Source organism: Cyanobium sp. CH-040 (assembly GCF_024346135.1).
Taxonomy (GTDB): domain Bacteria; phylum Cyanobacteriota; class Cyanobacteriia; order PCC-6307; family Cyanobiaceae; genus NIES-981.
Genome location: NZ_JAGQCJ010000018.1, coordinates 1 through 51,574, shown reverse-complemented (window position 1 = coordinate 51,574; position 51,574 = coordinate 1). Strand labels below are relative to the sequence as shown.

The 51,574-nt window shown below is 70.8% G+C and carries 65 protein-coding genes, 1 tRNA gene and 2 pseudogenes; 36 read left to right on the top strand and 32 right to left on the bottom strand.

The annotated features are described in order from the left end of the window. Positions 1–231, bottom strand: a pseudogene (locus tag KBY90_RS13700) (phycocyanin subunit beta); the annotation flags it as partial. Between KBY90_RS13700 and KBY90_RS13695 the strand changes: the two are divergent. Together KBY90_RS13695 and KBY90_RS13690 are read left to right on the top strand one after the other, a co-directional pair. Further along, positions 230–1,591 (top strand): glutathione S-transferase family protein, encoded by a 1,362-nt coding sequence (locus tag KBY90_RS13695; protein ID WP_254969215.1) that lies wholly within the window; start codon positions 230–232, stop codon positions 1,589–1,591. The pseudogene KBY90_RS13700 and the gene KBY90_RS13695 sit on opposite strands and share 2 nt — an antisense overlap. A gap of 66 nt (positions 1,592–1,657) precedes the next feature. Continuing rightward, positions 1,658–2,224 (top strand): DUF2808 domain-containing protein, encoded by a 567-nt coding sequence (locus tag KBY90_RS13690; RefSeq protein ID WP_254969214.1) that lies wholly within the window; start codon positions 1,658–1,660, stop codon positions 2,222–2,224. A gap of 7 nt (positions 2,225–2,231) precedes the next feature. Here the strand turns inward: KBY90_RS13690 and KBY90_RS13685 are convergent, their stop codons facing one another. The 4 genes from KBY90_RS13685 to KBY90_RS13670 all read right to left on the bottom strand — a co-directional run bounded on the left by KBY90_RS13685 (position 2,232) and on the right by KBY90_RS13670 (position 4,419). Next, a complete protein-coding gene (locus tag KBY90_RS13685) occupies positions 2,232–2,507 on the bottom strand; it encodes a hypothetical protein (protein WP_254969213.1) in 276 nt (91 codons plus the stop codon). Between the two features lie 89 nt (positions 2,508–2,596). Beyond that, positions 2,597–3,073, bottom strand: coding sequence for a Hepatitis C virus core protein (locus tag KBY90_RS13680; RefSeq protein ID WP_254969212.1), 477 nt, complete (start codon positions 3,071–3,073; stop codon positions 2,597–2,599). Next, complete coding sequence (locus tag KBY90_RS13675; protein ID WP_254969211.1) at positions 3,070–3,819, bottom strand: pirin-like bicupin family protein; 750 nt, start codon at positions 3,817–3,819, stop codon at positions 3,070–3,072. The genes KBY90_RS13680 and KBY90_RS13675 overlap by 4 nt, the downstream gene beginning before the upstream one ends. Positions 3,820–3,906: 87 nt before the next feature. After that, positions 3,907–4,419 carry an NADPH-dependent FMN reductase gene (locus KBY90_RS13670; protein ID WP_254969210.1) on the bottom strand — a complete coding sequence of 171 codons (513 nt, stop codon included), beginning with the start codon at positions 4,417–4,419 and terminating at the stop codon, positions 3,907–3,909. A gap of 174 nt (positions 4,420–4,593) precedes the next feature. Between KBY90_RS13670 and KBY90_RS13665 the strand changes: the two genes are divergently transcribed. Beyond that, positions 4,594–4,941 (top strand): helix-turn-helix domain-containing protein, encoded by a 348-nt coding sequence (locus KBY90_RS13665; RefSeq protein WP_254969209.1) that lies wholly within the window; start codon positions 4,594–4,596, stop codon positions 4,939–4,941. 4 nt (positions 4,942–4,945) lie between these two features. Further along, a complete protein-coding gene (locus KBY90_RS13660) occupies positions 4,946–5,572 on the top strand; it encodes a hypothetical protein (RefSeq protein WP_254969208.1) in 627 nt (208 codons plus the stop codon). Positions 5,573–5,582: 10 nt separating this feature from the next. Here KBY90_RS13660 and KBY90_RS13655 read toward each other — a convergent pair whose 3' ends face one another. Both KBY90_RS13655 and KBY90_RS13650 read right to left on the bottom strand, forming a co-directional pair. Beyond that, positions 5,583–5,711: a hypothetical protein gene (locus KBY90_RS13655; RefSeq protein WP_254969207.1), complete on the bottom strand. Its 129-nt coding sequence runs from the start codon at positions 5,709–5,711 to the stop codon at positions 5,583–5,585. Positions 5,712–5,822: 111 nt separating this feature from the next. Next, positions 5,823–5,975 (bottom strand): annotated as a pseudogene (locus KBY90_RS13650) (chlorophyll a/b-binding protein); the annotation flags it as partial. A 151-nt stretch (positions 5,976–6,126) separates the two neighbouring features. Here KBY90_RS13650 and KBY90_RS13645 point away from each other — a divergent pair. Continuing rightward, positions 6,127–6,348 (top strand): hypothetical protein, encoded by a 222-nt coding sequence (locus tag KBY90_RS13645; protein WP_254969206.1) that lies wholly within the window; start codon positions 6,127–6,129, stop codon positions 6,346–6,348. A 22-nt stretch (positions 6,349–6,370) separates the two neighbouring features. Here the strand turns inward: KBY90_RS13645 and sepF are convergent, their stop codons facing one another. Further along, positions 6,371–6,661 (bottom strand): cell division protein SepF, encoded by a 291-nt coding sequence (sepF, locus tag KBY90_RS13640; protein WP_254969205.1) that lies wholly within the window; start codon positions 6,659–6,661, stop codon positions 6,371–6,373. 13 nt (positions 6,662–6,674) lie between these two features. After that, positions 6,675–7,901, bottom strand: coding sequence for an NAD(P)-binding protein (locus KBY90_RS13635; RefSeq protein WP_254969204.1), 1,227 nt, complete (start codon positions 7,899–7,901; stop codon positions 6,675–6,677). 45 nt (positions 7,902–7,946) lie between these two features. Here KBY90_RS13635 and KBY90_RS13630 point away from each other — a divergent pair, with 45 nt between their 5' ends. The 3 genes from KBY90_RS13630 to KBY90_RS13620 are packed head-to-tail and all read left to right on the top strand — an operon-like array spanning position 7,947 to position 10,494. After that, a complete protein-coding gene (locus tag KBY90_RS13630) occupies positions 7,947–8,348 on the top strand; it encodes a hypothetical protein (RefSeq protein ID WP_254969203.1) in 402 nt (133 codons plus the stop codon). Next, a complete protein-coding gene (locus KBY90_RS13625; protein ID WP_254969202.1) occupies positions 8,345–9,769 on the top strand; it encodes a potassium transporter TrkG in 1,425 nt (474 codons plus the stop codon). The genes KBY90_RS13630 and KBY90_RS13625 overlap by 4 nt, the downstream gene beginning before the upstream one ends. A 20-nt stretch (positions 9,770–9,789) precedes the next feature. Further along, positions 9,790–10,494, top strand: a complete 705-nt coding sequence (locus KBY90_RS13620; protein ID WP_254969201.1) for a TrkA family potassium uptake protein — start codon at positions 9,790–9,792, stop codon at positions 10,492–10,494. 46 nt (positions 10,495–10,540) lie between these two features. On the opposite strand, the gene KBY90_RS13615 is transcribed toward KBY90_RS13620, so the two are convergent. Continuing rightward, positions 10,541–10,726 carry a hypothetical protein gene (locus KBY90_RS13615; protein WP_254969200.1) on the bottom strand — a complete coding sequence of 62 codons (186 nt, stop codon included), beginning with the start codon at positions 10,724–10,726 and terminating at the stop codon, positions 10,541–10,543. Between the two features lie 317 nt (positions 10,727–11,043). Here KBY90_RS13615 and KBY90_RS13610 point away from each other — a divergent pair. The 6 genes from KBY90_RS13610 (at position 11,044) to KBY90_RS13585 (ending at position 13,432) form a co-directional block, all read left to right on the top strand. Then, a tRNA-Leu gene (locus tag KBY90_RS13610) sits at positions 11,044–11,121 on the top strand. Between the two features lie 72 nt (positions 11,122–11,193). Then, on the top strand, positions 11,194–11,442 hold the full coding sequence (ndhL, locus tag KBY90_RS13605; RefSeq protein WP_254969216.1) for an NAD(P)H-quinone oxidoreductase subunit L: 249 nt from the start codon (positions 11,194–11,196) through the stop codon (positions 11,440–11,442). Further along, entirely contained in the window at positions 11,439–11,774 is a 336-nt protein-coding gene (locus KBY90_RS13600) for a DUF3007 family protein (RefSeq protein WP_254969199.1), read from the top strand. Before ndhL ends, KBY90_RS13600 begins: the two co-directional genes overlap by 4 nt. A 31-nt stretch (positions 11,775–11,805) precedes the next feature. After that, positions 11,806–12,633, top strand: coding sequence for a tryptophan synthase subunit alpha (gene trpA / locus KBY90_RS13595; protein ID WP_254969198.1), 828 nt, complete (start codon positions 11,806–11,808; stop codon positions 12,631–12,633). Between the two features lie 15 nt (positions 12,634–12,648). After that, the gene (locus KBY90_RS13590) at positions 12,649–13,278 is read left to right on the top strand and encodes a DUF938 domain-containing protein (RefSeq protein WP_254969197.1); all 630 of its coding nucleotides are present in this window, start codon (positions 12,649–12,651) and stop codon (positions 13,276–13,278) included. After that, a complete protein-coding gene (locus tag KBY90_RS13585; RefSeq protein WP_254969196.1) occupies positions 13,262–13,432 on the top strand; it encodes a DUF2256 domain-containing protein in 171 nt (56 codons plus the stop codon). Before KBY90_RS13590 ends, KBY90_RS13585 begins: the two co-directional genes overlap by 17 nt. Before the next feature lie 6 nt (positions 13,433–13,438). On the opposite strand, the gene KBY90_RS13580 is transcribed toward KBY90_RS13585, so the two are convergent. Further along, positions 13,439–13,723, bottom strand: coding sequence for a hypothetical protein (locus tag KBY90_RS13580; RefSeq protein ID WP_254969195.1), 285 nt, complete (start codon positions 13,721–13,723; stop codon positions 13,439–13,441). 193 nt (positions 13,724–13,916) lie between these two features. On the opposite strand from KBY90_RS13580, the gene KBY90_RS13575 reads away from it, so the two are divergent. Beyond that, positions 13,917–14,186: a YciI family protein gene (locus KBY90_RS13575; RefSeq protein WP_254969194.1), complete on the top strand. Its 270-nt coding sequence runs from the start codon at positions 13,917–13,919 to the stop codon at positions 14,184–14,186. Between the two features lie 25 nt (positions 14,187–14,211). On the opposite strand, the gene KBY90_RS13570 is transcribed toward KBY90_RS13575, so the two are convergent. Then, positions 14,212–14,595 (bottom strand): c-type cytochrome, encoded by a 384-nt coding sequence (locus KBY90_RS13570; protein ID WP_254969193.1) that lies wholly within the window; start codon positions 14,593–14,595, stop codon positions 14,212–14,214. Positions 14,596–14,689: 94 nt separating this feature from the next. Here KBY90_RS13570 and KBY90_RS13565 point away from each other — a divergent pair, with 94 nt between their 5' ends. Both KBY90_RS13565 and KBY90_RS13560 read left to right on the top strand, forming a co-directional pair. After that, positions 14,690–15,247 (top strand): GNAT family N-acetyltransferase, encoded by a 558-nt coding sequence (locus KBY90_RS13565; RefSeq protein WP_254969192.1) that lies wholly within the window; start codon positions 14,690–14,692, stop codon positions 15,245–15,247. Beyond that, positions 15,240–15,818 carry a Nif11 domain/cupin domain-containing protein gene (locus tag KBY90_RS13560; protein WP_254969191.1) on the top strand — a complete coding sequence of 193 codons (579 nt, stop codon included), beginning with the start codon at positions 15,240–15,242 and terminating at the stop codon, positions 15,816–15,818. The genes KBY90_RS13565 and KBY90_RS13560 overlap by 8 nt, the downstream gene beginning before the upstream one ends. Here the strand turns inward: KBY90_RS13560 and KBY90_RS13555 are convergent. From KBY90_RS13555 to KBY90_RS13530, 6 genes are read right to left on the bottom strand one after another with little or no spacing between them, the layout of a single operon-like run. Further along, positions 15,754–16,251, bottom strand: a complete 498-nt coding sequence (locus tag KBY90_RS13555; RefSeq protein ID WP_254969190.1) for a phosphate-starvation-inducible PsiE family protein — start codon at positions 16,249–16,251, stop codon at positions 15,754–15,756. The genes KBY90_RS13560 and KBY90_RS13555 overlap by 65 nt on opposite strands. A gap of 14 nt (positions 16,252–16,265) precedes the next feature. Then, entirely contained in the window at positions 16,266–16,550 is a 285-nt protein-coding gene (locus KBY90_RS13550; protein WP_254969189.1) for a hypothetical protein, read from the bottom strand. 49 nt (positions 16,551–16,599) lie between these two features. Further along, on the bottom strand, positions 16,600–17,160 hold the full coding sequence (locus KBY90_RS13545) for a hypothetical protein (RefSeq protein ID WP_254969188.1): 561 nt from the start codon (positions 17,158–17,160) through the stop codon (positions 16,600–16,602). A gap of 41 nt (positions 17,161–17,201) precedes the next feature. Beyond that, positions 17,202–17,525, bottom strand: a complete 324-nt coding sequence (locus KBY90_RS13540; protein WP_254969187.1) for a hypothetical protein — start codon at positions 17,523–17,525, stop codon at positions 17,202–17,204. Next, positions 17,525–17,884, bottom strand: a complete 360-nt coding sequence (locus KBY90_RS13535; RefSeq protein WP_254969186.1) for a DUF1232 domain-containing protein — start codon at positions 17,882–17,884, stop codon at positions 17,525–17,527. Before KBY90_RS13535 ends, KBY90_RS13540 begins: the two co-directional genes overlap by 1 nt. A 38-nt stretch (positions 17,885–17,922) precedes the next feature. Beyond that, positions 17,923–18,843 (bottom strand): sigma-70 family RNA polymerase sigma factor, encoded by a 921-nt coding sequence (locus KBY90_RS13530; protein ID WP_254969185.1) that lies wholly within the window; start codon positions 18,841–18,843, stop codon positions 17,923–17,925. A 241-nt stretch (positions 18,844–19,084) separates the two neighbouring features. On the opposite strand from KBY90_RS13530, the gene KBY90_RS13525 reads away from it, so the two are divergent. Both KBY90_RS13525 and KBY90_RS13520 read left to right on the top strand, forming a co-directional pair. Further along, a complete protein-coding gene (locus KBY90_RS13525; protein WP_254969184.1) occupies positions 19,085–19,615 on the top strand; it encodes a DUF2214 family protein in 531 nt (176 codons plus the stop codon). Beyond that, the gene (locus KBY90_RS13520; RefSeq protein WP_254969183.1) at positions 19,615–20,388 is read left to right on the top strand and encodes a peptidase; all 774 of its coding nucleotides are present in this window, start codon (positions 19,615–19,617) and stop codon (positions 20,386–20,388) included. Before KBY90_RS13525 ends, KBY90_RS13520 begins: the two co-directional genes overlap by 1 nt. On the opposite strand, the gene KBY90_RS13515 is transcribed toward KBY90_RS13520, so the two are convergent. Genes KBY90_RS13515 through hisIE form a run of 3 tightly spaced genes read right to left on the bottom strand, consistent with a single transcriptional unit; the run spans position 20,372 to position 22,865 of the window. Next, positions 20,372–21,214 carry a metal ABC transporter permease gene (locus KBY90_RS13515; protein WP_254969182.1) on the bottom strand — a complete coding sequence of 281 codons (843 nt, stop codon included), beginning with the start codon at positions 21,212–21,214 and terminating at the stop codon, positions 20,372–20,374. The two genes, KBY90_RS13520 and KBY90_RS13515, sit on opposite strands and share 17 nt — an antisense overlap. Next, a complete protein-coding gene (locus KBY90_RS13510; protein ID WP_254969181.1) occupies positions 21,211–22,092 on the bottom strand; it encodes a metal ABC transporter ATP-binding protein in 882 nt (293 codons plus the stop codon). Before KBY90_RS13510 ends, KBY90_RS13515 begins: the two co-directional genes overlap by 4 nt. A 56-nt stretch (positions 22,093–22,148) precedes the next feature. Continuing rightward, positions 22,149–22,865: a bifunctional phosphoribosyl-AMP cyclohydrolase/phosphoribosyl-ATP diphosphatase HisIE gene (hisIE, locus tag KBY90_RS13505; protein ID WP_254969180.1), complete on the bottom strand. Its 717-nt coding sequence runs from the start codon at positions 22,863–22,865 to the stop codon at positions 22,149–22,151. Here hisIE and KBY90_RS13500 point away from each other — a divergent pair. Further along, a complete protein-coding gene (locus tag KBY90_RS13500; protein WP_254969179.1) occupies positions 22,864–23,334 on the top strand; it encodes a 6-carboxytetrahydropterin synthase in 471 nt (156 codons plus the stop codon). The genes hisIE and KBY90_RS13500 overlap by 2 nt on opposite strands. A gap of 412 nt (positions 23,335–23,746) precedes the next feature. Next, on the top strand, positions 23,747–24,325 hold the full coding sequence (locus tag KBY90_RS13495) for a ferritin (protein ID WP_254969178.1): 579 nt from the start codon (positions 23,747–23,749) through the stop codon (positions 24,323–24,325). Positions 24,326–24,357: 32 nt separating this feature from the next. Here KBY90_RS13495 and KBY90_RS13490 read toward each other — a convergent pair whose 3' ends face one another. The 3 genes from KBY90_RS13490 to KBY90_RS13480 all read right to left on the bottom strand — a co-directional run bounded on the left by KBY90_RS13490 (position 24,358) and on the right by KBY90_RS13480 (position 27,832). Further along, on the bottom strand, positions 24,358–26,652 hold the full coding sequence (locus KBY90_RS13490) for a heavy metal translocating P-type ATPase (protein ID WP_254969177.1): 2,295 nt from the start codon (positions 26,650–26,652) through the stop codon (positions 24,358–24,360). Further along, positions 26,621–27,067: a hypothetical protein gene (locus KBY90_RS13485; RefSeq protein ID WP_254969176.1), complete on the bottom strand. Its 447-nt coding sequence runs from the start codon at positions 27,065–27,067 to the stop codon at positions 26,621–26,623. Before KBY90_RS13485 ends, KBY90_RS13490 begins: the two co-directional genes overlap by 32 nt. 198 nt (positions 27,068–27,265) lie before the next feature. Beyond that, entirely contained in the window at positions 27,266–27,832 is a 567-nt protein-coding gene (locus tag KBY90_RS13480; protein ID WP_254969175.1) for a hypothetical protein, read from the bottom strand. Positions 27,833–27,978: 146 nt separating this feature from the next. On the opposite strand from KBY90_RS13480, the gene KBY90_RS13475 reads away from it, so the two are divergent. Next, a complete protein-coding gene (locus KBY90_RS13475) occupies positions 27,979–32,049 on the top strand; it encodes an HAD-IC family P-type ATPase (RefSeq protein WP_254969174.1) in 4,071 nt (1,356 codons plus the stop codon). Here the strand turns inward: KBY90_RS13475 and KBY90_RS13470 are convergent. Further along, positions 32,028–32,357, bottom strand: a complete 330-nt coding sequence (locus KBY90_RS13470; protein WP_254969173.1) for a hypothetical protein — start codon at positions 32,355–32,357, stop codon at positions 32,028–32,030. The genes KBY90_RS13475 and KBY90_RS13470 overlap by 22 nt on opposite strands. Positions 32,358–32,438: 81 nt before the next feature. Then, positions 32,439–32,966 carry a flavodoxin FldA gene (fldA, locus tag KBY90_RS13465; RefSeq protein WP_254969172.1) on the bottom strand — a complete coding sequence of 176 codons (528 nt, stop codon included), beginning with the start codon at positions 32,964–32,966 and terminating at the stop codon, positions 32,439–32,441. Between the two features lie 249 nt (positions 32,967–33,215). On the opposite strand from fldA, the gene KBY90_RS13460 reads away from it, so the two are divergent. Beyond that, entirely contained in the window at positions 33,216–33,437 is a 222-nt protein-coding gene (locus KBY90_RS13460) for a FeoA family protein (protein WP_254969171.1), read from the top strand. On the opposite strand, the gene feoB (KBY90_RS13455) is transcribed toward KBY90_RS13460, so the two are convergent. Together feoB (KBY90_RS13455) and KBY90_RS13450 are read right to left on the bottom strand one after the other, a co-directional pair. Then, complete coding sequence (gene feoB / locus KBY90_RS13455; protein WP_254969170.1) at positions 33,434–35,353, bottom strand: ferrous iron transport protein B; 1,920 nt, start codon at positions 35,351–35,353, stop codon at positions 33,434–33,436. The two genes, KBY90_RS13460 and feoB (KBY90_RS13455), sit on opposite strands and share 4 nt — an antisense overlap. Before the next feature lie 7 nt (positions 35,354–35,360). Continuing rightward, complete coding sequence (locus tag KBY90_RS13450) at positions 35,361–35,888, bottom strand: ferritin (protein WP_254969169.1); 528 nt, start codon at positions 35,886–35,888, stop codon at positions 35,361–35,363. A gap of 280 nt (positions 35,889–36,168) precedes the next feature. Here KBY90_RS13450 and KBY90_RS13445 point away from each other — a divergent pair, with 280 nt between their 5' ends. The 4 genes from KBY90_RS13445 to KBY90_RS13430 all read left to right on the top strand — a co-directional run bounded on the left by KBY90_RS13445 (position 36,169) and on the right by KBY90_RS13430 (position 40,215). After that, complete coding sequence (locus KBY90_RS13445) at positions 36,169–36,369, top strand: hypothetical protein (protein WP_254969168.1); 201 nt, start codon at positions 36,169–36,171, stop codon at positions 36,367–36,369. Positions 36,370–36,825: 456 nt separating this feature from the next. Then, the gene (locus KBY90_RS13440; RefSeq protein WP_254969167.1) at positions 36,826–37,548 is read left to right on the top strand and encodes a FeoA family protein; all 723 of its coding nucleotides are present in this window, start codon (positions 36,826–36,828) and stop codon (positions 37,546–37,548) included. 4 nt (positions 37,549–37,552) lie between these two features. Beyond that, positions 37,553–39,934 carry a Fe(2+) transporter permease subunit FeoB gene (gene feoB / locus KBY90_RS13435; RefSeq protein ID WP_254969166.1) on the top strand — a complete coding sequence of 794 codons (2,382 nt, stop codon included), beginning with the start codon at positions 37,553–37,555 and terminating at the stop codon, positions 39,932–39,934. After that, positions 39,931–40,215 carry a FeoC-like transcriptional regulator gene (locus KBY90_RS13430; RefSeq protein ID WP_254969165.1) on the top strand — a complete coding sequence of 95 codons (285 nt, stop codon included), beginning with the start codon at positions 39,931–39,933 and terminating at the stop codon, positions 40,213–40,215. Before feoB (KBY90_RS13435) ends, KBY90_RS13430 begins: the two co-directional genes overlap by 4 nt. A 27-nt stretch (positions 40,216–40,242) precedes the next feature. On the opposite strand, the gene KBY90_RS13425 is transcribed toward KBY90_RS13430, so the two are convergent. From KBY90_RS13425 to KBY90_RS13410, 4 genes are all read right to left on the bottom strand, one after another. After that, complete coding sequence (locus tag KBY90_RS13425; protein WP_254969164.1) at positions 40,243–41,088, bottom strand: metal ABC transporter permease; 846 nt, start codon at positions 41,086–41,088, stop codon at positions 40,243–40,245. After that, entirely contained in the window at positions 41,088–41,873 is a 786-nt protein-coding gene (locus KBY90_RS13420) for a metal ABC transporter ATP-binding protein (RefSeq protein WP_254969163.1), read from the bottom strand. Before KBY90_RS13420 ends, KBY90_RS13425 begins: the two co-directional genes overlap by 1 nt. After that, positions 41,860–42,822, bottom strand: a complete 963-nt coding sequence (locus KBY90_RS13415; protein ID WP_254969162.1) for a metal ABC transporter substrate-binding protein — start codon at positions 42,820–42,822, stop codon at positions 41,860–41,862. The genes KBY90_RS13420 and KBY90_RS13415 overlap by 14 nt, the downstream gene beginning before the upstream one ends. A gap of 92 nt (positions 42,823–42,914) precedes the next feature. Beyond that, the gene (locus tag KBY90_RS13410; protein WP_254969161.1) at positions 42,915–43,907 is read right to left on the bottom strand and encodes a metal ABC transporter solute-binding protein, Zn/Mn family; all 993 of its coding nucleotides are present in this window, start codon (positions 43,905–43,907) and stop codon (positions 42,915–42,917) included. Between the two features lie 192 nt (positions 43,908–44,099). On the opposite strand from KBY90_RS13410, the gene KBY90_RS13405 reads away from it, so the two are divergent. From KBY90_RS13405 to KBY90_RS13365, 9 genes are all read left to right on the top strand, one after another. Beyond that, entirely contained in the window at positions 44,100–45,059 is a 960-nt protein-coding gene (locus tag KBY90_RS13405) for a permease (protein WP_396122596.1), read from the top strand. Further along, positions 45,059–45,724 (top strand): TIGR03943 family putative permease subunit, encoded by a 666-nt coding sequence (locus KBY90_RS13400; RefSeq protein ID WP_254969159.1) that lies wholly within the window; start codon positions 45,059–45,061, stop codon positions 45,722–45,724. Before KBY90_RS13405 ends, KBY90_RS13400 begins: the two co-directional genes overlap by 1 nt. Before the next feature lie 29 nt (positions 45,725–45,753). Further along, positions 45,754–47,121, top strand: a complete 1,368-nt coding sequence (locus KBY90_RS13395) for a hypothetical protein (protein ID WP_254969158.1) — start codon at positions 45,754–45,756, stop codon at positions 47,119–47,121. Between the two features lie 41 nt (positions 47,122–47,162). Continuing rightward, a complete protein-coding gene (locus KBY90_RS13390; protein ID WP_254969157.1) occupies positions 47,163–47,582 on the top strand; it encodes a Fur family transcriptional regulator in 420 nt (139 codons plus the stop codon). Positions 47,583–47,623: 41 nt separating this feature from the next. Continuing rightward, positions 47,624–48,787, top strand: a complete 1,164-nt coding sequence (locus tag KBY90_RS13385) for a GTP-binding protein (RefSeq protein ID WP_254969156.1) — start codon at positions 47,624–47,626, stop codon at positions 48,785–48,787. Between the two features lie 109 nt (positions 48,788–48,896). Beyond that, positions 48,897–49,478: a HupE/UreJ family protein gene (locus KBY90_RS13380; protein WP_254969155.1), complete on the top strand. Its 582-nt coding sequence runs from the start codon at positions 48,897–48,899 to the stop codon at positions 49,476–49,478. Between the two features lie 108 nt (positions 49,479–49,586). Then, on the top strand, positions 49,587–49,730 hold the full coding sequence (locus KBY90_RS13375; RefSeq protein ID WP_254969154.1) for a hypothetical protein: 144 nt from the start codon (positions 49,587–49,589) through the stop codon (positions 49,728–49,730). A gap of 372 nt (positions 49,731–50,102) precedes the next feature. Next, on the top strand, positions 50,103–51,134 hold the full coding sequence (locus KBY90_RS13370; protein WP_254969153.1) for an ABC transporter ATP-binding protein: 1,032 nt from the start codon (positions 50,103–50,105) through the stop codon (positions 51,132–51,134). 175 nt (positions 51,135–51,309) lie between these two features. After that, positions 51,310–51,574, top strand: a 265-nt coding sequence (locus tag KBY90_RS13365) for an S-layer homology domain-containing protein (protein WP_254969152.1), incomplete at its 3' end; no start/stop codon positions are given.

Sequence of the window (51,574 nt, the reverse complement as noted above, 5' to 3'; positions counted from 1 at the left end):
GCGATGGGTGTAGGCGTTGCCGCCGGGGGCGATCAGGGCGGGCTGGGCCTCGAAGAGATCGCGGGCCGCGTTGGTGACGATGGCGGAGGCGTTGGAGGTGATGCGGTTGACGGCATCCATCCGCTTGCTGCCATCCGCCACCATGGCGGCCAGGGCATCGATCTGGCCGGGGCTGAGGAATTCACCCCGGGCATCGGCCTGGGCAACCAGCTTGGTGAAGGCGTCGAACATGGAAACCCGGAAGGCGGTGGTGGGTGATCCGAACCTAGAAACCGCAGCCGCCGCAGCGCGAGCGGGCGAGCCCCTCGGCTGGGCCGAGCTGGAGTCCCTGGTTCCCCCGGAGCTGGCCCCTGCCGCCACAGCCGGGCAGAGCGGCGCCGCTCCCGTCGACGGCCCCACCAGCGCCCAGGCCCTGCTGCGCCTGTTCGGCCAGCCGGAGAGCGCCGTGCGCGTGACCCTCTACCGCGACCATCACGCCTGGTGCCCGTACTGCCAGAAGGTGTGGCTGTGGCTGGAGGAGCGGCGCATCCCCTACCGGGTGCGCAAGGTGACGATGTTCTGCTACGGCGAGAAGGAGGGCTGGTACAGGCGCCTGGTGCCCTCGGGCATGCTGCCGGCCCTGGAGCTGGACGGACGGCTGATCACCGAGAGCGACCGCATCCTCGAGGCCCTCGAAGCCAGCTTCGGCAGCCTCGGCCCCGGCATGCACGATCCCGCCGTGCTGCCCCTGCGCCGGCTGGAGCGCGACCTCTTCCGCGCCTGGTGCGAATGGCTCTGCTACCCCCACCATCCCGGCTCCGGCGCCCGGGCCCGCGACCGCTTCCAGCAGCTGGCCGGCGCCATGGAACGGGAGCTGGAGCGTCGGCCTGGAGCCTTCCTGCTCGGCGATCAGCCCGGCACGGCCGATCTGGTGTTCGTGCCCTACGTGGAGCGCATGAACGCCTCGCTCGCCTACTACAAGGGGTTCCTGCTGCGGCAGGCACACCCGGCCATCGACCGCTGGTTCCGCGCTCTGGAGGAGCGCCCCACCTACCTGGGCACCCAGAGCGACTTCCACACCCACGCCCACGACCTGCCGCCGCAGATGGGCGGCTGTCATGCCAACGGCAGCGAAGAGCAGCGCGCCCTGGCCCGGCGGATCGACCAGGGCCCCTGGCCGATCCTGGAAAGCAATGGCCTGGATCCGGAAACCAGCCAGCCGCTGCCGGCGCGTGCCGCGGCCGTGGCCCTGGCCCGGGTGCTGCGCCATCGCGCCACCCTGCTGGAGCGCAATCCGCTCGGCAACGAAGGGTTCGAGTTGCCCCTGCGCTGCGCGCTCACCCGGCTGATCGAGGGCCGGGCGATCGCCCCGCCGGCGGGCAGTGCCGGCGGCCTGCGTCACCTGCGCGACCGCATCAGCGTGCCGCGGGACATGCCGCTGCATGCCGCCCGGCTGCTGCGCACGGCCCTGGAGACCACCGCGGCCCTCGACCCTCTCACCCCCGCAGCCCAGGGCGATCCCCTGCCGCTGCGGCACCGCCGCGATCAGGATCCACGACCGTTTCTGGCCAGCCCGGGCGCCGGCGGCCAGCTGGTGAGCCGATCCGGTTGATGGGCTTTCCGGCTGATCAGCCTTCCGGTTGATCAGCCTTAGGCTGCATCAGCCACCCAGAACGCCATGGCCCGCACCGGGGCCCTGATCTGCCTGGCCCTCGGCGTCGCTCCCTGGCTGGGGGCCCCGGGGGCGCCTCCGGTGCTGGCACCGGCCCTGGCGCTGGAACTGAGGGGATCCACCTACTTCGCCCGCCCGCCCTGGAAGGTGGATCTGGTGAGCTACCGCACCGACGCCGGCGATCCCCTCGCCGAGTACTTCTTCACGGTGGAGCTGGACCCGGCCGCCGGCGCCTCCCTGGGTGGGCTGCAGATCCGCCAGAGCGAGGGGCCGGACTCCAATCTCCCCTTCAGCCCGGACAGAACCCGCGCCTTCCTGGGCAGGCCGCGGGGCGGGGGAGCGCCGATTCCGGTGGAGGCCGAGTTCATGCCGCGGGAGGGGGAGGTGCGCGTGCGCTTCCCGCAGCCGGTTCCCCCGGGCTCCACGGTCACGGTGATGCTCAAGCCCTGGTTCAACCCCTCGATGCCGGGCACCTATCTGTTCCAGGTGACGGCCTTCCCGGATGGCCCCAACCCCAATCCCACCTCCCTGGGATCGGCCCGTCTGCGCATCTACAGGCCGGACTGGCGCTGACCAGCCCTCAGCCTCCCGGGAAGCGCACGGTGCGCCAGTCACCGCTGGCGGTGCTCACCTCGACGCCGATCTCGACGGGTTCGTGGCCCGGGCCGAACTGGCTCTGCCACCAGCCGATGGCCTCCGCCCAGGCGGTCTCGAGGGAGTCGTAGAGGTCGTCCAGAACGGGATGGGGCGCGCCACCGCCGTCCACGAGGCGGTAGCAGCGAACGTGCTGCTGAAACCGCCTGGCCTGCGCCCGCAAAGGCTGGTGGGCCAGGCGCGGGCTGAGGGTGTCGGTCATCGCGCCTGTCTGCACATGATGACCTGATGATGGCTGTTGTGACAGCTGGTGACTGTCACCTTCACAACATCTGCGGGATCAGGTGCAGGTCACACCAGGTAGCGACGGATGCAGGGGCGGCACCAGAAGATCAGGGTGGCGGTGATCACCCCCCAGAGCAGCACGGAGAGCAGACCGGTGAGCAGGCGGCCCTCGCTGAGCAAAGCCAGCCGCACGATGCCGTAGGGCATCGCCACCGCCAGGCTCAGGGAGAGCGCCACGATCGCCAGGATCTGCCCCCAGGCGCGCCAGCGCAGCAGCGCCACCGAGGCCACGATGCCCACGGCCGCCGTGGGCAGCACCGCCGCCGAACCGACGGCGATGTGCACCACGCGCCAGGTGGGCTGACCCAGGATCAGGGCCAGGGTGAGGGGGATCACCAGCACGTTGGTGACCAGCCCCAGCCAGGCCAGGGTGAGGTAGCCGCGGGGTGGCTGGAGCATCGCCAGGGACCTGGCCAGGGACAACCGCTGGCCGGGCACGGGCTCCAGGGGGGATCGGGCGGGCGAGCGCTCAGGCCCTCTCATCGCAGCGCGAACAGCAGCAGATCGGCCCCCATCCTGCCTGCCCTCAGCGCTCCGCTTCCAGCCCCGCGCCAGCCCAGCCCGTCGCCGCGGCGCAGCAGCTCCGGGGTGGAGCCGGGCCGCTGCACCGAACCCTCGATCACCTGGAGCCAGGTGTGGCTGGGCGGCTCGCAGCCGGCATCCAGGCGTGGCAGCTCCAGCAGCTCTCCCGCCCCGGGCTGGGCCCGCCAGAGCCAGGCCTCCCGGCGGATCGCCATCGCCCCCTCCCGCCCCTGCGGGTCCAGCAGGGGAGTCCAGCCGGGGTGGATCGCGAAGGGCTTCTGCTCGTAGGCGGGGGGGATGCCCACCTCGGCCGGCTCGATCCAGATCTGCAGCAGCCGGCAGGGCTGGCTGCCCTCGTTCACCTCGCTGTGCACCACGCCGGTGCCGGCGCTCATGCGCTGCACCTCCCCGGCCCGCAGCACCTCGGCGTGGCCCAGCGAATCGCGGTGGTTGAGCTGGCCCTCCACCATCACCGTGACGATCTCCATGTCGCGGTGGGGGTGCATGCCGAAGCCCCGGCCGGCGGCGATGGTGTCGTCATTGATCACCCGCAGCGGCCCGAAGCCCATCCAGGCCGGGTCGTAGTGACTGGAGAAGGAGAACGTGTGCCAGCTGTCCAGCCAGTCGAGCTGGCTGTGGAAGCGTTCAGCGGCGGGCCGGAACAGGGCCGGCTCGGTGAAGGCGCTGGCGGGGCTTGTGCTGGTCATGGCTGGAAGAGCGGACAGACGGAGAAAGCGGTGCAGACGGAGCTGTGCAGACGGAGCGATGCAGACGGAGCGGAACCCAGGGGGGGCTCAACTCCCTGGGGCGCTCAGGCGCAGCAGGCGCTCCACCAGATCGCTGATGGAGCTGTCCTTGGCGGGATTGGCGCCGGTGCTCACCAGCTGGCGACCCACCACCTGGGCGCCCAGATGGGCCAGCTGCAGCCGCAGGGCGGCCATCACCGTGTGGCCGCCGCCGCCGGAGTGGGTGGCGATCGCCACGGGCCTCTCGTTGAACAGGGCCCGGAAGTCGTCCCCCTGCACCGAGAGCCAGGCGATGGCGCTGGTGAGCACGGGCGGGATCGAGCCGTTGTACTCCGGCGCACAGATCACCCAGCGGGGCGCGGCCACCAGTTGCCCGTGCAGATCCGCCAGCCCCGGGGGCATGCCCGCGGCGAGGGCGCGGGGGGTGAACAGCGGCAGGTCCAGCGCCGTGAGGTCGAGCACCTCGGCGCTCCGGCCCCGGTGGCGGGCGGCGGCGGCGAAGCGCCCGGCGAGGGTCAGGTTCTCGCCGTTGCTGGCGGCGATCACGAGCAGGTCGGTCATGGAACTGGGGCGCCAGGATGGGCCGGTGATGATCCCTGGATGCTGTGCCATGGGCCGGCGACGGCACAAGAACGCACAGAGAAGTGGGTCGGTCACCCGGCGGTAACGCCTGGACCGGCACTGGGCCCGCCCGCACCGGGCCCGCCAGCGACAGGCCCTAGACGAGGTGATGACGTGGAGGAACAGACGGGCTTTCAGGACTCGCACGATCACGGCCACTGCAAGGCCGAACTGGCGCTCCGGGTGATCCAGGGTCGCTGGAAGCTGCTGATCCTGCGGGAACTGCTGGACGGCGTGCGACGCTTCTCGGAACTGCAGCGGGCCCTCGGGGGCGTCAGCCAGAAGGTGCTCACCAGCCAGCTGCGCGACCTGGAGGCCGATGGCGTGCTGCGACGCCACATCCATGCCGAGGTGCCCCCCCGGGTCGACTACGCCCTCACGGACCTGGGCCGGGAGCTGATTCCGGTGCTCGAGGAACTGCACGCCTGGGGCGAGCGGATCAGTTCACGGGCCGGGGACTGAGCCGATGGGCGGATCAGGCTCCCTGCCCGCGGCTTCGCCGCTGCGCGTGCCGTGGCTGGTCGCCTGCCTGGCGGTGCTGATGCTGGGCGGCTCGGATCCGGGTTCGGTGGCGGGCAGCCGGGAGGGCGACCCGGGGGTGGCCGTGTGCGTGGTGGCACCGCGGGTGGAGGCCCTCGACAAGCTGGATGCCTACGGACTCGTGCTCACCCCCGAGCCGGTGCTGGTGCTGGTGGAGCCGCTGCTGGAGCTGCAGATCCAGCGGCTGAACCGCGACCCCTGGCAGCTGCGGGGCAGTGCTGCCAAGCCGATCCTCACGCCCATGCTGTGGCCCACCGATCCGATCGCCCCGGACGAACCCGTGCTGCTGCAGATGCGGCCCTTGGGCGCGTCCCCCGAGGCCTTCGCCCACGTGCAGCTGGTGGGGGCATCGGCGCAACGCATGCAGGAGACCCTGCGCCTGCTCGAGGCCCTGGGCAGCGACCCGCTCACCTGGCTGGCGGCCTTCGAACAGGCCCTGGCCGATCAGGACGTGCCCCTGGCCTGGACCCTGCTGTTCGATCGGCGCTCCCCGCCCTCGCCTGAACTGAACGAACTGCGCCGCACGGTGGTGGAACGGGGCTGCGGCGACTAGCCAGCGACGCTCACCAGAATCCCTGGGAGCGCAGCCAGAGGCCCAGCAGCAGCATGGGCAGGAACACGGCCGCCAGGATCTGCAGCTTCACCACTGCGGCGGATGGTTCCTGGCTGGAGGGTTTTCCGGGACCGGCCATGGCGGGGGGACAGGCGGGACGATCACGCTGACATGACAAGACCCCCAGGCCGGAGCCGGGGGGCCTGAAGCAGGGCGAGGCTGCAGAGTGCAGTTGCGGTGGCGGCCGGGATCAGCCCAGACCGATCTGGGAGAGGATGCCCTGGCCGGTCAGCAGCTCGGTGGCCAGGCCGATCACGAAGCCGAGCATGGCCAGACGGCCGTTCCAGGTTTCGGCGAAGGCCACGAAACCGAAGCGGGAGGAGGAGTCGCCCATGGGATGTAACGGGTTGTTTCCAGAAGTGTAACGCCTTGTGAAGCAATGGCAACGCGGCCCTCGCCGGCTCGCTCCCATGCCAGGCGGAGCAGTTGTGGGAATTCCGATGAAAAGCCGAATCCCGAGGCTCTGGGCCATCGCCGCCAGCAGAATCGAGCCCATGCACGAGTTCGACTGCCAGGGTCCCTACCGCGTCCGCCAGCGCGTGGAGCGCGAGCAGAGCGTGCCCCATCAGGTGCAGGCCCCGCGCTTCTCCAGTCGCGACGCCGCCGAAGCCTTCGCCCTGCTGGTGTCCCGCGAAAGCCAACAGACCCTGCTGGTGGAGAAGCAGGCCCCCGCCGGTTGCTGGCTGCTGCTCAGCACCGTGGCCGCCGCCCTCTGACCGCAGTCGACTGACGGCGGCGTCAGCGCCCGGGCCCGCCACCACTGCCACCGCCGTCGCGGGTGAGCTGCACGATGTCGGGGGTGAACACGAAGGTGAGGTCATCGAGGCATTCGGCCCGGCCATCCATGGCACTCACACCGCCGGCCACGAAATCGATCAGCCGCTGGGCCTCCCTGCGCTCCATGGCTCCGGCGTGCACCACGGCGGTCTTGTGTTCCCGCACCGTGTGCACGATCAGCTGGGCATCCTCGAAACGGGTGGGGTGGAACACCACCACCTCGGGGAGCCAATCGCCGAAGGGGCTGAACATGGCGCCACGGTAGTCAGCTCCGGGCCGGCCGCCAGGGGGCGTCTGACGGCGCCGCGGCCAGCAGGTCGGCGGCGAGCTGCTCGGCACTGTGGAGCGCACCCTCGATGCGGGCGAATCCCACACCGTCGATGTAATCGCCGCAGAACCCCACCCGGCTGGAGGGGCAGAGCGTGAGCGATGGCGGCAGACCGGGGGGCAGGGGGAAGGCGGCCGCCCAGCGCATCAGCCGGGGCTCGGCCTGCTCGGGATCCACCCCGCCGATCCACGGCGCCAGGCACTGCACCAGGGCGTCGCCGAGGGCGGTGATCACCTCCGCTTCCCGTCCCTCCTCCAACGGCAGCTGCAGCTGGCGGGCCACCGCCGAACCGACGCCGTAGACGTCGAGATGGTCAGCGGCGAAGGCATGGCTGGAATGGGCCACCACGGCGCAACGACCGTCCTCGAGGGGCTGGATGCTGATCCGGCGCAGTCCCCAGCGTTGCTGGGCGGCGGCATCGAAGTTCACCAGCCGGAACGGCAGCGCCCGCCAGGGCATGGCCGCTTCCCCGGCGAACACCAGCAGCAGGTTGGTGCGGGCCTCGAACCGGATGCCGGCGATGGTGGTGAGGGCATGGGCCAGCTGCAGATCCTGGAGGTGCCGGGTGGCGCGCTCCAGGGGCACCTCCGGCCAGCCGAAGATCAGGCGGCTGCGGGGGTGGGCCAGCAGCGTGCCGCTCAGCACCAGCCAGTCGGCCTCCGCCAGCAGCTGGCCGGCGGCATCGCGCAGCTGCCAGCGGCCCGCGGGCGTGCGCTCCAGATGGCGCACGAGCACCCCGAAATGACCGTGCACATCGCGCCCCGCCAGCTGCAGGAGTCCCTGGCTGAGCTGATCCATGCCCGCGCGGCCGCGGTAGAGGCGGCCGATGCCGAGGGCATCCGGGCGGCCGATGTTCAGGCGCGACTCCCCCTCCAGCATCGCCACCGGTTCGCTCCAGGGCTCGATCCAGCCCCCGGCCAGCAGCGGCTCCAGGAGCTCCGGGGCGGGTTCGGCGGTGATGTTGAGCAGGGGCGCGCCGTGGTCCACCGCCAGCAGCGGATCCTGCCGGGAGCGCCGGGTGCCGGCCCGACCGCCCGCTCCGCGCCCCGTCTCCCACAGCGACAAGGGCCCCCGATGGCCCAGCCGGCGCATCTGGGCCGCCAGGGCGCAGCCCGAAACCCCGGCGCCGATCACGGCAATCGTTTCCGGGGCGGGGCGAGGCATCCGGAAACACCACACGCTGTAGCGTCTTAGCCGATCAAGGCAGTCATGGCCCGGTTCCTGCTGGTTCTTAAGCCAACCGGCACCCAGCCTGCGGCCACCCCGGGCGAGCGGGGCGGCGGTCTGCTCGAGTGCCTGGCCCCGGTGCTGGACGCGCTGCACGCCGACGTGGACCACCGCACCCCCGCCCACCTCGGTGCCCTGCTCAGGAACGGAGCGGAGAACCAGCGCATGCAGCTGTTCGCCGACGTGCAGTCGCACGCCGACGGGCGGCTGCTGGAACTGGTGCTGCTCAGCCGCGAACCGATGGGCACGCGCGCACCGGACACGAGCAGGACCTTCCAGCGGCTGGTGGACCTGGTGCACACCCACCTGCCGAACCTGGCCGTGGTGTTCCGCTCGGACCGTGACGGGCCCGCCCCGCCGCCGCGCCCAGCCCCCGGGCAATGAGAGGCGCTCAGCTGGGGGCGCGCTGGCATCACCTGCGCCAGTGGCGGCAGCAACTCACGGTGCCGCAGTTCACCGCGATCACCGGAGCGCTGGTGATCGCGGCGGGCACGGTGCTGATGTCCCTGCCGGTGTTCTCCAGCGACGAGGTGGGTCTCTGGGAAGCCCTGTTCACGGTGACCTCGGCCATCACCGTCACCGGGCTGTCGATCATCGACGTCGGCAAGGACCTCACCCTGGCCGGCCAGCTGCTGCTGGCAGGGCTGATCATCACCGGCGGCGTCGGTCTGATGGCGATCACCACCTTCCTGCAGGGCTTCGTGCAGGGCCGCGGCGGCCTGCGCACCCGGTTCGACCGGGGCCGGGCCCTGGATGAATTCGGGGTGGGCGGGATCGGTCCCACCTTCAACCGCATCCTGGTCAGTGGCGGCTGCGTGATGGTCGCCGGCACGGCCGTGCTCTACGGCTTCGGCTTCACCGACATCAGCAATCCCGTGGAGCGGTTCTGGGCCTCCCTGTTCCACGCCATCAGCGCCTACAACAACGCCGGCTTCGGGCTGTGGAGCGACAGCCTGATGCGGTATCGCGACAACGGGGTGGTGAACGGGGTGATCGGCCTGTTGATCGTCACCGGTGGCCTGGGCTGGCGGGTGGTCAACGACCTCTGGAGCAACCGTCGCCGGTTCAGGAACCTGCGCCGCAACCTCAGCCTGCGGCTGTTCAACCTGCACACCCGCCTGGTGCTGCGCACGAGCCTGATCCTGATCCTGGTGGGCATGGTGGGGCTGCTGTTCACCGAGCAGTTCGCGATCGGCGGGGTGATCGAGCCGCTGGGGCTGGGCCAGAAGCTGCAGGTCACCCTGTTTCAGTCGATCTCGGCGCGCACGGCCGGCTTCAACACGGTGGCGCTCACCTCCGCCACCTGCTCGGATGCCGGCCTGCTGCTGCTGATCGTGCTGATGTTCATCGGCGCCAGCCCCGGCGGCACCGGCGGCGGCATCAAGACCACCACCTTCGCCACCCTGATGGGGGCCACCCGCTCCACCCTGCAGGGCCGCGAGGAGGTGGTGATCCACCAGCGCCAGATCCCCGCCACCGTGGTGCTGCGAGCGATCGGGGTGACGATCGCCTCCCTGATCTTCGTGCTGCTGATGGCCCTGGTGCTGGGGCTCGGCGCCACCAGCAGCGGCGCGCCGGGCAGCACCGAATTCAGCTTCCTGGAGCGGCTGTTCACCTGCATGTCGGCCTTCGCCACCGTCGGCCTGGATCTGGGCGTCACGGCCCAGCTCAACCGCTGGGGCCAGCTGGTGCTGATGGTGGGCATGTTCGTGGGCAGACTGGGCATCCTGCTGCTGCTCTCCGCCCTCTACGGCAGCCGGCCCCAGCCGCGGGTGGGATATCCCCGCGAGGAGCTCTACATCTGACTCTTCACGCAGCAGCAGCGATGTCCAACTGGTGGCACTGGAATCCCGCCGAAGGCACCTCCCAGGGGGGCTTCGCGGTGATCGGCGTGGGCCGCTTCGGCACGGCCGTGTGCCGGGAGCTGAGCGACGCCGGCCGCGACGTGCTGGCCATCGACAACAGCCAGAAGGCCGTGGACGCGCTGCGGCAGCTGGATCCCGCCATCCAGGCGCGGGTGGTGGACTGCACCGATGAGGAGGCCCTGCGCGAGGCCGGCGTGCTGGATGTGCGCACCGTGGTGGTGGCCATGAGCGAACCGATCGAGGTGAGCGTCACCGCCACCCTGATCGCCAAGGACAGCGAGGGCAGCCGGGTGCAGCAGGTGATCGCCCGAGCCACCACCGACCTGCACATGAAGATGCTGCAGCGGGTGGGGGCCGACCGGGTGGTGTTCCCCTCGAAGATGCAGGGGCACCGGCTGGGGATGGAGCTGGTGCGCCCCAACCTGCTGGACCGGCTGCGCCTGGACGACCGCAACTCGATCGAGGAGATCCGGGTGCCGGATGTGTTCGTGGGCCAGTCGCTGCGCGACCTGAACCTGCGCAAGAACTACGACATCAGCGTGCTGGCGGCCGGCCCCGACAACGACCTCACCGTCAATCCGCCCGCCTCCCACATCCTCCAGGCCGGCGAGCTGCTGGTGGTGATGGGCGCCACCAAGGCCCTGGCGAAACTGCCCGGGAGCTGACGCCCAGCCCGGCAGCAGCAGGGGCAGCCGCAGCCGCAGGGGGAGATCAGCGGCGGCCCAGCAGCTCCTCCCAGGTGAGCGGCGGTTCGGCGGCGGGGCGATGGGCCGCCGGGCGGAGCGGGCAGCCCGGCATCCCAGCCCGGCCGGAGGGCCGGGGGGCAGCGGGGCGGGTCGGGAGCGGATGGGGGGAACCGCCGGACGGCGGGGTCTTGGACTTCGAATGGATGGACATGGTCACGGCCTGTTGAGCTGGATATGGATTCACACCGCCTGTGCTGCTGAGGGTCGACGCGCGACCCGCTGGCCTTCTCCCGGCGGATCACGGCGGGAGAAGGGGAGGTGCTGACTCGGTCGGGGCGTTCGGTTGGCTCAGGGACTGGGTCCCGTTGCGTCAGGGACGGCGTCTCGCCGAACCCGTCAACACCTGCTTGGAGGTGGCCGCAAGGCCCCGACCGGATGCAGACACCATAACCGCAGGGCACGGTGCGGCAGCACGGATCACCGAACCGGCACTCATACACTCGTGGGGCCGGTGGAGGGGCCGGCCAGGCGCCCGTAGCCCAATCGGTAGCAGGCAGGTCACTTAAAATGACTCCAGTGCGGGTTCGAATCCCGCCGGGCGCACCACCCGTCCATCCATCGCTCCGGAGTGCCTTGTCGCTGTCCGCCGCACCCTTGATCACCGGCGTCCCCCTCGCCATCACCCTGCCGTCGGTGCTGGGCCTCCCGTCCGACGCGCTGCTGCTGATCGCGCTCTATCTGGTGCTGGCCGGCACCTATCTGGTGGCCATTCCCCTGGCGCTCTACGCCTGGATGGTGAAGCGCTGGACCGTGATGGGCAAGCTGGAGCGCTTCGGCGTCTACGGGCTGGTGTTTCTCTTCTTTCCCGGCCTGATCCTGTTTGCCCCCTTCATCAACCTGCGCATGGCCGGGCAGGGCGCCCGATGACCAAGGGCCAGGCGCTGCTCCTGGGCCTGGCGGTGTTCGGCCTGGGGGCGGCCGGCTACGCCGTTCTCAAGCTGGGGGGCTTCGAGGGCTTCTCGGCGGGCATCGCCGCCTCGGCGCTGCTGATGGCGGTGGTGCTGGGCTGGACCGCCACCTATCTGCTGCGGGCGGTGACGGGCAACATGACCTACATGCAGCAGCGGCGCACCTACCGCGACGCCTACGACGCCGCCACCATCGCCGAGCTGGAGCGCAAGTTCGCCGCCCTCAGCCCCGAGGAGCAGGAGCGGCTGCTGCGCGAAACCGGCCAGCTGGCGGAACCGGGTGAGGCATAGGCTCGCAGCACCCTGCCGCAAGCTCGCTGCTGTGACCGCCGTCCTGACTCCGATTCAGCAGCGTTTCAGCGATCTGGCCGGGCAGGGCCGCTGTGCCCTGATGCCCTTCCTGATGGCCGGCGATCCCCACCTGGCGGCCACCCGGGCCACCCTGCTGGCCCTGCAGCACCAGGGCGCCGATCTGGTGGAGCTGGGCATCCCCTACAGCGATCCCCTGGCCGACGGTCCCGTGATCCAGGCCGCTGCCAGCCGCGCCCTCGCCGCGGCCACCACCCCGGCCCGGGTGCTGGAGATGCTCGCCTCGCTGAAGGGGGAGCTGACCATCCCGGTGGTGCTGTTCACCTACAGCAACCCCCTGCTCAACCGCGGCATGGAGCGCTTCTGCGAGGAGGCCGCCGCCGCCGGTGCCGCAGGACTGGTGGTGCCCGACCTGCCGCTGGAGGAAGCCGAGAGACTCTCGGCCATCGCCGCTGACCGGGGGCTGGATCTGGTGCTGCTGGTGGCGCCCACCACGCCGGCCGAACGCATGGCCCGCATCCACCGGGCCAGCCGGGGCTTCACCTATCTGGTGAGCGTCACCGGGGTGACCGGCGTGCGCACCAGCCTGGAATCCCGGGTGGAAGCCCTGGTGGGGCAGCTCAAGCCGCTGGGCCCCACGCCGGTGGCGGTGGGCTTCGGCATCGCCGGAGCGGACCAGGCCCGCCAGGTGCGCGAGTGGGGCGCTGACGGCGCCATCGTGGGCAGTGCCCTGGTGAAGGTGATGGCCAGCGCCGCCGAGCAGCACGCTGGCGCTGCAGAGGCCGTCGCCGAGGCCGCGGGCCGCTTCTGCGCGGAGCTGCGGGCCGGGCTCGACCGCTGAACCGGCGCTGCCGCGATGCTCTTCTCCGCCGCCTGCGAACGCAACCAGCAGCCGATCCTCGAGGTGCTGGCGCAGTGGCTGCCGCAGGGGGGCCGGGTGCTGGAGGTGGGCTCCGGCAGCGGCCAGCACGCCGTTCACATGGCGCGCCACCTGCCCGGCCTGCGCTGGCAGCCCAGCGACCTGCCGCCGCTCCATGACCTGGAGGAGCGGCTGCGCCTGGAGGGCCGCAGCGGCCTGGCCCCCGGGGCACGGATCGCCGAGCCCGTGGCGCTGGACGTGACCCGGCCGGAGCAGTGGCCGCACGGCCCCTTCGATGCGGTGTTCACCGCCAACACCTGCCACATCATGCCGGCCACTGCCGTGCCCCAGCTCCTCGCGGGCGCGGCCCGGTTGCTGCGGCCCAGGGGCCTGCTGCTGCTGTACGGGCCGTTTCGGGATGGAGACCGGCACACCGCCCCCAGCAACGCCGCCTTCGATGCCCACCTGCAGGCCATCGACCCCGCCATGGGAGTGCGCGATGCCAGGGAGCTCCGGGCCCAGGCGCAGAGTCTGGGCCTGGAGCTGCGGGCCGATCAGGCCATGCCGGCCAACAACCGCCTGCTGGTGTTCGAGCGCCAGGCCCGGAGCGATGCCCCATCACGCTGATCGTCCCACCAGGACCTGCGCCCAGTGCGGCCGGCCGTTCCAGTGGCGCCGCAAGTGGAAGGCCGTGTGGGACGAGGTGCGCTACTGCTCCGAGCGCTGCCGCAACCAGGCACGCCGGCCCGCCAACCGGCGGGGGCAGCGGCAAGGGAGCTGACGCTGATCAGACGCCGTACTTGGTCACGGCCCGTTGCTTGCAGGTGCCGGAGGCCTGGCTGATCGAATTGCCCTTTTTGAACTCCTGCACCACGCAGTCGCAGGTGTAGTCGGACATGCCGGCAGGAGCCGGCTTGCCGGACGACTTGATCTCGGCGTTCACCGCATCAAGGCACTTGCTGCGGATGATCTGATCAACCATGTTGGCCCGGGCAGGCAGCCCGGCCGAAAGGGCGAGCAGAGAGACCACCAGGCTGAGGCGAACGTGCATCGAGCGGTTGTGAAGGATCATGTCGGGAACCATTGAAGCGCGGGCCACCAGCCGACGCCGCCGGGTCTGGCGACGGCTGACGCTTCCCATCACCCTCGCAGGCATGCTCACGCTCCTCCTGGCGGGCTGTGGCAGCCGACGGTCCGTCCAGGACGAACCAGGGGGTGCTGCATCAGCCTGGCCCTAGCGTCGCGGCGATCCGCACCAGCCGCCGATGGCCCGATTCGTCCTCTGGGGCACCTACTGCGACGACGCCCTCGAGAAACGCGCCCCCTACCGGGAGGAGCATCTGGCCGGGCTGCAGCGCCAGAAGGACGCCGGCATCCTGATCACCCTCGGCCCCACCGAGGGCAGCACCCACGTGTTCGGGATCTACGAGGCCGAGTCCCTGCAGCAGGTGGAGGAGCTGGTGCACGGCGACACCTACTGGCGGCACGGCATCTGGACGGCGGTGCAGGTGTATCCCTGGATCCAGGCCTTCTGAGCAGCCCGCCCGAGGGAGGCCGGGTTCAGCCCCGCGGCCAGCCCGCCTCCGCCTGCTGCCACACCCAGGCGGCCACGGCTGCCACCCCCTCGTCCCCCAGCAGCTGGCCGTAGCCCGACATCTGACCCACCCCGGCGGCGGCGATGGCGGCGATGGCGGCCTCCGAGGCGATGCCCTCCCGCTCCAGGGCCGCCAGCTTGAGGGTCTTGCGGCGGCGGATGATGTTGCCGCCCTGCACATGGCAGCCGGCGCAGTGGGCCTCGAACAGGCGCGCCCCCTCGCCCGGCTCGGCCCGCACGGCCCCGGGCAGTCCGAGCAGGGCCGCCAGCGCCAGCGCCAGCCCCGCCAGCACCCAGCGGCTGAAGGGCCGGCCGGGGCGCCGGGACTCGGAGAGGACAGGGCTGGACATGGCGGCAACCGGATTCGGGGCCAGTGTGGCCGGGTGCGATCCGGCAGCCTGGGAATCCGGCAGCCTTGTCGCCACACCCTGCGCGCGAGCCTCCATGGAGCCGCTGCCGAGCGATCAGGCCCCCGACGCCGGGCTGCGCCCCCTTCGGCCCGGCGACCACGACGAACTGGTGGAGCTGTACCGCGACGCGGTGCTGAGCCAGGCAGCCGGCCTGTACAGCCCGGACCAGATCGACGCCTGGGCCCATCACCCCGGCCGTTCCGGCGCGCTGCGGCAACCGCTGGCGGAGGGGTTCGGCCTGGCCAGCACCGCCGCAACTCCCGGCAGCGCCGGCAGCACAGGCAGCGCCCGCAGCATCGAGGCCTTCGGGCTGCTCCATCCCGTCGACCGTCTGGCCCTGCTCTACTGCCGCGGCCGCGCCTGCCGGCAGGGCCGGGCCAGCGCCATCCTGGGCGCCCTGGAGCGCCACGCCCGCGACCAGGGGCAGCGGCAGCTGCGCACGGAGGCCAGCCAGCTGTCCCGGCCCCTGCTGGAGCGGCGCGGCTGGCTGGTGGAGGCCGAGGAAACGGTGCTGTTCGCCGGCGCCTGGTTCACCCGCTGGCGCATGATCAGACGCCTGGACCCCATCCCCCCGGCCGAGTTCCGTGGCTGAAGCGCAACTGCAGCAGTTCCTCGAGAAGGTGCGCCAGCTCAATGCCTTCGTGGCCCTCAGCGAGTCCGACCCGGCCGTGCGCGAGGCCCTGGCGGCCTGCAGCCACCACCACGCGGTGGTGGCCCTGGCCCGCCGCCACGGTTTCGAGATCGGCCGCCGCTGGGGGGAGGGCGACGCGGCTGCGCTGAGTGATGGCAACCTCTTCGCCGGCCCCTGTCCCCCAGCGGGGGAGGAGCGGGTGTCGGTGCTGGCCCGGGGTGAAACCTGGCGGCTGGAGCGCATCCACTCCTGCCAGGCCAGCAGCCCGCCGGGCTTCTGGTACGACCAGAGCGAACACGAATGGGTGACGCTGCTGCAGGGCAGCGCCCGCATCCGGCTGGCCCCAGACGCCACGCAGGGGGTCGGGGCCGGTGCGGGCGGGACGAAGGCGGTCGGAGGAGAGGTGCTGGAGCTGTGCCGCGGCGACACGCTGCTGATCCCGGCCCACCGCCGCCACAGGCTCGAGGCTACGGACGGGGAGCCCGGATCCGTATGGCTGGCCCTGTTCTGGACGGGGGCTTGCGCAGGGTGAGCGAGCGCACCAGCCAGAAGGCACCGGCCAGCGCCAGCACCGCCACCCCCAGGCCCGCGAGCAGCTGGGGTTTGTTCTCCGCACCCGGGGGCAGCACGATCACCTTCCGGGCCACCGCGGTCATGGCGGTGAGCAGCACCAGCTCGATCTGCACCACATGCCGCCGCAGGTAGGAGGTGATGTTCTGCAGCACCTCTAGGGCGATCAGCAGGTTGAGCAGGTCACCGAGAACCTTGTTGAGCTTGGCGCCCAGCCAGGGCGTCTCCGGCACCAGCAGCGCCCTCCACACCTCCACCACCAGCTGCACGGTGGCGGCAACCATCACCACCACCAGCACCACACCGAGCAGCTTGGCCAGCTGCTGCTCGCTGCGGTCGATCACATAGAGATAGTTGGCGTCATCGAGGAGACGCCGCATCCGCGGGAAGCGCATCGGCTCACTCCGCCTCAGTTCTCGAACAGATCGAGCTGGGGACGGGCGGGGGTGTTCCCGGGGGGATTCCTCAGCTCCGTATCGCAGGTGATCGTTCCGTCAGGAGCCGTGACGCAGTTGGTGGGCACCACCTCGGTGGAGGGGCCCACCTGGCTGCCGGGTCCGCGCAGGAACAGCTGGCGCTGGGCCAGCGCGGGGGTGCCCGGGAGAGAGGCCATCACCAGCACCAGCGACGCGACCGCCGCGGCAGGGAGGAAAGCTGCTGGGAGGCTGAGGCGCGAGGCGGCAGGATCGGCCATGGCACGGTCGCGTTGACGGCTGGGCCCCCACTCTGCCTGCCGGGGCGCGTCAGAAGATCGACCGGAGACGTTTGTGGAACTCGATCTGCACCGGGGTGTCATCGGTCTCCAGGGTGACCGAGGAATTCACGTTCAGCGGCGCCTCGGCGGCCACATCCACCTCGCCCTTCACCGGCAGAGGCCGTAGGGCCTCCACCTCCGCCCTCACGGGCAGGGGCTGCCTGGCCTCGATCACCACCTCGCTCCTCACCGGCAGGGGCGCCCCAGCCTTGATCGCAACCGGCTCGTCGAGAACGATCCTGGGCTGTCCCGTGATCGGGATGGCGTCCTTCGAGGCGATCTCCACCGCGCCGCGAACGCTCACCAGATCCTGGGCCTGGATCTTGATCGGATTGGCCAGCTCCTGCACCCGCACCACGGGAAGCGCCAGCTGACTCACGTCCGCCTGCACGGGCAGGGGCCTGTCGAGCACCAGGGCGACCTGAAGGGGCCGGCTCGTCACCCGCAGCACCACGCCCCCCAGGATCGCCGCGGCCGCCACCAGCGCCAGCGGCCAGCGCAGAGCCATCAGGACGGTGAACCACTGGGGCTGATCGTTGGCGCTGGTCATCGGTCTGGAAGCGACGGGTGGTGGACCAGGAGGCAGGAGATCTAGGACTCCCCGCGGATTTCCTGAAGCAGCAGATCCAGCTGCCCGAGCGACGCGTCGAGGGGCGTGCTTCGCGAGGGCTGATCGGCCGGTGCTGCCGCATCCTCCCGCTGCCAGGTCTCCTCGATGGCGCAGAGCTGCTCGGCCAGGCCGGCAAGCCCGCCGCGGGCATGGATGCCCTGCAGGGCATCGAGGAGCACGGGCATGCGGATGGAACCTGCCTTCAGGGCCCGGCGCAGATCGGCCTGGGTGCGGCCGGTGTGACGCAGCCAGTCCCTGAGGAAGGCCTGGAGATCCTCACGCTGTTCGGCGGAGAGGCTCACCATCACCGGCCGAGCGGGAACCAGCGATCCAGCCGCCGCTGGGCGCGCATGCGAACGGCCTCACTGCGGTGCCGGCCGCAGACGCCGAGCAGGGCGGTCATCGCCACCAGGTCGTCGCTGAAGCCGGCGGCCGGGATGAAATCCGGGATCACATCCAGCGGCACCAGCAGGTAGGTGAGGGCCGCCAGCACGGTCAACTTCGCCGTGGGGGGCGTGTCGGGGTCGAGCAGCATCTCCAGACACTCCAGGGCCGGCCGGGCCACCGCCCGTCCGGCACGGCGCAGCAGCCGCAGCAGCAGGGCTTCGTCGACGACGCTGCTCTCCAGCACCTCGGCGTCGACGGAAGGAGCGGAATGGGTCACGGGCCTTTCAGGCAGCGAACCTGTCCATTTTCAGCCCGTCACACCTCCACCAGACCGCTGTCGATGCCGGTTTTCCGGAGCTTGCGCAGGGCCCGCTGCACCACCTGGCGGCAATATTCACGGCTGCAGCCGAGCTGGCGGGCCACCTCCGCCAGGGTGCGCCAGTCATGGTTGCCATCCAGGCCGAAGCGCAGCATCACCACCGTGCGCTCCTTGGGGGTGAGGCTGGCCCGGTCCAGCAGGGTCCACACCGTGGCGCTGCGCTCGGCCAGCTCGGCACGCTCCATCGGCGCCGGCTCGGGACTGGGCAGCACATCCACCAGCTCGGAGGGGTCCGACTTGGACTTCACCACCCCCTGCAGGCTGACGGTGACGCTGCGCAGCTCGCAGGCCAGCAGATCCTCCACATCCGCCTGGGGGAGATCCAGGGCCGCCGCGAGCTGGGCCGGGCTGGCTGCCACCCCATGGGTCTGCAGATGGCGGGCCTTGGCCGCCCGCAGGCGGGTGAGCTTCTCGTTCACATTCACCGGAATGCGGATCGTGCGGCTCTGGGTGGACAGAGCCCGGTTGAGGCCCTGGCGGATCCACCAGTAGGCATAGGTGCTGAAACGATGACCGCGGGTGGGGTCATATTTCTCCACGGCGCGGGTGAGGCCGAGGGTGCCTTCCTGAATCAGATCCAGCAGATCCAGGCCCTTGTTCTGATAACGCTTGGCCAGATTCACCACCAGGCGCAGGTTGGCGGTGATCATCTGGTTCTTGGCCCGCTCTCCCTGGCGCAGGGTGCGACGCTCCAGATCGCTGTACTCGCAGGCCGGACCCTGGCCGCCGGCCTGACGGCAGCGCTCCTGCAGGGCCGCCATCGCCTGCACCTTGCGGCCCAGGGTGAGCTCCTGCTCCGGGGTGAGCAACTGATGGCGGCCGATCTCGCCCAGAAAGCTGCTCAGCGAGCTGGCCATGGTCTGTCTCTGCACTGCGTTGAACCTACGGACTTCCTGGCGAAAGGAGACAACCTTTCAACAAGCCTTCGGGTTTCCACGTTTCTTCCCAATTGCGTCAAGGTTTCATACATTTCCCACTCCCCGAGGCCGCCCATCAGCAGAATGGCGCCCGTCAATCATTCCCGCGACCCACCGGCGACTCACCCGGCTCGCTGCGCTTCCCCGGGCCCGCTACGGTTTCGCCCGTTGCCTTGACCCCATGGCCGGATTCGCGGCGCTCCCCCCCGCCCTGCTCGGTGGCGACCTGTTCGGCAGCCCCGTGTTCAGCCGCGCCGCCGTGGCCTACGTGCACTACCTGAGCTTCATGCTCTGCTTCGGCGCCCTCGTGCTCGAGCGGCGCCTGATCCGCCCCAACCCCGGCAAGGCCGACGCCACCCTGATGGTGATCACCGACGTGGTGTACGGCATGGCCGCCCTGGCGCTTCTGGTGAGCGGCATCCTGCGGGTGCTCTACTTCGGCCAGGGCAGCGACTTCTACACCGGGAACCCCCTCTTCTGGTGGAAGGTGGCCCTGTACCTGGGGGTGGGAGGACTGTCGCTCTACCCCACCGTCACCTACATCCTCTGGGCGATCCCGCTGCGCAAGGGGGAGCTGCCCCAGGTGAGTGAAGCCCTGGCAGCACGGCTGGCCTGGATCCTCAACATCGAACTGGTGGGCTTTGCCCTGATTCCCCTGCTGGCCACCCTGATGGCCCGGGGTGTGGGTCTGCCGGGCACCCTGGCGGGCTGATGACCGCGCGCGCGCTGGCGCCGGCCGTTCTGCTGTCAGTGCTGTGCCTGCCTGCAGCCCTGGGACTCCAGACCGGCGGCCTGGCATCGCCGGCAGACGGCTTGCACGCTGCGGCCTGTGCCCCGGCCACGGCCGGCCAGCCGCTGCCAGCCGCGTCGCTGACCGCCAATTCCAGTTCCGGTGCCAACGCCAGCTCCGGCGCCAGCCCCAGGCTGCCGCCGCCCGCCGACCCGGCCGGCGGCGACTACCGCCACCGGCTGCAGCCCACGCCCTTCGGCTGGCCGCGCCTGGACCACTGGTGCGTGTGGATCGAACCGGGGGCCACCGAGGGGCCTGCCGCCCGCTGGGACCAGGCCTGGCACCAGGCGGTGAGCAGGGCCCTGGACACCTGGCGGGAGCTCCTGCCGGTCACCGTGGTGGATGAGCCGGAGCGGGCCCAGGTGCTGGTGTGGCGGCGGCGGCCGGCCCTGCGCGGCGGCAGGGCCAGCCACGGGCGGGCCGAGCTGGAGCTGTGGCTGGTGCAGCGGGGCGGAGAACCCCTGCCGGAGCCGCGGGTGACGGTGAGCATCAGTCCTGGCCAGAGGCCCGAGGCCATGCAGGCCACCGCCCTGCACGAGCTCGGCCATGCCTTCGGCCTCTGGGGCCACAGCGACGACCCCGCCGATGCCATGGCCGCCGTGCCGGGCCCCGTGCCGGTGCTCGGCCTCAGCCGGCGCGACCGGGCCACGCTGCAGTGGCTGCAGCGGCAGCCCGGGCTCAGCCCCAGCCCCTGAGTGGAGGGCGGCTGGCACGGACGAGCAGGGCGGCGAGGAACGCCAGCAGCTGCACGATCACCACGCAGGGTCCGGAGGGCAGGTTGAAGACGCCGGAGCTGAGCAGTCCGATCAGCCCGCAGGAGGCGCCGATGCCGCTGGCCAGGGGCAGGTAGGTGGCGAAGCTGCCACTGATCAGGCGGGCGGAGCAGGCGGGAATCACCACAAAGGCACTGATCAGCAGTACCCCCACGGCCTTGATCGAGAGGGCCACCACCACCGCCAGCACCACCACGAACAGCAGCCGCTGCCAGCCCACCGCCACCCCCTGGCTCACCGCCAGGCCCCGGTCGAGACTCACCAGGATCTGGCTGCGGCGGGTGAGCAGCAGGTAGGTGAGCACCCCCGCCAGCAGCAGGGCCTGCAGGAGCAGATCCCCCCAGGACACCGCCAGGATGTCGCCGAAGAGGAGCTGCTCGAGGCTGCCGGCCCGGGACGAGAGCAGGCGCAGCAGTACCACGGCGATCGCCAGCGACGAGGAATACACGATGTTGAGCAGGGCGTCGCTGGGCAGCTGGCTGCGCTCCACCAGCTGGGAAACCGCCAGGGCGAACAGCACCGCGAAGGGGATCAGCACCAGGGTGGGCTCCACCCCCAGCAGCACCCCCAGGCTGATGCCCAGCAGGGCGGAATGGCCCAGGGCGTCACTGAAGAAGGAGAGCTGGCGCAGCACCGCCACGCTGCCCAGCAGACCGCCGAGGGACCCGCTCAGCAGCCCGGCCACCAGGGCGCGCTGCATGAAGGGAAAGCGCAGCAGCTCCAGCCATTCCGGCGGCGGCAGGGTCATGGCTGGGGAGGGGCCGCCGGCGGGGGCGGGGCGGCACCGGCTTCCCGGTGGTGATGGTGGTGATAGGGCACGTAGCCGCGGCCATAGAGGCGCTCCAGCTGGGCAGGAGAGAGGGCGACCTCGGGGCTGCCCTGGCAGCGCAGGCTGCGGTTGAGGCAGAGCACCCGGTCACAGGTGCGCCGCACCATCTCCAGGTCATGGGAGATCTGCAGCACCGCCCAGCCCTCGCTGCGGCGCAGGTCGAAGAGCAGGCGGAGGAACTGCTCGGCGGCCTGGGGATCCAGACCCGCCTGGGCCTCATCGAGCACCAGCAGGCGGCGGGGGCGCACCACGCAGAACGCCAGCAGCACCCGCTTCCACTGGCCCGTGGACAGCTCGCTGATCAGGCGCGCGGCCAGATCGGCGCAGGCGGTGCGCTCCAGGGCGGCGTGCACGGCGGCCCGGCGCTCCCGGCGGCCGGCCCAGGGGAGACGCAGGCCGCTGGGCTCCCAGCCCAGGCCCACGAACTCGGCCACGGTGAGGGGAAACCGCCCCCGCACGCTCACCTGCTGGGGCAGATAGGCCACCTGGGCGCGCACGGCGGCGGGCAGCCGGCCGTGGGGGGAGAGGGGGGCTCCCAGCACCCGCACGCTGCCGGCCTGGCGGGGCAGGATGCCGAGCAGGGCCTGCACCAGCGTGCTCTTGCCGGCGCCGTTGGGACCCACCAGGGCCGTATCCGTCTCCGCGGCCAGGCGGAAACTCACGTTCTCCACCACGGGGCGGTCGCTGGCCGCGGCACCCCAGCCCACCGTGAGACCCTCCACCTGGAGCACCACCTCGGGGCCGGTGGCGGTGGAAGTGGCGGAGCCGGAGCCGATGCTGGGAACCGTTTTCAGCATCACTCCAGGCTAGGGGCGCGGCAGCCCGTTCTCACTCCGCTCACTTCTCACTGCGCTCACTCCCGCCTGGGCGCACCGCGGCGCCCGGCCAGCACCTGCTGCACATCCCGCCAGCTCACCCCGTGGTGGGCCAGGGCCACCTGCAGGTGGAACAGGAGGTCGGCCGCCTCGCCGGCGATCTCGGCAGGATCGCCGTCCTTGCAGGCCATCACGAACTCGGCGCTCTCCTCACCGATCTTCTTGAGGATGCGGTTGTCGCCCCCCTCCAGCAGCCTGTTGGTGTAGCTGCCGGGTTCGGGGTGGTCGCGGCGCCCCTCGATCACCCGCATCAGCTCGGTGCAGACATCGGCCGGCGGCGGCGGCGCCGTGGCCCCACCGGCAGTGGGCGTGGGGCCGTCGTCGTAGAAGCAGCTGCGGGCGCCGGTGTGGCAGGCCACATCGCCGCGCTGCTCGACCGTGAGCAGCAGCACATCGGCGTCGCAGTCGTAGCGCAGGCCCCGCAGGGTCTGGATGTGGCCGCTGGTGGCGCCCTTGTGCCAGAGCTCGGCGCGGGAGCGGCTCCAGTAGTGCACCTCGCCGCTTTCAACTGTGCGCTCCAGCGCCTCCCGGTTCATCCAGGCCACCATCAGCACGGCGCCGTCGAGCCAGTCCTGGGCGATGGCCGGGATCAGGCCGGCCTCGTTGAAGCGCAGGCCGGCGATGAACGCCGGATCCGGGGACTGGAATGATGCTTGCAAGGCCCAGGCGCTGCCGCTGCCTCGATCTTCCCCCATGTCCTCACCGGTCCACAGCTGCAGCAAGACCTTCAGCGGCTACCCCTGCACCCACCGTCAGTGGCGGCACGCCGGCCACTGCCGCTTCGTGCACGGCTACAGCCGCAGCTTCCACTTCTGGTTCCGGGCCACCGCCCTCGACGAAAACGGCTTCGTGGTGGACTTCTCCGGGCTGCGCGAGCTGGAGCGGCGGCTGGCGGAGCAGTTCGACCACACCTTCCTGGCCAGCGCCGACGATCCCCTGCTGCCCACCTGGCGGCAGCTCCATGAGCAGGGCGCCCTCGATCTGCGGGTGATGGCCAACGTGGGCATGGAGAGCAGCGCCGAGCTGGTGTGGGGCTGGGCCAACGAGTTGCTGCTCGCCCGCGACGGCGGACGCACCTGCTGCTGGAGAAGCGAGGCCCGCGAGAACGAGAAGAACGCGGCCTGCTACGAGGCCCTGCCGGCCTGGTTCGCCGCCGGGTCCTGAACCGGGTGCGGCCTCCTGCCGAAGGGCGTGACCAAACCGACACTCCCGGGCACCGATCGCAACCGGAACCGGCAGCAGGACAGGCCGGGGAAACCAGCAATGAATGGCACTACAGCAACTGCCACTCATTCGCAACTGGCTGGTGAAAATCACACCTCAAAAACCCTGCCTGCAGCGGGCAGGCGATGTATCATTTCTTACATCAATTCACCCTTGCCAGTGCGGGATTCAGATCAGCACCCAGATCATCAGCACCCAGATCAGCCCGCTCACGTCAACGCTCAGCGGGCTTTCTGATCCCGGACATCAGCGCTCGGTTCCGGCCTCTGCTCCAGAGCGCAACCCGCACCCCTGGCGCGCAAGCCACTCAGCTCCTTGAGCCAGCCCCTTCAGCCTTCGCTTCCCTATTTCGATGATCTCCACCGGCAGCTCCACCCCCACCACCGTCAGCGCCGGCCCTGCGGGCCGGGCCATGGCCCAGCCCATGGAAGCGGCCCTGCTGGAGGCCCTCCAGCAGCACCTCACAATGGAACGCAAGGCCAGCGCGGCCTACTTCGCCATGGCCATCTGGTTCGCCGAGCGTGAACTGCGCGGTTTCTCCCATTTCTTCAAGCACGAATCCCGTGATGAGCAGGAGCACGCCGGTACGTTCGCCGACTATCTGATCGCCCGCGGACAGACGGTGGTGCTGCAGGACGTGCCGGCACCCGCCCAGGCCTGGCAGTCGCCCGAGGAGATCCTGGCGGCCTCCTTCCAGATGGAGGCGGATGTCACCACCTCGCTCCAGCAGATGTACGCCATGGCCGAGCGCTCGGGTGACACCCGCACCACGGTGTTCCTCGACCCCCTGGTGGACAACCAGGTGAACTCCGAGAACACCTTCGCCCATCTGCTGGGCCGGGTGCGCTTCGCCCAGAACCAGCCGGCGGCGCTGCTGATCATCGATGGCGAGCTCAGCGACGGCAAGCACGATCCGGCCAAGCTGGCCTGAGCCCTGAGACCGGGCCGCTCGGGCCCGGCCCCTCAGAACACGAACCGGCCCGGAGTGCTGTGCGCTTCCGGGCCGTCCTGATGGGGACGGTCCTGGTCAGGGGGTTCGGCTCGAGTCAGCACCGGTTCCGCAGGTCTGTCTTCGTCCACTGGAACATCAAGGGCTGCATCGCCACGGCCCGGGGTGGCGCCCGAAGCGGTGGCCAGGGCGCTGAGCAGGATCGCCACCGTGCTTCCGTTGTGCAGCAGCGAGGAGCGCACCGGTGACAGCCAGCCCATGGCCGCGGCACCGAGGATGCCGCTGTTGATGCCCACGGTCGCCAGATAGTTCGCGTCGATGCGGGCCATGGTGGCGTTGGCGATCGCCTTCACGTCCGCGACGCGGGCGATGTCGTCATCGAGCAGGGTGATGTCGGCCGAGAGGCGGGCCACTTCGGCTCCCCGGCTCATGGCGATCCCCACACTGGCCCCCGCCAGAGCCGGGGCATCGTTGATCCCATCACCGACGAACACCACCCGGGAGCCCGCGGCGATCAGCTCCGCGACGATCCGGGCCTTGTCGGCCGGCAGCAGCCCGGCGTGAACGCCGTCGAGACCGCAGGACGCGCCCATCCGCTCGGCCACCTCCGGCCGGTCACCGCTGAGCATCAGCACACGGCGGGCACCGAGGGCACGCAGCCGCTCCACGGTGGCCCGGCTGTTGGTGCGCAGCTGGTCCTGCAGGGCCACCACACCGATCAGGCGGCCGGCGAAGCCGATGGGCAGCAGGGTCTTGCCGGCGGCCAGCAACGGTTCGATCGCCGCCTGATGGGGCCTGGGGTCGATGCCTTCGTCCTCGAGCACGAAGTGCGGCGATCCCACCACCACGCGCTGATCGCCGATGGCCGAGGCCACCCCGTGGGCCACCACGAACTCCACCTGGGTGTGCTCGAAATGGCGGTAGCCCTGGCCCCGGGCCGCCTCCACCACCGCCAGGGCCACGGGATGGACGGCATGCTCCTCGATCGAGGCCGCCAGGTTGAGGATGTCGGCGGGGCTGTAGGCGCTGTCGAAGGAGATCGTGTCGCTCACCTCCAGCCGGCCGGTGGTGAGCGTGCCGGTCTTGTCGAACACGACGGTGTCGGCCTGGGCCAGCCGTTCCAGGGCGCTGGCGCCCTTCACCAGCACGCCCTGGGAGCCGGCCCGGGCCATGGCCGCCTTGAAGGCCACGGGCATCGAGAGCTTGAGGGCACAGCAGTAGTCGGCCTGCAGCACCGCCGCGGTGCGGCGCCAGCTGCGCGAGAACAGCAGGGTGAGACCCGCCAGGCCGAACACCGCCGGCACCAGCCGATCCGCCAGCCGGGAGGCCTGGAGCTGCACGGCGCTGCGGGAGGCGAGCGAGTCGCGCACGAAGGCCGAGATCTTGGCGGCGGCCGTCTCGGCTCCCACCTGCTCGGCGTACACCAGCAACCGCCCCTCCTCCACCACCGTGCCGGAGAGCACGGAATCACCCCGCTCCTTGGCGGTGGGCCGGCTCTCGCCGGTCATGGCGGCCTCGTTCAGCGTGGCCTGGCCGCCCAGCACGGTGCCGTCCACCGGCACGATCGCGCCGGCGGTGAGCACCACGGTCTCGCCGCCCCGCAGCTCCGCCAGCGGCATCTGCATCTCCACCCCCTCGCGCAGCACCCACACCTGGCCCTCCATGGGCCGCAGCAGGCTGAGCAGCAGGGCATCGGAGCGGCGGCCGATGCTCTCCTCCAGCACCTCGGCCAGCAGCAGCAGGAAGGTGGTGGCGTTGGCCGCCGTGAGGTCGCGCTGACGCAGCGACACCAGCACCGCCGTGGCCTCCAGCAGGTGGGAGCCCAGATGCAGGCGGCCGACATCCGCGGCGGCCTGCCGCCAGATGGGCCAGGCGATCGCCGCGGTGGCGGCCAGCTGGGCCTGGCGGGACAGGAAGCGGCCGGCGATCAGATTCAGCAGGGACAGCCCCACCGGCAGCCAGGCCAGGCCGCTGGCGTGCAGAGGCACTGCCGGTGCTCCGCGCGGCAGGGGGGCCACCAGGGAGAGCAGCTGATCTTCCAGCGATTCGACGCTGGTGCGCGTCCTGTCGAACACCACCACCAGCGAACGCAGCACGGGGTTCTCCCGGGCGCTGAGCACGCCGTCGAACTGGCCGATGGCGGCGGCGAGTTGCCGCGGGGCGTGGCTGACGCCCTCGGGAAGGGTGTAGGCCCAGCGCACGCGGTTTTCGAGCACGTGCAGGCGCTCCAGCCCCTCCAGCCAGCGGGCCCTCAGGCCGCGGGCGGCTCCGCCGGCCTCAGCCGGCGCTGTTGCGGGTGAAGCCTGCATCCACCTCGGCCTTCATGTCGGACACCTTCTCCTTCATCTCCTCGATGCCCACCACCAGTTCGCCGTAGAGCTTCATGGCCTGCTTGATCAGCTTGTCGCGCACCTCCGGATCGCTGAGCACCCAGGCGGCGGCGGCACCGAGGGCCGCCCAGATCAGGGCCTGCTGGAAGCCGCTGCCAGCCTGTGCGTTGCCCTGACCAGGGCCTGCGGGATAACCGGGCGGGGGCATGGCCCCACCCCAGGGGGGGTAACCCGGTGGCGCCCACCAGCCGCAGGCCTGGCCCGGAGGCGGATAGCCCCAGCCCGCGGGGGGAGGCGGCATCGGCCCTCCGTCACCGGTGCCGAGAAGACGTCGCAGGGCCGCCTCCAGCAGGTCCTGATCGATCGTGCCCTTGTCGTCCTTGTCAGAGCCCAAAGCTGTGGTTGCCCAGAGAGGTCGGAAATCCAGCGGTGCCGGGCATCCGGCCTGTCCGGGATCCAGCGGTGAGCTGGGGCCGTTGCAGGCCTGGGCCGACCGTAGCAATGCTGCAGGGGAAGCCGTAATCCCGGCGCTGTACGGATGCGAGGACAGGCCCGCGGGAGGCGCGATCGGAACATCGGCCTGTAGCCGATGTCACCCTCGACAGCCGAGCCGATCGGCGCCCCGGCCGCGGCTGCCGGCGGATCCGTCAGCGTGCGATCCGCGCCCGCCCCGGTGCCGGCGTCCATGACCGGTTCGACCGGTTCCGGCCTGACGCTCCGCGCAGCGCTGGAAGGCGCGCAGGTGGTTCTCCTGGGACGCCCGCCGCAGGTTGCGCAGCACACGCTGCACATCGGGGTAGGCCACGGACTGCTCCAGCAGCCGGTCGTAGAGCGCGGCGTTCTCGATCTCCCCCTGAACGCCCCCCCTGCAGGCCTCCTGCACGGAGTCGGGCACCGTCACCCGCTGCTCCCAGTCATCGGCCGGAACCGACAGGCCGTGGCGCCGGAACAGGCCGGTGAGGGCCTCGATGTGGCGCTGCTCCGAAGCCAGGATGGGCAGGAACGGGCGCACGGGCCCGAAGCGGGCGATCACCTGGCGGTAGGTGGCCCGGGCCTTGTATTCGTCATGGATGGCCTCCTCCAGCACGGCACGGAGCCGCTCGCGGTCGTGGGGCTGCGCAGTCCCCTGATGGGGAGTCTCGGGAGCGGGATCTGGCATGGGATCAGCAAAGGGATCACGGCATCTCGTCATAGTGATGTCCCGTCTTCATGGAATCGTCGAATGAATCCAGGCTAGGGCCGGCGGCCGGGGCCGCCGTTGCCTGCCAGGCTGGAGCCAGTGCAGAGGGGCGTTCCCTGCAGGCCATGGGCTTCGGACCGGGCGATCTGGCCTCGCTGCTGCTGGACGCCGCCCGGGGCCGGGGGCGCCGCCGCTGGCAGGGCAACGGACGCCTGCATGTGAGCGCCCAGGCCCCGGCCGCGGGCTCGGCGGCGGAGGCGGCCTTCGCCGCCGCCATCCGCCAGACCCTGGGCGACCAGCCGGGGGTGAACTGGGCCCGCTGGAATGCCGCCACCCGTCGGGTGGTGATCGACGGCCCCGCCACCCAGGGCGAAAGCGAAGGCGAGACCACCGTCCTGCTGGAGCGGCTGGCGGAACTCGAACGCCAGCTGGATGGCGTCGCCGCCACCCCGACGCCGGATCACCCGGCCGATCTGGAACCGGTCCTGCGCTCGATCGCCGAGATCGTCGCCGAGCTGGCCGGCACGGGGCTGGGTCTGGCCCTGCAGAACCGCCCCGGCAGCCGTCAGCTGGGCATCGACCTGGCGGCGGCCCTGCGGGTGCTGGAAACCCTGCCGCCCCTGCGCGCCAGCCTCGATCGCCGCCTGGGCAGCGGCACCGCCGAGCTGCTGCTGCGCCTGGTGGATTCGCTCGACTACGCCCTGCTGCGGGGACTGGCCGGGCCGCTGGTGGGGCTTCTGGAGGAGGGCCTGCGGCTGCGCGCCCGCCTGCAGCACCGGCGGCGATGGCAGCAGGTGGAGGCCGCCTGGAACGCCCGGCCCGAGGACCACCCGGAACAGGTCAGCGAGCCGGGCCCCCGCCCCAGGCCCCTGCCGGACGGGCCGATCGAGCGCTATGGCGAGAGGGCCACCCTGCTCTCCCTGGCGGCCTTCGGCTGGGGGGTGGCGACCCTGCGGCGCGTGGAGGGACCGGCCGCGGCGATCCTGGCCGGTCTGCCCAGACCGGCCCAGCTGGGCCGCAGCGCCTTCTGCCTGGAGATCGGCCGGCGCCTGGAGGCGATGGGGGCCCTGCTGCTCGATCCGGCGGCACTGGAACGCCTCGATCGCATCGACACCGTGGTGCTGGAGCCCGCCCTGCTGGAGTCGATCTGGGGGGATGGACTGCTGGCGGCGATCCGCCAGGCGGGCCTGCGTGCCGTGGTGGCCAGCGCACAACCTCTGGCGGAGGCCACGGCGGCCCGCGTCGATGCGGTGATTCCGGCGGGCGCAGCCGCCATCCACGACCTCCAGCTCCAGGGGCGCGGCGTGCTGCTGCTCGGCGGTGGGAATGCCGCCGCCCTCGCCGCTGCCGACCTGGCCATCGGTCTGCACGAGGACGGCCAGCCGCCGCCCTGGCAGGCCCACCTGATCGCGCCGGCGGGCGTGGAGGTGGCCTGGCTGCTGCTGCCGGCCTGCGCGGCCGCCCGGCGCTGCGCCGAGCAGGGGGTGCAGGCGTCGCTGCTCGATGCGGTGGTGGGCCTGGCCCTGGCGCTCGAAGGCCTCGGCACCCTCACCAGCGCGGGCATCAACCAGGCCACGAACCTGCTCTCCCTGGTGGCGATCGGCAACGGCCTGCGCCTGGCCCGCCGCCTCGAGGGCCGCGCGCCGCTGCCCGCCGCGGCCACCACGGCCTGGCATGCCCTGGCGGCCGAGGAGGCCCTCCGCCGGCTGGCCAGCGGGCCCGAAGGGCTGGATGCGGAGCAGCTGCGCCGGCGCCGGCCCGACCACGGGCGCCCAGGGGGCAGCTCGTCACCCGATCTCGGCTCCCCGCCCTCCGCCCTGGGCTCCCTGGTGCTGGCCGAACTGGACAACCCGCTCACCCCGGTGCTGGCCACCGGCGCGGCCCTGTCGGGCATCGTCGGTGCTCCTGCCGATGCCGGGCTGATCCTGGGGGTGCTGGGGCTGAACGCCCTGGTGGGGGCCGGCCAGAGGCTGCAGGTGGAGCGGCGGCTGGAGCTGCTGCAGGACCGGCACACCGCCGACGTCTGGGTGCGGCGCGGGGGCGTCCTGGAGCGGATCAGCGAGGTGGAGCTGCTGGAGGGCGACGTGGTGGTGCTCGAAGCCGGGGAGGTGGTGCCGGCCGACTGCCGGCTGATCCAGGCCTGCGGGCTGCAGGTGGACGAGGCGGTGCTCACTGGCGAGTCGTTCCCGGTGGACAAGGATCCGGCCCCCTGCCGGGAGGCGGCCCTGGCGGACCGGCGCTCGATGCTCTACCAGGGCACCACGGTGGTGGCGGGGCAGGCGAGCGCCGTGGTGGTGGCCGTGGGCCTGGCCACCGAGGCCCGGCGCAGCCTGGCCGCAGCGCAGGAGGCCAGCGTCAGCGGCGGTGTGGAGGCCCGCCTGGCCGGCCTCACCGACAGCACCACCCCCGTGGCGGCGCTGGGGGGCGTGGCGCTGCTGCTCGCCGCCCTCGCCCGCGGCCAGGATCCCCGCTCCGCCCTGGCGGAGGGAGTGGCCCTCACCGTGGCTGCTGTGCCGGAGGGCCTGCCGGTGCTGGCCAACCTGGCACAGGGCGCCGCCGCCGACCGCCTGGCCCACCACGGCGTGCTGGTGCGCAACCCCAGGGCCCTGGAGGCCCTCGGCCGGGTGAACGTGCTCTGCCTGGACAAGACCGGCACGCTCACCTCCGGCCGGATCCAGCTGGTGCAGGTGTGGGCCGAGGGGCAGGCGTGCGAACCGGCCGGGCTGCCCGACGCGGCGCAAGCGGTGCTGCAGCTGGCCCTCTGGGCCACCCCCACGCCGGAGGCCGACCGGCCCCTGGCCCATCCCACCGACCGGGCCCTGCTCGAGGGCGCGCTGCTGGCCGGGCTGGACCACCGGAGCTGGGAGGTGCTCCAGACCCTGCCGTTCGAGCCGGCGCGGGGCTACCACGCCAACCTCGGACGCGCGGCGACAAGCGGCGACGACGCCCCGCTGCAGCTCTGCGTCAAGGGGGCGCCTGACGTGGTGCTGGCGGCCTGCGGCAACCCCCGGGGCGAAGCCGCCGCCGCGGCCCTCGCCCTGGCGGAGCGGGGGATGCGGGTGCTGGCGGTGGCCCGGCGCGAGCTGCCGGCTGACGCAACCCTCCATGACGGCCTGGTGGCGGAACTCCGCTTCGCGGGTCTGGTGGTGTTCAGCGATCCGATCCGGCCCACGGCCCGGGCGGCGGTGGATGAGCTGCGCCGGGCCGGCATCGCCGTGAAGATCATCACCGGCGACCATCCCGCCAGCGCCGGGGCGATCGCCCGCGCCCTCGACCTCCCCGACGGCGGCGCCGTTCTGACCGGGCCGGAGATCGACCGGCTCGGCGATGCGGATCTGGGCCAGGCCGCCCTGGAGGCCTCGGTGTTCGCCCGGGTGACGTCGCTGCAGAAGCTGCGGCTGGTGCGGGCCCTGCAGCAGACGGGACGGATGGTGGCGATGGGCGGCGACGGCGCCAACGACGCCCCGGCGATCCGCCTGGCCCAGGTGGGCATCGCCCTGGGGGAGCGCGCCACCGATGCCGCCCGCCAGGCCGCCGATCTGGTGGTCACCGACGGCAGCATCGAGACCATCGGCCGCGCGGTGCTGGAGGGCCGCGACCTGTGGCGCTCGGTGCGCGACGCCGTGGGGCTGCTGGTGGGGGGCAACCTCGGCGAGATCGGCTTCACCGTGCTCACGGCCCTGGCCGAAGGGCGCTCGGTGCTCAACACCCGCCAGCTGCTGCTGGCCAACCTGCTCACCGACGTGGCCCCGGCCCTGACCATCGCCACCCGGCCGCCCCGCGAGGGGGCGGAGCGCGACCTGGCCGAGGAGGGACCCGAGGCCAGCCTCGGCGACACCCTCGACCGGGACATCCTGCGCCGCGGCCTGGTCACCGCCCTCACCGCGGCCGTCTCCCGCGGCCTGGCCCAGAGCCGTGGTTCGGCGGCGGCCGACACGGTGGGTCTGGTGAGCCTGATCGGCAGCCAGCTCACCCAGATGGCGGCCAGCGGCCAGGGCGACCTCAGGACCACCGCCGCCGCGCTGGGCTCCTACGCGGGCCTGGCGGGCCTGGTGCAGACCCCGCCGCTGGCGGCCGCCTTCGGATGCACGCCGCTGACCGGCGCCGATCTGGCCCAGGCCACGGCCGTGGGGGTACTGGGGGCGGCGGTCGCGGCCGCCCATACCGGCAAGGATCAGTCCAGCCGCTCGGCGTAGCTCAGCACCAGCTCGGCCAGCTGGTGCCCGTCCTGATCCGCCCGTCCCTCCAGCAGGGCCACCCAGGCGTCGGCGCCGATCGCCGCCGGGTCGTAGGTGATCGTGCAGGAGTACGCCATGGGATTGAGGCGCACGTCCTGGATGCCCTGCAGGCGCTCGAGGGAGGCGAGAAAGGCATCCAGATCGGCGACCGCGAGCCCCCGGTCCGCAGCCAGGGCGGAACGGTCGAGGGTGATGCGGATGCGCCCGGGGATGTGGTGGGCGATGGTGAGGATCCGGCAGAGATCCTGCAGCTGCTGGCTGTTCATGTCCGCTGAGATCGGCACCGCAGGGTGCGGAGCCCATTCTCACTGACGGGAACCGGACAGGACGGCACGACGACCGGGTGATCAGCCCAGCTGCCCGGCCATGTCCTGCTGCAGCTGCCTGGCCCAGGCGCCCAGGCGCTCATCGGTGAGATCGGGTTCGCTGTCCTCATCGATCGGCAGGCCGCAGAAGCGGCCGTTGATCACGCTCTTGGAGTCGTTGAAGGTGTAGCCATCGATCGGCACGCTGCCCACCATCCTGGCGCCGGCCGCCTCGAAGGCGCGATAGAGCTCCTCCATGGCATCACAGAAGTAGTCGCCATAACTGGAGGAATCACCCAGGCCCAGGATCGCCACCGGCTTGCCGGCCAGGCTGATGTCTGCAATGTCCTCCACATAGGTGTCCCATGCGGTGCCGGAGCGCAGCGAATCGGCACCGGTGTTCCAGGTGGGAACACAGCACACCATCGCGTCGACAGCACAGAAGTCCTCGGCGGATGCGAGGGAATCCACATCGCGCACGTCAGTGTTCGCGCCCAGCAGTGCCGCCAGCCGCTGGGCGATGTCCTCGGTCTTGCCGGTGGAGGTGGCGTAAAAAATCGTGAGCGTCATGGCTCTCCGAATGCCGCACCGGTCTAACGATTCGACGGGGCGCAGGGTTTACGGGCGGGCACGCTCGCGGGTGACCGGGATCACCCCTGGGAGTGGGATCTGGAGCAGAGCCGGGTCCATCCACTTGGATGCGGCGTCCATCCGCTCGGACCCCGATCGGGGTTATGCACGGATGGGGATTGTGCTCAGAAGCGTGTGTGTTCCTGGGCGCCGGTGCGTCCTAGAGTGCAGTCAGAAAGACCAGCGCCCATGCCGCTCAGTCTGGCCCCGGAACGCCGTTCCATCCGCATTGAATCGCTGCCCTCCCAGCCCATGCTCAGGAGCCGGCTCATGGCCATGGGCATCAGGCCCGGAAGCCAGGTTGAGGTGCTGCGGCGCGGCAGACCTGGCGGCATCATGCATGTGGCCTGCGGCATCCTGGAGTTCATGATTCGCCATGAACATGCCGCCGAGATGGAGGTGAGTTTCTAAAGCAGACGCCCACCCTGGTACACCACCAGCGCCAGAATCCAGGCCAGAGCGAGTGACCATCCCAGCGACAATGCGGTGAAGCCACGGCTCTTCGATTCCTGCAGCTGCGCCGCCACCGTCCCCAGACAGGGGGTGTAGAGCAGCACGAAGGTCATGAAGCTGAGGGCCTGCAGGGGCGTGATCGCTTGGCCGATCACACCGCCCAGATCAGCCTCGCTGGTGGCATAGATCACCGCCATCGCCCCCAGCAGGATCTCCTTGGCGATGAAGCCGAAGAACAGCGACACGGTGAGGGCCGGATTCATGCCGATGGGGACCAGCAGTGGCTGAAACAGCTGACCGATGCCGTCGGCCAGGGTGTCCCCGGAGCCCTGCACCGCCCCGGGCGGCAGGTTGGTGAGCAGCCAGATGGCCGCCGCGCCGACGACGATGAACACCCGCGTGGTGACCAGGAAGTTGAGCATCGAGGTCCAGCCGCGGCGCAGAATCGTGCTCAGGCTCGGGGAGCGGTAGGGGGGCAGTTCGAGCACGAAGGCCTCCCGGCTGGGGAAGGCCCGCTTGAACAGCAGCCCGGTGATCACCGCCGCCAGGAAACTGAGCCCATAGAAGCCGAACACCACCAGCCCCGGCGCCCACCACGGCCGCGGGAAGAACACCGCCGCCATGAAGATGAACACCGTGAGGCGGGCCTGGCAGAGCGCAAAGGGAATGCAGAGCATCGCCAGCAGGCGCATGCCCCGGTCACGGATCACGCGGGTGCCCATGATCGAGGGCACGTTGCAGCCGAACCCCATCACCTGCAGCACGAAGGCGCGGCCGTCGAGGCCCAGCCAGCGCATCAGGCCGTCCATCAGGAAGGCGGCCCGGGGCAGATAGCCGGAGTCCTCCACCACCGCCATGATCACGTAGAAGAGGAAGATGATCGGCAGGAAGGTGGCCACCGTGCTCACCCCCAGCCACACCCCGTCCACCAGGAAGCCGCGCAGGAACTCCGGCGCGCCCAGTGCGGCGAGCGAAGGCTCGAGCAGGGCCGTCTGAATCCAGTCGAACAGGCTGCCCAGCAGATCCTGCAGAGGCGCGCCCAGCGCGTAGAGCAGCTGGAACATCGCCATCACGATCAAGAGGAAGGCCACCAGGCCCACCACCGGGTGCATCAGCAGGCGGTCGGCCCGGCGGGTGCCGCGGTTGATCAGCCGCTCCGGCAGCGTCACGCAGCGGCTGGCCAGGAGTTCGGCCAGGGCCTCGAGATCCGGGTCGCCCGGCCCGGACCCGCCGCCGGAGCCGGCCGCCGCCAGCCCTTCGCCGAGCTGGTGCACGGCGTCGATCAGTTCGTGGATGCCCTGCCTGCGCTTGGCGCTGATCGGCAGCAGCGGCAGGCCCAGCTCGGCGCTGAGGCGCTGGTGGTCGATGCCGATGCCCAGCTGGCGCGCCTCGTCGCTCATGTTCAGCGCCACCACCATGGGGATGGCGAGCCGGCGCAGCTGCATCAGGAAGCGCAGCTGGTTGACGATCTGGCTGGCGTTCACCACCACCAGCAGGAGGGAGGGGGGGGTGTGGCGCAGGAAGCGCTGCACGATCGCCTCGTCCTCGCTGCTGCCGCTGAGGTCGTGGATGCCGGGCAGATCCACCAGGGTGTAGTGCTGGCCGCGCCGGTCGGCCGGCATCGCTCCGCTCAGCAGCTCCACGGTGAGCCCGGGCCAGTTGGCGATCTGGGCATGGCCACCGGTGAGGCGGTTGTAGAGGGTGGACTTGCCGGTGTTGGGCATGCCCAGCAGCGCCACGGTGAGGTCGGCGGCCTCAGCCTCCGCCGCCTCCGGGGGGGCCTTCTCGCCATGGCAGCCCGGCGGGCTGGTCCAGAGGCGATGCCAGCCTTCTCCCCGTCGGCGGCCGCACGCCAGGGCTCGGGAGCGTTTCATCGGGCGGTCACTGACCGCCGTAGGTGGTCATGCCCGCTTTCACGTGGGCGAGCGCGCTGCCCTCGAGGAACTGCTGATCGAGCAGCAGCAGGGCGGCGCTGTTGTCGCCGGCGAGGCGCAGGCGCTTGAGCACGAAGCGCGCCTCCGCCTCCTCCTGGATCTGCTCGTTCACGAACCAGTCCAGCATCGCCGAGGCGCTGCGTTCGCCCGCGTCCTCGGCCAGGGAGTAGAGGCGGTTGATCGACGCGGTGACCTGCTTCTCCATCACATAGATCTGGTCGAACAACTGCTGCACCGAGGGCCAGCTGCGCTCCGGGGCCTCGATGGTGGGCAGTTCCACCGGTTCGTCGCAGTCCACCAGATAGGCGATCATGCGGGCGGCATGGCCCCGCTCCTCGTTGCTCTTCTCGAGCATGTACTGCGAGAACCCGGCCAGGTCCTTCTCCCGCAGCCAGATCGACATCGCCAGGTAGGTGTGACTGGCCTGGAATTCGGAGGCGAGGTGGCTGTTGATGGCCTGGGTGAGCTCTTTCATCGGTGCGCGGACAGACGTGAAGCGAATGGACCAGCGGGAGGGGTGCAAGCCGTGAAGCGGGCCACCTCTACCCATAGGCCCGCGGTCCGCCCCTCACCCCGGAAGAAAGCCTGAAGAACCTGTGCCCGAAGGCACAACGCAGTGTGCCCTTCGGCTCGTGGGTACCGGGTGTGACCGGTCGGCAGCGGAGCGGTACCGATGGTCACGCGCCTCGGTGCAATCGGATCGGCCAGCGCGAGGCGCCCCCTCCACACTGACGGCCTGGCCGCACTGAGTCCCGATGGAACCTGCCAAACCCGCCACTCTGGAGCGCACGCTGCAGCTCACCCAGCTGCGCGACTGGTGCATGCAGCGGCTCTCGACCCTGTCGCTGGAATGGCGGATGGGCGACGCCCGGGCCCTCACGGCCGAACACCTCGAAGCCCTGGAGGTGGTGGATGCCCACCGCACGCTCTGGATGACAATCGAGCAAGACGACTGACGGCGGGACTGCCGATCCTGGGCAAGGGCAGATCTGGCTCCGGGCCACAAGGATCTGTTCGAGGGGTCAATCGAGGAGCGACAGAAGTGGATGTCGATCCACCGGGTATGGCCTACATCCACAGGACCGGTCTCAATGGGTCATTCACACCCATCACAACGCTCGTTCCCTGGAGTGGAACAGGCGCGGCAGCTCACGCCGCCGGCCTGGTGGTTCACCACCCCGAATCGGCTCAGGCCTGGCTCAGAACAACGTCCGGCCCGTAGCTTTTGTCACGCCGGTCAGTATCAACGCGATGGCCGGATGCGGGTCGCGCAACTATCAAACAGAGATGCGACACAGAGCTAATGCAGGAGTCACCCCAAAGCACTGCGGGAGCCATCCCATACCTCCAGGCCGCCCGGTTTTCCCACGACGGCTCACCGGAACCCGGCCCCTGAGGGCTGCGTGATGCTCATGCGCGATCCCAACCGGCCGGCCGGCCAGCGTCGCCGGCGCTGGCGACTGGGCTGGGGCACTCCCCCCGGGCTGGCCGCCGCAGCGGCGGCGTGGTCCACGCAGGAGACCCAGGGGGAGCCGGCCTTCCCTCTCACCGAAGCCCGCATCGAGGAGAGGCTCTGGATTGCCGACATCCAGGCCAGCCAGGAGCTGCGGGAAAAGCTCAACAGCATGGGGCTGTATCGAGGCGGTGAACTGCGAGTGGTGGTGCGCGGCGACCGGGACTCCCATCTGGTGGCGGTCGCGAATTCCCGGCTGGGGCTGGATGGGGCGATGAGCAGAGCCATCCAGGTGCGGCGATCGGGAATCGAGATCGCCAGCAGGGCTGAGCCCACCAGCAACCGATCCATCGATGCTTCCACCACAGCCATGCCATCAGACACCACCGATGACCGCGCGTTCAGCACGCCATCCAACCCGCCAGCGGTGAGCGCAGCGAGCCAGGAACGGTTGCAGGACCTACCTGCAGGCAGCCGGGGCAGCGTGGAAGGGTACCGGGAGGGATCCAGGACCTACCGCCAGAAACTTCTCTCGATGGGGCTCACTCCGGGGACGGCATTCGAAGTCACCCGCCATGCCCCCATGGGTGATCCTGTGGAGATCAGGGTACGCGGCTTTTCGCTGATGCTGCGCAAACAGGAAGCGGACATGCTGATCATCTCGGTGACCCACAATGGCTGAACAAGTGACGGAAAAAGTGATCGCCCTCTGCGGCAATCCGAACTGCGGAAAAACAACGCTGTTCAATGAGCTCACCGGCACCAACCAACGGGTGGGCAACTGGCCGGGGGTCACGGTGGAGCGCAAGGAGGGGCTGTTCCACGTTGACGGCATCAAGGTGCGGCTGGTGGACCTGCCCGGCATCTACTCCCTGGATCTTGCCGATGCCCAGGGAGGCCTGGACGAGAAGGTCGCCAGAGATTACCTGACATCCGGCAAGGTTGATCTGATCATCAATATCGTTGACGCTTCCAATCTGGAGCGCAATCTCTATCTCACCGCCCAGATCATGGAGATGCGCCTGCCCATGGTCGTGGCGCTCAACATGGTGGATGCGGCCGAGGAGGCGGGGCTGGTCACCGACACGGTGGCGCTCTCGGAGCGGCTGGGATGCCCTGTCACTCCCCTCGTGGCCTCCCGGGGGATCGGCGTGGAGAGCCTGCTGCATCTGCTGCATCGCGAACTGCGGACGCCGACGCGGCCACGGCCGTACGTGGCCTATCCGGCCGTGGTGGAAGACGCCATTGCCGAGCTGATGCCGCAGCTGGGCGGGCTGGCCTCCGCGCAGACGGTGGGCACCCTCACCCCGGACCACCGCTGGCTGGCGCTCAAACTGCTGGAGGGAAGCGGGCTCTCCGAGGCCTTGCTGCGCGATCAGCAGGACCTCAGGCAACGGGTGCTGGAGCAGCGCCGCCTCATCCGGCAGGTGCTCAACGATGACCTCGATGTGGTGTTTGCCGACAGCCGCTATGGCTGGATCAGGCAGCTGGTGTCCGGCGTCGCCCGGCAGACGCGGGTGGTGAGCCGCAGCATGTCCGACCGCATTGACCAGGTGGTGCTCAACCGCTGGCTGGGAATTCCGATCTTCCTGATCGTGATGTATGGCCTGTTTCTGATCACGATCAATGTGGGCAGCGCCTTCATTGATTTCTTCGACATTGCCGCCGGCACGATCTTCGTCGATGGCTTCGCCAGCCTGCTGGCAGCAGTCAAGGCCCCCGAATGGCTCATCGTGATCCTGTCCGGGGGGATTGGAGCGGGCATTCAGACGGTGGCGACGTTCATTCCCATCATTGGCATTCTGTTCCTGTTTCTTGCCATCCTGGAAGACTCCGGCTATATGGCGAGGGCCGCGTTTGTGATGGACCGCTTCATGCGTTTCATCGGCCTGCCAGGAAAGTCGTTTGTGCCGATGCTGATCGGATTCGGCTGCAATGTTCCAGCGATCATGGCCACCAGGACGCTGGAGAACAGGCGTGATCGGCTGCTGACGATTATGATGAATCCCTTCATGTCGTGCGGCGCCAGGCTGCCGGTGTACGCCCTATTTGCAGCTGCATTCTTTCCGGCCACTGGTCAGAACATTGTCTTTGGCCTCTACCTGATCGGCATTGCCATGGCGGTGCTTACGGGGCTCATCCTGAAAAACACCATCCTTCGCGGCGAAACCTCACATTTCGTGATGGAATTGCCGCCCTATCACATGCCCACCCTCAAAGGGGTGCTGATCCGTGGCTGGGAGCGACTGAAAAGCTTCATCCTGAGGGCTGGCAAGGTGATTGTGATCATGGTGATGATCCTCAGCATCCTCGGCTCGATCGGTGTGGATGGCAGCTTCTCCAATGAGAACAGTGACAAGTCGGTTCTCAGCACTGTCAGTCGCACGATCACACCCGTGTTCAGCCCGATGGGAATCCGTGAGGACAACTGGCCGGCCACGGTGGGCATATTCACCGGGGTGTTCGCCAAGGAGGCCGTTGTCGGCTCCCTGGATGCCCTCTACTCCACCCTGGGGGCCCAGGATGATGCCGCCAGAGGGATTGCCGCGGAAGAGGAGGTCGCCTTCAGCTTCTGGGGTGGCCTGTCCGAGGCGGTTGCCACCATCCCGGCGAATCTGGCGGAGGTGCCGGGGATGCTGCTGGATCCCCTGGGCCTGAATGTCGGCGAGGTGAGCGATCGCCGGATCGCGGCTGAGGAGCAGGAGGTGAGAGTCGGCACCTTCGGGGCCATGGCCACCCGTTTCAATGGCCAGATCGGCGCCTTTGCCTATCTGGTCTTCGTGCTGCTCTACTTCCCCTGTGTGGCTGCCATGGGTGCCGTGTACCGGGAGACCAACTGGGGCTGGACCGCATTCGTGGGCTGCTGGACCACGGGCTTGGCCTACGCCGCGTCCACGCTCGTCTACCAGGCTGGAACGTTTGCCAGCCATCCCCGCCAGTCCCTGGCGTGGATCCTGGCGGTGGCGATCGCCATGGCGGTGACGATTCTCGGGCTGAAGGCTGCCGGCCCTGCCGGAAGAGATCCGGGGCATGGCGCACTGAACGATGCCTCCGCCCAGGCCTTGTGATCCTCCAGCTTCTGCAGACCTATCTGCGCGAGCGGAACATCGCCTCGCTCGCGCAGATGGAAGCCAGCTTGGGGGTTCCGGCGGACGCGTTGCAGGGAATGCTGGATCTGCTGGAGCGCAAGGGCCGGGTTGAGAAGATGCCCCGCCCGCAGCGTTGCCATGGCTGCAGCCTCTGCGATGGCAACGCCCTCGACTTCTACCGCTGGCAGGGGAACCCCGGCGGCGCAACCTGCCGAGCAGCCGGAGCTGACTGTTGCCGAGCGGAGCGTCCGCTCAGCTGAGCCGCGCTCCCTGCCGCCCGAACGCCCTCAGCTCAACCGCCGCCGCGCCAGCAGGCCGTGGCGGGGGGCCAGCACCATCACCAGCAGGAACTGCAGGGTCTGCACCACCACGATGCAGCCGGCCGTGGAGGCATCGAGCCAGTAGCTCACGTAGATCCCCAGCACCGTGGCGCTCACCGCCGAGAGCACCGCCAGAGCGGTCATGCGGTCGAAGCGGTCGGTGAGCAGGTAGGCGGTGGCCCCCGGGGTCACCAGCATCGCCACCACCAGGATGATGCCCACGGTCTGCAGGCCGGCCACCGCCGCCAGGCTCACCAGGGTGAGCAGCAGGTAGTGGAGCCCACCGGTGTTCAGGCCGATCGTGCGGGCGTGGCTGGGATCGAAGCAGAACAGCAGCAGATCGCGGCGCATGATCAGCAGCACCAGCAGGCAGAACACGCTGATCACCACCGTCTGCCACAGGTCCGCGTCGGTGATGCCCAGCAGGTTGCCGAACAGGATGTGGAACAGATCCACACTGCTGCGCACCTTGGTGATCAGCACCAGCCCCAGGGCGAAGAAGCCGGTGAACACCAGCCCGATCACCGTGTCCTCCTTGACGCGGGTGTGCTGCTTGATGGCGCCGATCACCCCCACCGAACCCACCCCGAACACGAAGGCCCCCAGGGCGTAGGGAAGGCCCAGGGCGTAGGCGATCACCACCCCGGGCAGCACCGCGTGGGACACCGCATCCCCCATCAGCGCCCAGCCCTTGAGGGTCATGAAGCACGAGAGCACGGCGCACACCACCGCCACCGTCACGCCGATGGCCAGGGCCCTCTGCATGAAGGCCAGGGACATGGGCTCCAGCAGCGGCGCCAGCAGAACGTCCATCAGGGGTGGGGAGCGGTGGGCGCGGCGGCGCTGAAGGTGCGCAGCAGGTTGGCCTGGGTGAACACCTCGGAGGTGTCGCCGTAGGCGAGCACGGTGCGGTTGATCAGCACCACCCGGTCGCAGAAGCTGGGGATCGACTCCAGATCGTGGGTGGCCAGCAGCACGGTGGCCCCCTGGTCACGCCGCTCGATCAGCAGGTCGATGATCAGGCGCTCGGTGCTGATGTCCACGCCGCTGAAGGGCTCGTCGAGCAGCAGCACCCGGGCGCCCTGGGCCAGGGCCCGGGCCAGGAAGGCGCGCTTGCGCTGGCCGCCGGAGAGGGCGCCGATCTGACGGTCCCGCAGGGCCCAGAGGTCCACGCGCTCCAGGGCCCGCCGCACCAGGCGCCGGTCCTCGCCCGAAGGCCAGCGCAGCGGCCCCATGGCGCCGTAGCGGCCCATCATCACCACGTCCCAGACGCGGATGGGGAAGTCCCAGTCCACCTGCTCGCTCTGGGGCACGTAGGCCACCATCTGCTCGCGCTGGGCCTGGTGCAGGCCGCAGCCGGCGATGCGGATGCTGCCGGCGGCGGGCTTGAGGAACCCCATCAGCGCCTTGAACAGCGTCGACTTGCCGGCCCCGTTCATGCCCACCAGGGCGCAGATGCTGCCCGAGCTCAGCTCCAGGCTCACATCCACCACCGCCGGCCGGCCGTTGTAGCCCACGGTGAGCTTCTCCACGGCGATGCCCGGCGCCTGGGCCGCGGCGCCGGGGCAGTGCTTTGAACGGCGCTCAGACCCGGTCATCGGCACGCAGACCCTGCACCAGAGTCTTGGCGTTGTGGCGCAGCATGTCGAGGTAGGTGGGCGCCGGACCGTTCGGCTCGGAGAGGGAATCCACGTAGAACACCCCCCCGAAGCGGGCGCCGGTCTCCTCGGCCACCCGCCGCTGGGGCCGGTCGTCCACGGTGCTCTCGCAGAACACCGCCGGCACCCGGCGCTCGCGCACGGTGCGGATCACCCGCTCCATGCGCTGGGGGGTGACCTCGCTCTCGGCATTCACCGGCCAGAGGTAGGCCTCCTCCAGGCCGTAGTCGGCCGCCAGATAGCTCAGGGCGCCTTCACAGCTCACCAGCAGGCGGCGATCCTGGGGCACCGCCGCCAGCTGCTCGCGCAGCTCGGTGTCGAGGGCCTCCAGCTCGGCGGTATAGGCGTCGGCGCAGCGCCGGTAGGTGGCGGCGTTGGCGGGATCGAGACGGATGAAGGCATCGCGGATGTTGGCCACGTAGAGGCGTGCCAGCCGCGGCGACATCCAGGCATGGGGATTGGGCTTGCCGGCGGCGGCATCGGTGCTGATCGGGATCACCTCCACCCCCTCACTCACCACGGCCCGCTGCGCATCCCCGGCGTTGTCGAGGAAGCGCTGCGCCCAGAGCTCCAGGTTGAGGCCGTTCACCAGCACCAGCTGGGCGTCCTGGGCGCGGCGCAGGTCGCTGGGGGTGGGTTCGTAGCCGTGGATCTCCGCCCCCGGCCGGGTCACCGACTCCACCCTCAGCCGGCCGCAGGCCACCGCCGAAGCCATGTCGGCCAGCACCGTGAAGCTGGTGAGCACCAGGGGAGAGTCGTCGCCGGCGGCGCTGGCGTCCGGCCTGGGGCCGCTGGCCGGTGCTCCGCAACCGGTGATCAGCAGGGCCAGCAGCGGGCCGGCCCATCCGGCCTTGCGGGATCCACGGCGGTGCGGAAGCGGACTGGGCAAGGAAGAGAGGGGGCTGGACGGAAGGGGAGAACGGGCTGGCGCCGCCGGCGTTGACGCTAGACAACGGCCGCATCCGGCACCGGGCCGCCGGCTCAGGCCCCGAAGGCCTGGCGCAGCGCTTCGCCGTTGCGGCGCATCACCCGCAGGTAGGTGGCGGGATCCAGGGCGTCCTGCTCGGACCCGGTCTCCAGCGGATCGAAGGTGCTGATGCGCACCCCCAGATCGCTGGCCAGGGCATTGAAGGACCGGGTGCCCTGCTGCGGTTCGCTGAGCAGCACCCGCAGCTCGCTGTTCGCCACGATCTCGCTCACCCGGCGCAGATCGACGGGGGTGGGATTGACCGCCGGCACGTCCACCACGAACTCCGCCTGGAGGCCGTAGCGCTCGGCGAAGTAGGGGGCGACATCGTGGAAGGCCACGAAGGTCTTGCCGCGGAAAGGCTCCAGCTCGCGGGCAAGGCTGGCGTCCAGCTCGCGCAGCTCGGCGATGTAGGCCTCGGCATTGCGGCGGTAGCCGTCGGCGCAGCCGGGATCCACCTCCACCAGTCCGTCGCGGATCGTCTCCACCTGCTGCACGGCCCGCCGGGGATCGAGCCAGATGTGGGGGTTCACCGGCCCATGGCTGTGGCCGTGGGCATGGCTGTCCCCGTGGTCGTGGCCGCCGTCGTCCCCGGCGATCGTGGCCACCCCACGGCTGCTGTCGATCACCGTGAGCTCAGCGTTCTCGGCGGCGGCCACCAGCTTGTCGAGAAAGTCCTCCATCTCCAGGCCGTTCTTCACCAGCACCCGGGCCTGGCGCAGGGCCACCAGATCGCCGGGGCGCGACTGGAAGTCGTGGGGGCCGGTGCCCGGCGGGATCAGGGAGGTGACCTCGGCGCAGTCGCCGGCCACCGCCCGGGTGAACAGGGTGATCGGCAGGAAGGTGGTCACCACCTTGAGGTCGCCGCTGGCCTGGGCATCGGGGCGGTCCCGGGCGCCGGGCCCGTTGGGCGGTCCGCAGGCGGCCAGCAGCAGACCCAGGGCCGAGACGGCCGCCAGCAGCCGCCGGGGGGCGCCGCGCAGCCGGGAGGGGAACGCTGATGGCATGGAACGGCGAAGGGTGCGGGAAAGGAGGCCGGGAAGGGGGCCGGGGCGCGGACCGGGCCCGGCGGCCCGCGCCCAGCCTAAACAAGAATGATTCTCAGAATGACTCGCCACCGGCTGGACGGTGCGCTGCAGCCGCTGTGAGCGGTGCAGAATCCACCCCGCGGCGAGCCCGGAGCGATGGAGTTCAACGTTCTGACCCGCCTCAACACCGCCTGGGCCCTGTTCCAGGGTCTGCTGCTGGAAGCGCTGCCGTTCCTGCTGATCGGCGTGCTGATCGCCTCGCTGGCGCGCTGGTTCAGCCCCGGCGGCGCCTGGCTGCGACGCCTGCCCGCCCACCCCGTGGCCGGGCCGCTCACCGGCGCCGCCCTGGGCTTCGCCCTGCCCGCCTGCGAGTGCGGCAACGTGCCGGTGGCGCGGCGGCTGCTGGTGGGGGGGGCGCCGGTGGGCACCGCCCTGGGATTTCTGTTCGCGGCACCGGTGCTCAACCCGATCGTGATCGCCAGCACCTGGGCGGCCTTCCCCGACCAGCCCTGGCTGCTGCTGGCCCGGCCCCTGGGGGCCGTGCTGGTGGCCCTGGGCCTGGCGCTGCTGCTGCGGCTGCTGCCGGAGGCCGACCTGCTGCGCACCGACCTGCTCGAGGAGCGCCGCCTCAACCAGCCCCTGGCCAGCGTCAGCCTGCTGGAGCGCCGCGCCGGCGTGATCGGCCTCAGCGAGGACGCCCCGCCCAGCCTGCCCAGCCAGCCGGCGCCCACCTGGCGGGAGGTGCTGCAGCACGGAGGCCGGGAGTTCCTCAACCTGGCCCTGCTGCTGGTGGCCGGCTGCGCCCTGGCGGCCCTGGTGCAGGCGCTGCTGCCGCGCCAGTGGCTGCTGGCGGTGGGGTCCGCACCGACGCTCTCGGTCGTGGCCCTGATGCTGCTCAGCCTGGTGCTGTCGGTGTGCTCCAGCGTCGATGCCTTCCTCGCCCTGGGGTTCGCCGCCCAGATCACCCCAGGGGCGCTGCTGGCCTTCCTGCTGCTGGGCCCGGTGATCGACATCAAGCTGGTGGGCCTGCTGGGCATGCTGTTCCGCGGCAAGGGACTGCTGCTCACCGCCGCGGGTGCGGGGCTTCTGGTGCTGTTGATCGGTCAGTGGGTGAACCTGTGGCGGCTCTGATGCGCGGCGTGGCTCTGGCCCTCTGGGCCGTGGTGCTGCGGCAGAGCAGCGTGGACGGCCGGCTGGATCTGCTGCTGCGGGCCGCCTTCCACCCCCTGGTGAGCGCGGCCGGCGGCGTGCTGCTGATCCTGGCGGTGGCCCAGGTGCTGGCGGGGCTGCGCAGCTGGGGCGACGAGCCCGACCGCGCCAGCCGCCAGGACCGCCGCCTGAGCGCGGCCACCGCGGCCATCGCCGCTCTGGTGATCGCCCTGCCGCCCAACCCCTCCTTCGCCGATCTGGCCAGCCAGCGGCCGGCGGACGACACCGCCAGCGAAACCCTGAGCTTCGTGCTGCCGCCGGCCCAGCGCAGCCTCACCGACTGGGTGCGGATGCTGCGCAGTCAGCCCGATCCCCAGCTGTTCGACGGCGACCCGGTGCGCATCAGCGGCTTCGTGCTGCCCAAGCCCGACGGTCCACCCCAGCTGGCGCGGCTGCTGGTGCGCTGCTGCCTGGCGGACGCCACCCCGGTGGGACTGCCGGTGCGCTGGCCCGCTGGTGACTCCCTGCCCCGGGCCGACCAGTGGCTGGCCATCGAAGGGCGCATGGCGGTGGAGGACCGGCGCCTGGTGGTGGTGCCCGAGCGCATCCAGCCGATCCCCCGTCCGGCACGCCCCCTGGAGCCCTGATGGCTCCCCTTCCCCCCGCTCCCCCACCCATGAGCCGGTTTGGCGCCTTCCGCGCATCCGCACCTTCCCGCCCCCTGCTGCTGGCCCTGGGCCTGCCGGCCCTGCTGGCGGTGCTGCAGCAGCAGGTGCTGCTGCGGCAGCCGCCGCAGCTGGAGGCGCTACGCAACGCCGCGGCCAGCTCCGGACCGGCGGCCCTGCAAGCACGCTTCAGCCGGCCGATGCAGGCAGCGAGCCTGCAGCGGGGCAGCAGCCTGGAGCCCCCCCTCAGCCACCGCTGGCTGGGCAACGGCAGCGCTCTTCTGCTCAGCCTCGAGGAGGGCCAGCGGGTGGAGGCGCCGCTGTGGCTGGAGCTGGGCGGCCATGATCAGCGGGGCCTGCGGCTGCCCGCCAGCCGGTGGATCTGGGATCCGCGGCCGCGGGTGGTGGCGGTGGTGGACGTGGCCGGTGGCGAGCAGCTGCAGCTGCGCGACCACGACGGCGGCTGGAGGCCGATCAGCCCGGTGTGGCCGGAGATCCCCCAGCTCCTGCCCCTGGGGGATGGCTCCGGCGTGGTGGCGGCCAGCCGCCAGAGCGACGGCCAGCTGCGGCTGTGGCGCATCCGGCTGGCGCAGCACAACCTGCGGCCGGCGGAGCAGCCCGCCCGGCCGGTGCGGGCGGAGGCCCCGGAGCCGCTGCAGGCCGAGCCCGTGGTGTTCGCCCATCTCAGCAGCAACCGCAACGGCGACCTGCTGATCCAGAGCGGGCAGCTGGAGCCCGGCAGCAGCGTGGCGCGGCTGCAGCGGGCCGGAGGATGGCGCTGGCGGCGCCTGCCCTGGAGCGCCAGCGGGCCGATGCAGCTGCTGCCCGAGGGCGGCGCCGTGCTGGTGCCCGACACCGAAGGGCTGCACCTGGAGGCGCTGCCTCCCCGGCCACCCCAGCGCCAGACCCTGCCGGGCAGCCGCGATCTGAGCAGCTTCTGCCCCCAGGCCGGCCGGGCCCTGCTGCAGCGCCACTGGCCCGATTTCCGCCGCTCGCTGGAACTGGTGGAGCCCGGTCAGCCGCCCCGCCAGCTCTGGCTGGGCGGGCAGGCCCTGGTGGCCAGCGCCTGCAGCCGCAGCGGCGATCGGGTGTGGGCCCTGCTGATGGAGGGCACCGAACGGCCCCTGCTCACCCTCCTGGCCCTGAACCGGCAGGGCCAGGAACTGGGCCGGCGGCGGCTGGAGGGCTGGGAACTGGAGCCCGGCACCGGGCTGCACTGGGACGCGAGCGGGGAGCGGCTGCTGGCGACGCTGCGGCCCCAGGCGCCCGGCGACGCGCCACCGCTGCCGGCCCGGGCGGTGCTGATCGATGGCGCCAGCCTCGAGCTCAAGCCGCTGGCGGGAGCCGTGAACCAGGCCCAGTGGCTGGTGGCGGGCTAGAACGGCCCCCTGCGGTGGCACCGTCCTCCACCCCGGCACCCTTGTCTTCGAACCTCACCGCCAAGCTCAGCGCCCGACAGGAACAACTGCTGGAGGCCCTGCGCCGTGCCGAGCAGGAGCTGTCGGGTCAGGATCTGCACGCCCGGCTGCGCGCCAGCAACACCCCCATGGGGCTGGCCACCGTGTACCGGCACCTGCGCCTGCTGCAGCAGTGGGGCCTGGTGCGCTGCCGCCACCTGCCCAGCGGCGAGGCCCTGTTCGCGCCCACCGAGCGGGACGAGCACCATCTCACCTGCGTGGACTGCGGCAGCACCCACCGCCTGGCCCACTGCCCGGTGCACCAGCTGGCCCTCCCCGGCGAGGAGCTGAACGGCTTCCTGCCGCTGTTCCACACCCTGGAGTTCTTCGGGCTCTGTCCGAACTGCCAGCGCCGCCAGGGGCGCCTGCCGGCCGAGGCCTGAGCCGGCCGCCCTAACCTCTGAGAACCATTCCCGCCGAGCCCATGAGCGCCAGCGCCCAAGCCCAAGGCGTCGAGTCCGGCGCCGCTTCCGCGGCCAATTCCGCGCCCGCCAAGGCGCTGCCCGTGACGATCCTCACGGGCTTTCTGGGTGCCGGCAAGACCACCCTGCTCAACCACATCCTCAGCAACCAGGACGGCCTGAAGACCGCCGTGCTGGTGAACGAGTTCGGTGAGATCGGCATCGACAACGAGCTGATCATCGCCACCGGCGACGACATGGTGGAGCTGAGCAACGGCTGCATCTGCTGCTCGATCAACGGCGAGCTGCTGGATGCGGTGTACCGCATCCTCGACCGACCCGAGCCGGTTGATTACCTGGTGGTGGAGACCACCGGCCTGGCCGACCCCCTGCCGGTGGCGATGACGTTCCTGGGCAGCGACCTGCGCGACACCACCCGGCTCGACTCGATCATCACCCTGGTGGATGCCGAGAACTTCAGCGACGAGCTGCTCGAGGGGGAGGTGGCCCGGGCCCAGATCGTCTACGGCGACATGATCCTGCTCAACAAGTGCGATCTGGTGACCGAGTCCCAGCTGGAGGCCCTGGAGGGGCGGATCCGGCAGATCAAGACCGACGCCCGCATCCTGCGCGCGGTGAAGGGTGAGGTGCCCCTGCCCCTGCTGCTCAGCGTCGGCCTGTTCGAGAGCGACCGGGTGGTGGCCCAGAACCAGCCCAGCGAGGCGGAGCTGGATCACAGCGGCTGCGACCACGACCACGGCCACTGCGAACACGAGCACGCCAGCCACGGCCACGACCATGGCCATCACGATCACAGCCACAGCCATCACGATCACGGCCATCACCACGACCACGCCGTCCATCCCGACCACGCCGCCATCGAGGGCTTCACGTCGCTCTCGTTCGAGGCCGACGGCCCCTTCGCCCTGCGCAAGTTCCAGAACTTCCTCGACAACCAGCTCCCGCCCGGGGTGTTCCGGGCCAAGGGCATCCTTTGGTTCAACGAGAGTGAGCGCCGCCACGTGTTCCACCTGGCCGGCAAGCGCTTCTCGATCGACGACTCCGACTGGCCCGGCGAGCAGCGCAGGAACCAGATCGTGCTGATCGGCCGCGACCTTGACCACGACCGCCTGCGCCGTCAGCTCCAGGCCTGCGTGGCCAGGGACGCGGGCAAGGGATTCGCCTGATCAGGCCAAAGCGGGCTTCAGCGCCGATACTGGCAGCGAGGGTTCCCCGGATCAGCCCTCGCTTCGCCTCCTTTCCTTTCCATCCACTCCGGCGCAGACCGGCCTGTTCATGCGTTCCTCCACCCTGCGTCCCCTGCTCCTGCCCGCCGCCGCGGGGCTGGGCCTGAGCCTGCTCTCCGCCCTGCCGGCCCAGGCCCACGGCATTGCCGATGCCGGCCTGGCCCACGGCTTCTCCCACCCGATCACCGGTCTCGACCACCTGCTGCTGCTGGTGGGCGTGGGCGGCGTGGCCGCCTACATCGGCAGCTCGGTACTGCTCTTCGCCCTGGTGGGCGCCGTCGCCGGAGCGGTGATGGGTTCCCTGGGCGGCACCCTGCCCGGCGCCGAACTGCTGGCGGCCCTGGCCGTCTCGGCCATGGGCGCGGTGATCCTGGCCAGCCGGCGCAGCGGTCAGGGGCCGAGCCTGGGCCTGATCGGCACCCTGGTGGCCATGGCCATCGCCATCCATGCCCTGCTCCACGGCCAGGAGGCCAGCGGCACCGCCAGCTGGTGGCTGGGGGCGGCCCTCGCCTCCACCCTGGTGGTGGGCCTGAGCTTCGGGGTGCTGCGCCAGGCCCATGCCCGCTGGACCGTGCTGGTGGCGGCCCTGCTCACGGGGGCTGGACTGGTGCTGGCCGTCGTGCCGGCCTGAGCCCTGCGTGCCTCTTCCCGGTGGTCGCGAAAACCGGCCCCGAACGGCCAGATTCGCTACGCCACCGCGGCATGCCCTGGCTACCGTGAGTCGAGTCACACGCACGTCATGGCCGAACTGCTGCTGCTCTCGGGCGTTCTTGCGCTGTTCGGCCTCGCCTTCTGGCTCACCACCGACTCTGACGACGACAACGGTGGCGGCGGCCTGATGCAGCCGGTGCTGGTGCCGGTGCGGGTCGAGCGGCGCCGCTGAACCGCCTCCACCCTCCGCCCGCGACGGCCAGGCATCGCCTTCGCCTGAGCCGGACGCCGCGTTTCACACGTATCAAATGTCACCCGATCAGAGCAGATCGGGCACGTGTGCCTGTCTGGGGAAAACCCTAGGTTTGACCTGATCGAGCCCTGGCCCAGCCCCGCACAGCTTGTTGCTGCACGCAATCCTGCGGCCGCCCTGTCTTGCGGCTGGCCACCGGTCTTGCGGCTGGCCACCGGTCTTGCGGCTGCCCCCGCTGCTCAGGCTGACCAGGCTGCCGCTACACCACCGACGCCTCCGACCCGTCGGGGGACCAGGGGCGGACGGGAACCCGGCCGCCGACTCACCCGTGTCCGCTTCCCCAGCCTGTCCATGAACGCTTCCCGCCAACCGGCAACGCTGCTCGAGGTGCAGGGCCTCTGCCGCCGGTTCGGCGCCGGCAGACCTGCCGTCGACGACGTGAGCTTCCACCTGGAGGAGGGGGAGCTGCTGGCCCTGCTGGGGCCCTCCGGCTGCGGCAAGACCACCACCCTGCGCATGATCGCCGGCCTGGAGCGTGTCGATGCCGGCTCGGTGCGGCTGCGGGGCACGCCGATCACCGACTGGCGGCCGGAGCGGCGGGGCATCGGCCTGGTGTTTCAGGACTACGCCCTGTTTCCCCACCTGACGGTGGCCGAGAACGTGGCCTTCGGGCTGCACCGCTGGCCACGCCAGCGGGGCGCGGCCCGCACCGGGGAGATGCTCGAGCTGGTGGGTCTGAACGCCCTGGCCCGCCGCTATCCCCACGAGCTCTCCGGCGGCCAGCAGCAGCGGGTGGCCCTGGCCCGCACCCTGGCGCCGGGGCCTGATCTGGTGCTGCTCGATGAGCCGTTCTCCAACCTCGATGCCGCCATGCGGGTGGAGATGCGCCAGGAGGTGCGTCAGCTGCTGCACCGGGCCGGCGCGGCGGCGATCCTGGTGACCCACGATCAGGAGGAGGCCATGGTGATGGCCGATCGCCTGGCGCTGATGGAGCACGGGCGCCTGGTGCAGACCGGCAGCCCGGACGAGATCTACCGCCAACCGGCAAGCGCCTTCGTGGCCTGCTTCCTCGGCCGCTCCAACCTGCTGCGCGGCGATGCCCACGGCTCGGCGGTGGACACGCCGCTGGGTTGCCTGCCGCTGGCCTCGCCGGCCCACGGCCCCACCACCATCGCCCTGCGCCCCGAACAGATCCGGCTGGTGGCCGACCCCCAGGCCCCCGCGCTGGTGGAGGTGCGCGAGTTCCGGGGTCACGACCAGCTGCTGCGGGTGCGCCTCGATGACACCACCCTGCTGGTGATCTGCCCCAATCGGCACTGCCTGCGGGAGGGGGAGCGGGTGCGGCTGGAGGTCACCGAGAAGGTCGTGCCCCTGCCCTGCTGAACACCAACGGCTGGCGAATAGCACCGGAGAGCCTGTTGGAACGCATCAGTGCAACATTGGTCACACGGGAGCGTGCCGGCTCCGCCGGTCCGGCCCGTGGCCGGCCGCTAGAAGGGCTGCGGCCGTCTTTTTTCCCAACGAGAGAAAGGCGGAATCCGTTGTTGTGAGGATTTCCATGGCATCCAGCCAACCCCTGGCGCTGGCCCTGGCCTGCGCCGGTCTGTTCACGCCGTGCGTGGTGAGCGCCGCGGAGCTGAACCGCTCCGGTCTGGCCATCGATGATCTGAACCGCTACTCGAGCACAGGCTCGCTGGAGCAGGTCACCAGCATCTCCCAGTTCTCCGACGTGCGGCCCACCGACTGGGCCTACCAGGCGCTCTCCAACCTGATCGAGCGCTACGGCTGCGTCGCCGGCTACCCCGACGGCACCTACAAGGGCC

What these genes read in the sequence shown, in the direction of transcription:
- KBY90_RS13695 (WP_254969215.1), top strand. Translation starts at nt 230, where the DNA reads ATGGAAACCCGGAAGGCGGTGGTGGGTGATCCGAACCTAGAAACCGCA.
- KBY90_RS13690 (WP_254969214.1), top strand. Translation starts at nt 1,658, where the DNA reads ATGGCCCGCACCGGGGCCCTGATCTGCCTGGCCCTCGGCGTCGCTCCC.
- KBY90_RS13685 (WP_254969213.1), bottom strand. Translation starts at nt 2,507, where the DNA reads ATGACCGACACCCTCAGCCCGCGCCTGGCCCACCAGCCTTTGCGGGCG.
- KBY90_RS13680 (WP_254969212.1), bottom strand. Translation starts at nt 3,073, where the DNA reads ATGAGAGGGCCTGAGCGCTCGCCCGCCCGATCCCCCCTGGAGCCCGTG.
- KBY90_RS13675 (WP_254969211.1), bottom strand. Translation starts at nt 3,819, where the DNA reads ATGACCAGCACAAGCCCCGCCAGCGCCTTCACCGAGCCGGCCCTGTTC.
- KBY90_RS13670 (WP_254969210.1), bottom strand. Translation starts at nt 4,419, where the DNA reads ATGACCGACCTGCTCGTGATCGCCGCCAGCAACGGCGAGAACCTGACC.
- KBY90_RS13660 (WP_254969208.1), top strand. Translation starts at nt 4,946, where the DNA reads ATGGGCGGATCAGGCTCCCTGCCCGCGGCTTCGCCGCTGCGCGTGCCG.
- KBY90_RS13655 (WP_254969207.1), bottom strand. Translation starts at nt 5,711, where the DNA reads ATGGCCGGTCCCGGAAAACCCTCCAGCCAGGAACCATCCGCCGCAGTG.
- KBY90_RS13645 (WP_254969206.1), top strand. Translation starts at nt 6,127, where the DNA reads ATGCACGAGTTCGACTGCCAGGGTCCCTACCGCGTCCGCCAGCGCGTG.
- sepF (WP_254969205.1), bottom strand. Translation starts at nt 6,661, where the DNA reads ATGTTCAGCCCCTTCGGCGATTGGCTCCCCGAGGTGGTGGTGTTCCAC.
- KBY90_RS13635 (WP_254969204.1), bottom strand. Translation starts at nt 7,901, where the DNA reads ATGCCTCGCCCCGCCCCGGAAACGATTGCCGTGATCGGCGCCGGGGTT.
- KBY90_RS13630 (WP_254969203.1), top strand. Translation starts at nt 7,947, where the DNA reads ATGGCCCGGTTCCTGCTGGTTCTTAAGCCAACCGGCACCCAGCCTGCG.
- KBY90_RS13625 (WP_254969202.1), top strand. Translation starts at nt 8,345, where the DNA reads ATGAGAGGCGCTCAGCTGGGGGCGCGCTGGCATCACCTGCGCCAGTGG.
- KBY90_RS13620 (WP_254969201.1), top strand. Translation starts at nt 9,790, where the DNA reads ATGTCCAACTGGTGGCACTGGAATCCCGCCGAAGGCACCTCCCAGGGG.
- KBY90_RS13615 (WP_254969200.1), bottom strand. Translation starts at nt 10,726, where the DNA reads ATGTCCATCCATTCGAAGTCCAAGACCCCGCCGTCCGGCGGTTCCCCC.
- KBY90_RS13600 (WP_254969199.1), top strand. Translation starts at nt 11,439, where the DNA reads ATGACCAAGGGCCAGGCGCTGCTCCTGGGCCTGGCGGTGTTCGGCCTG.
- KBY90_RS13590 (WP_254969197.1), top strand. Translation starts at nt 12,649, where the DNA reads ATGCTCTTCTCCGCCGCCTGCGAACGCAACCAGCAGCCGATCCTCGAG.
- KBY90_RS13585 (WP_254969196.1), top strand. Translation starts at nt 13,262, where the DNA reads ATGCCCCATCACGCTGATCGTCCCACCAGGACCTGCGCCCAGTGCGGC.
- KBY90_RS13580 (WP_254969195.1), bottom strand. Translation starts at nt 13,723, where the DNA reads ATGATCCTTCACAACCGCTCGATGCACGTTCGCCTCAGCCTGGTGGTC.
- KBY90_RS13575 (WP_254969194.1), top strand. Translation starts at nt 13,917, where the DNA reads ATGGCCCGATTCGTCCTCTGGGGCACCTACTGCGACGACGCCCTCGAG.
- KBY90_RS13570 (WP_254969193.1), bottom strand. Translation starts at nt 14,595, where the DNA reads ATGTCCAGCCCTGTCCTCTCCGAGTCCCGGCGCCCCGGCCGGCCCTTC.
- KBY90_RS13565 (WP_254969192.1), top strand. Translation starts at nt 14,690, where the DNA reads ATGGAGCCGCTGCCGAGCGATCAGGCCCCCGACGCCGGGCTGCGCCCC.
- KBY90_RS13555 (WP_254969190.1), bottom strand. Translation starts at nt 16,251, where the DNA reads ATGCGCTTCCCGCGGATGCGGCGTCTCCTCGATGACGCCAACTATCTC.
- KBY90_RS13550 (WP_254969189.1), bottom strand. Translation starts at nt 16,550, where the DNA reads ATGGCCGATCCTGCCGCCTCGCGCCTCAGCCTCCCAGCAGCTTTCCTC.
- KBY90_RS13545 (WP_254969188.1), bottom strand. Translation starts at nt 17,160, where the DNA reads ATGACCAGCGCCAACGATCAGCCCCAGTGGTTCACCGTCCTGATGGCT.
- KBY90_RS13540 (WP_254969187.1), bottom strand. Translation starts at nt 17,525, where the DNA reads ATGGTGAGCCTCTCCGCCGAACAGCGTGAGGATCTCCAGGCCTTCCTC.
- KBY90_RS13530 (WP_254969185.1), bottom strand. Translation starts at nt 18,843, where the DNA reads ATGGCCAGCTCGCTGAGCAGCTTTCTGGGCGAGATCGGCCGCCATCAG.
- KBY90_RS13525 (WP_254969184.1), top strand. Translation starts at nt 19,085, where the DNA reads ATGGCCGGATTCGCGGCGCTCCCCCCCGCCCTGCTCGGTGGCGACCTG.
- KBY90_RS13520 (WP_254969183.1), top strand. Translation starts at nt 19,615, where the DNA reads ATGACCGCGCGCGCGCTGGCGCCGGCCGTTCTGCTGTCAGTGCTGTGC.
- KBY90_RS13515 (WP_254969182.1), bottom strand. Translation starts at nt 21,214, where the DNA reads ATGACCCTGCCGCCGCCGGAATGGCTGGAGCTGCTGCGCTTTCCCTTC.
- KBY90_RS13510 (WP_254969181.1), bottom strand. Translation starts at nt 22,092, where the DNA reads ATGCTGAAAACGGTTCCCAGCATCGGCTCCGGCTCCGCCACTTCCACC.
- KBY90_RS13500 (WP_254969179.1), top strand. Translation starts at nt 22,864, where the DNA reads ATGTCCTCACCGGTCCACAGCTGCAGCAAGACCTTCAGCGGCTACCCC.
- hisIE (WP_254969180.1), bottom strand. Translation starts at nt 22,865, where the DNA reads ATGGGGGAAGATCGAGGCAGCGGCAGCGCCTGGGCCTTGCAAGCATCA.
- KBY90_RS13495 (WP_254969178.1), top strand. Translation starts at nt 23,747, where the DNA reads ATGATCTCCACCGGCAGCTCCACCCCCACCACCGTCAGCGCCGGCCCT.
- KBY90_RS13490 (WP_254969177.1), bottom strand. Translation starts at nt 26,652, where the DNA reads ATGCAGGCTTCACCCGCAACAGCGCCGGCTGAGGCCGGCGGAGCCGCC.
- KBY90_RS13480 (WP_254969175.1), bottom strand. Translation starts at nt 27,832, where the DNA reads ATGCCAGATCCCGCTCCCGAGACTCCCCATCAGGGGACTGCGCAGCCC.
- KBY90_RS13475 (WP_254969174.1), top strand. Translation starts at nt 27,979, where the DNA reads ATGGGCTTCGGACCGGGCGATCTGGCCTCGCTGCTGCTGGACGCCGCC.
- KBY90_RS13470 (WP_254969173.1), bottom strand. Translation starts at nt 32,357, where the DNA reads ATGAACAGCCAGCAGCTGCAGGATCTCTGCCGGATCCTCACCATCGCC.
- fldA (WP_254969172.1), bottom strand. Translation starts at nt 32,966, where the DNA reads ATGACGCTCACGATTTTTTACGCCACCTCCACCGGCAAGACCGAGGAC.
- KBY90_RS13460 (WP_254969171.1), top strand. Translation starts at nt 33,216, where the DNA reads ATGCCGCTCAGTCTGGCCCCGGAACGCCGTTCCATCCGCATTGAATCG.
- feoB (WP_254969170.1), bottom strand. Translation starts at nt 35,353, where the DNA reads ATGAAACGCTCCCGAGCCCTGGCGTGCGGCCGCCGACGGGGAGAAGGC.
- KBY90_RS13450 (WP_254969169.1), bottom strand. Translation starts at nt 35,888, where the DNA reads ATGAAAGAGCTCACCCAGGCCATCAACAGCCACCTCGCCTCCGAATTC.
- KBY90_RS13445 (WP_254969168.1), top strand. Translation starts at nt 36,169, where the DNA reads ATGGAACCTGCCAAACCCGCCACTCTGGAGCGCACGCTGCAGCTCACC.
- KBY90_RS13440 (WP_254969167.1), top strand. Translation starts at nt 36,826, where the DNA reads ATGCGCGATCCCAACCGGCCGGCCGGCCAGCGTCGCCGGCGCTGGCGA.
- KBY90_RS13425 (WP_254969164.1), bottom strand. Translation starts at nt 41,088, where the DNA reads ATGGACGTTCTGCTGGCGCCGCTGCTGGAGCCCATGTCCCTGGCCTTC.
- KBY90_RS13420 (WP_254969163.1), bottom strand. Translation starts at nt 41,873, where the DNA reads ATGACCGGGTCTGAGCGCCGTTCAAAGCACTGCCCCGGCGCCGCGGCC.
- KBY90_RS13410 (WP_254969161.1), bottom strand. Translation starts at nt 43,907, where the DNA reads ATGCCATCAGCGTTCCCCTCCCGGCTGCGCGGCGCCCCCCGGCGGCTG.
- KBY90_RS13400 (WP_254969159.1), top strand. Translation starts at nt 45,059, where the DNA reads ATGCGCGGCGTGGCTCTGGCCCTCTGGGCCGTGGTGCTGCGGCAGAGC.
- KBY90_RS13395 (WP_254969158.1), top strand. Translation starts at nt 45,754, where the DNA reads ATGAGCCGGTTTGGCGCCTTCCGCGCATCCGCACCTTCCCGCCCCCTG.
- KBY90_RS13385 (WP_254969156.1), top strand. Translation starts at nt 47,624, where the DNA reads ATGAGCGCCAGCGCCCAAGCCCAAGGCGTCGAGTCCGGCGCCGCTTCC.
- KBY90_RS13380 (WP_254969155.1), top strand. Translation starts at nt 48,897, where the DNA reads ATGCGTTCCTCCACCCTGCGTCCCCTGCTCCTGCCCGCCGCCGCGGGG.
- KBY90_RS13375 (WP_254969154.1), top strand. Translation starts at nt 49,587, where the DNA reads ATGGCCGAACTGCTGCTGCTCTCGGGCGTTCTTGCGCTGTTCGGCCTC.
- KBY90_RS13370 (WP_254969153.1), top strand. Translation starts at nt 50,103, where the DNA reads ATGAACGCTTCCCGCCAACCGGCAACGCTGCTCGAGGTGCAGGGCCTC.